Below are 57,413 nucleotides of genomic sequence, written 5' to 3' on the forward strand. Positions count from 1 at the left end.
GCCGATTCTGCAATACGCGCTCAAAACGGGGAACTTGCAAAATATTCAGGTCAGTGGTCAGCTTTTGACAGAGGAGTACTTGGGCATTCCAACTCCGAAAAACTCCCCGAACTTAGAGCGAATCAATCAAGGGTTAGGCACGATTCTCAGCAATGGAACATACCGAACGATTTATCGCAAATGGTTTAATACAGAGCCACCTGCTTTACCCGAAGCAGTTCCAAATGCGACGAATCAGACCCAGTCGAACTGGTTCACAACCATTACGAGCGCACTTCCGCTTCTTTTAGCAGGAACGTTGATTACGCTGCAACTGGCTGTGATTTCGATTGCCATTGGTTTAGTTGCTGGTTCATTGATTGGGATTGCTCGTCTTTCAAAAACAAAGCCAGTTCGGTGGTTAGCCAGAGCTTATGTTGATTTCTTTCGAGGTACACCGTTGCTGGTTCAGATTTTTATGATCTATTTCGGCATTCCGGCTTTGATTCAAGAACTGGGGATAGAGTTTAGCTTCGATCGCTTTATTGCTGCTGTCGTTGCCTTGAGTTTGAATAGTGCCGCTTACATTGCTGAAATTGTACGCGCGGGAATTGTCTCGATCGAGGTAGGACAAACCGAAGCAGCAGCGTCTTTAGGGCTGGATACTACTCAAACTCTACGGTATGTGATCTTTCCGCAAGCCTTGCGTCGGATGTTACCGCCCTTGGGAAATACGTTTATCTCGTTGCTCAAGGACACAACTTTGGTCGCGATTATTGGATTTGAGGAGCTTTTTCGCCAAGGACAGTTGATTGTTGCTGAGAACTATCGACCCTTTGAGCTTTATGCGATCGTGTCTTTGATCTATCTTGCCTTGACCTTACTGTCATCTCAACTCTTTAGCTATCTGGAGCGACGTATGAATCCAGTACATCACGTTCAGAAACGCGATCGAGCCGTTGTACCCCAATAAAATCTGAGAAGACGATCTGCTACTAGTTCATCCCCCACTCCCCATCTCCCTACTCCCCAAGCTGAATGCGCTTACCCCCGCCCCCTTCAAAACCCAGAACAAAGCCCCTATTGCCGATCAAGCCTGAGTTTGTCAAATTGCAAATCAGTTCCGGGCAATCTATAAAGAGTAAATTCCCTGGGATCTGTTATGACAGTTCGTAGACGGTTTATTCTTCAGACTGGAACCAGTTTTCTCATGACCACAGGCGTGCAGGGCTGTCTTCAGACTTCTCAAAACCCGCTACAAGGTCAGCCCACGCTCAAAATTAGTCAAGCGCTCACCCATCAGATCCAGCGTCGAGGCTATCTCCAAGTTGCGACTGAGGACAATTATGCTCCTTTCGAGTTTTTACTCAACGGTAAACCAGCGGGCTTTAACCACGCACTGTTTGCACGGCTTCAGCAACTTGTGCCTTTTAAAATTCAACAAAGTATTGTGCCCTGGCAGGGTATTCTGCCTGGTGTGAATTATGGCAAATACGATGTCGCACTCACCGCCGTTGGGATCACTGACGAACGCGCCAGATTTCTCGACTTTACAATCCCGATCGCAGAATCCACGATCGCCTATATCAAACGTAAAGGAGACTCCTCGATTCAAAGTCTTCGCTCCCTCTCTGGGAAAACCCTGGGAGTACAACAAGGAGGAATCTCGGCGGCGGCTGTACCCGACTTATCAGCCGAGTTAGAAAAACAAGGCGGCAAGATCGGACAAGTTAAAGAGTATCGAGGATTTACAGAAGCATATCAGGATTTGGTTAATCAAAAATTAGATGCAGTGCTGCATAATATTGTGTCGTTGTCTCTACTCGTCGATGAAAAACCTGCCATTTTTGAGATGGGAGAGCGAGTTGGGCGCAAATCATATGCAGCTTGGGCAGTGAAGAAAGGCGATCGAGAATTACTAGATTTTTTGAACCAATTTTTACAACAGCAACAGCAGCAGGGAGAACTGAAAAAGCTCCAGCAAGACTGGTTCAAAATGACATTTGAAAACCTTCCCAATGTTCCTTTGTTACCTGGCGATCGCCCCATCTCATAAAATCTCTTCCTGTCTGAATTCGCACTCTTCCTTGTCTTATTCCTCATGCGTTTTAATCCCCCAAATCTAGCTGCTCATCAACGCAATTTACTGGTTCGCTTATTGATTGCTAGCGTGATACTCCTTGTGAGTAGTGGAGCGTACTACAGCTATCAATTAGTGCGCAATTCGATGCTCGAAAGTTTGAAGAAAAATGTTTTTCTCGAACTATCGCAGGGGCGAGATAGCCTCGATCACTGGCTCTCCAATCAGAAAATTCACATTGAAACTCTGGCAAATACGGAGCAAGTGAAATCGATGAATTGGGAAACGACTGAACCTTACTTAAAGGCGGAAACATTACGATTAAGTGATGTCTACGCGATCGCAGTGGGTAAACCGGACGGATGGCGCAATGTTGTGGGAGGTAAGCCTGCTAATGTATCCGATCGCGCATATTTTCAGAAAGTGATGCAAGGGATTACAAATGTCAGTGATCCGATTATCAGCCGAGCAAACAATACCCCTACCTTGGCGATTGCCGCTCCCATTCGCCAGGGATTTGATACGAATAGTACGCCGATCGGAGAGATTCACACTCTAGTCCGCTTAGATCGCGTTAATCGAGTGGTAAGCAGCGTGAAATATGGCAATCACAGCTATGCTTTTGCGATCGACTCTCAAGGGCAGATTGTTACGCATACGAGCCATACTGATAATCACGCTCATGTGCACTTTCATGAGAGTGAGTTGTTGAAAGCGCTCCCTCAGATGAGCAAAAGCAAAGAGAGCGTTGAGTTGGTAAAGGTCGCCAATCAGATGTACTATCTGGCTTATCTCCCCCTTCAGGAGGTAGAGTGGGCATTGGCATTGGTCATTCCCAAAGAGGATATCGAGTCGCAGGTGCAATTTCTCGACATGATTGCTCTAATTGTGGCGGGAATGGCAGTGGCTCTGTTAGCCATTCTGGTGCAGGTGCAGGCGATGGAGCAAAGACATCTTAAGAAATCCAATGAACTTCTCGAAAAGCGAGTAGAAGCACGTACCAAAGAGTTGTCGGATGCAATGACAAAGCTTCAGCAGTCGCAACTGCGGATGATTCAGAGCGAGAAGATGTCTGCACTGGGTAATTTAGTCGCAGGGGTGGCGCATGAGATTAATAACCCTGTCAATTTTATTCACGGCAATATTACTTATGTGGATGAGTATACTCAAGCTCTCTTGCACTTGATTCAGCTTTATCAAGAGCAGTTTCCCGATGGGTCTAAGTCGATTCAAGAGTATTTAGCAGAAATTGATTTTGAGTTTCTCGCGCAGGATTTAGAGAAGACCCTAGCTTCTATGCGGATCGGAACCGATCGCATTAAAGAAATTGTGCTTTCTCTGCGTAATTTCTCACGGTTAGATGAAGCAGAAGTCAAACCCGTCAATCTGCATGACGGAATTGATAGTACTTTACTGATTTTGCAACATCGCTTAAAAGCAACACCGGATCAAGCTGCTGTAGAAGTGGTGAAGGACTATGGAGATTTGCCATTCGTTGATTGCTATGCGAGCCAACTGAATCAGGTTTTTATGAACATTTTGGCAAATGCACTAGATGCGATGGAAGACCAGCGCGGTCTGTCTCACTCTCAGCCTTGTACGATTCGGATTAAGACGAAAAAGCTGGAGCACGGGAGAGTTCAGATCGCGATCGCAGACAATGGCCCCGGAATTCCTCCAGAAGTTCAGCCCCGTATCTTTGATCCGTTTTTTACGACAAAATCGATCGGTAAAGGAACGGGAATGGGGATGTCGATTAGCTATCAGATTGTGACTGAACGACATCAAGGCAAATTGTACTGTGTGTCTGAAGTGGGCAAAGGAACAGAGTTTTTCCTTGAGATTCCGATTCGTCAGGGGGCGGTGCTCGCTGCTACAGTTTCTTGAGCATTGTGCAGTTGTCGATAGGAATTGATAGGCTTGCAATGAAATCGAATCTTTGAGTTTATCGATCAGCAAACTTGAACTTCCTTATCTCAAAGCAGAAATCTCAATCGTACAAATGAAGTAAATTTTGCAATGGTTGCCACGACTTGTAGGATCTCTGTTGAACTATCGATCTGCTGCTTCAATTGCTGCATCTGTTCCACGTCCGCATCTGTACAAATTATCCCCTCTTTCAAGATTGCTAATCTAGCTTTAGAAAACAGAGCCATTGCGCGATCGCGTTCCTTCTTTAACTGCACCTGCTCATCAAAATCTGCTTGTCGATAACGAATCTCGATTTTACTCAACAGCTCAGATGCTTGCTGAAAGAAAAGCTCATTTTTCTCGGACATCTCTATTTCTCCAAATTCCGAATCCCAACTTCTGCACCGCGATCGGGAATTCGACTTCCAGCGGCGGCATTGGCTCGATCGAGTAATTTCTGCGCTACTCCACGCCACAACGGGTCAGTTTGAATTTCCGAGACAATTCGCGTTGCTTTCGTTCTGAGGGTTGTATAGTCTCGTCCTGTAAAGGTAGATGCAGTCGTCAAAATTCTGGGAATCAAAGCATTCATCTGATTGAGATCCAAATCGTCATAGTGATTTGCAGCTTCAATCACTTCTTTGCCCATTGCTGCTGCTCGCATACATTGAGCCACGGTGAGTTCTAGAATTCGCTGTTCTTCTTGTTTAATCTGTTGCCACTCGCCTAGAACCTCACCTGCTTGATTTTCTAGCTCGGCTTTTCGTGCAATTAAGGCTGTTTCGCCTGCTTTAATTCTGGCTTGAATCGATTGATACTCTTTTTTGATCGCTTGTAGTTTGACGATCGCGGTGGTTCGATGCTGTACTAGCACAGGTGGATTGTCACTAATTGCTTTTGCTAACACTGCCATCTGTACGGTCAAAGTCTTTGCATACTCTGCTGATTTTTTCACTTCATCTCGGCTCACTGTACTTCTACTATCGAGTTTGGTGAAAATCTCTGAAAAGCCTTCATACTGGTTTCGCAAGTCTGCAATGAATGTATCCCATTCTGCAACTTTCGGCGGTTGGAATGGGTCGATCGCTAAATCAATAATCTCCCCACTCACTTCAACCTTAGAGTTCAAAATTCGATTTACAAAAGCCTGACGGATTTCAGCACTCGATCGAGTCGGCGCTTCCAATTCTCGTTTTCGCATGGTGTCAATGGCTTCGATCGCGCTCAAGGACTCATTGCGAAACTGAAGTGCTGCTCCCTGAAGTGCCCGTGCTTTCTCGACACTACAGCCTCCTAGCGCCAGACTTCCCATGATCAAAACTGAAACCGCCCATCGCCTCATGGTTTGTTCTCCACTATTCACCCATCACATGCACAACTAGTTCTCTAGTGTGCCGATGCTGCCGATGCTCCCATAGATAAATTCCTTGCCAAGTTCCGAGCACGAGCCGACCCTGAGAAATTGGAATCTGTTCTGAAGAATGGGTTAAGACTGTCCGAATATGAGCGGGCATATCGTCTGGACCTTCTGTACTATGAATATAGTTTTCCCACTCTGGAACAAGCTTGGCAAAGAAATTCTCTAGATCTTGCAACACATCTGGATCAGCGTTTTCCTGAATGATCAAACTTGCAGAAGTATGTCGTAAAAACAAGTTGCACAAGCCAGTTTTAATTCCAGAGTCAGCTACGATCGCATTCACCTGCGAAGTAATTTTTAGCAAAGACTTCCCCTGCGTTGTGATTCTTAAAATCTTCTGATGCTGCATGTTAATCCCTGTAACACTGAATACCATTATTCAAGCGAATTCGATCGCGCTTTCAGCTTAAGAAATGATTAACTGTGTGCAAGCATGAGTCACAATTAAATTGCAGGAATTAAAATCAAACGCATGTTAAAGATCAACATTGCTGAAGAGAAAGTGGCTGCATATGAACGGGTGTTTCGGCGATCGCCTCAGTTGACAAGTTTGCAGGCGGGATGGCAAGGGATTTACTTTGCATACGATTTCATGCCTCCTGGAGAAACGCCTGAAGTCATTTCTACGCAAAATGGGATTGCGATTTTTACGAATACAGGTAAATCTCAAGTTGCAGAGCGATCGCTGAATGGTCAATTCCGATGCGAACAAGTAGCAGACGGCAATATGGTAATTGTTCCAGCTCATACGAGTTGCCAAAGTCGCTGGTTTGATTATGGTGGTGTGATCTTTTTTAGCGTTGAGTCTTCAGTGATTGCTCATGCTGTGCATGAAGTAGGAAATTCTGATCGGATTGAGCTACTTCCCCAATTTGCTACGGCTGATCCGTTCGTTTATCAAGCGGCTGTTGCTTTGAAATCTGTACTAGAGCAGGAAGGAAGTGCAAGTCGGCTCTATGGTGAAGCGATCTCAAATGCTTTGATTGTGCATACGATCCAGCATTATTCAAATCGTCGCCCTTTACTGCAAACCTACGAAAACGGGCTTTCTCACTATCGATTGCGGCATGTGATTGAGTATATTCAGGCTCATTTAGAGCAGGATCTGAGCTTAAATGAACTTGCTGCGATCGCTCAAATGAGTCCGCATTACTTTTCTCAATTGTTCAAACAATCGACTGGCGTGACTCCGCATCAGTTTGTAATTCGAGCAAGGGTTGAGCGTGCGAGAGAATTGTTGATGACTCGAAAATGGTCGATCGCTGAAGTTGCCAAAATGGTTGGATTCGTGGATCAGAGCCATTTACATCGTCACTGTAAGCGCTTGCTCGGTGTGACCCCAAGCATGATCCAAAACCAGGCGTAACAATCTACAAAAAACGGAAGAATCTACAAGATCTGTGCGAATGAGTTGTGGATAGTGGAGGCAAGCGCACTTCAGGAATTCAACTCATGGGATGGATTGAAACGAAAACAGAGCCGATGGTGATCAATATGGGTCCTCACCATCCAGCGATGCATGGCTGCTTCCGAATTATTGTCACATTGGATGGCGAAGATGTTCTAGACTGTGAACCTGTGATTGGCTATCTGCATCGTGGCATGGAAAAGATTGCAGAAAACCGCACGAATACAATGTTCATTCCCTATACGAGTCGCTGGGACTACTATGGTGGAATGTTCAATGAAGCAGTGACCGTGAATGCAGTTGAGAAATTAGCTCAAATCGAAGTTCCGAGACGAGCGAGCTATATTCGGATGATCATGCTCGAACTGACGCGAATTGTGAATCATTTGCTATGGCTTGGCCCGTTTGTGGGAGATGTGGGAACGCAGGCTTTATTCTTTCCAACGATGCGCGATCGCGAAATGATTCTTGATTTATTTGAAGCGGTTTCAGGCTATCGCATGGTGAATCACAATTACTTTCGAGTGGGTGGAGTGGCTGCTGATCTGCCGTATGGTTGGGTCGATAAATGTGCTGATTTCTGCACTTACATGTTGCCGACCTTAGATGAGTATGAGCGACTGATGAGTGATAATCCTATCTTTCGACGACGGTTAGAAGGGATCGGAGTCCTCACGAGTGAAGATGCCATCAATTGGGGTGTGACAGGACCCATGCTACGGGCATCTGGCGTGAAATGGGATTTGCGAAAGGTGGATCATTATGAGTGCTATGACGAGCTAGATTGGGAGATTCAGTGGGATACGGCGGGCGATTGCTATGCTCGATATGCGGTACGGATACGGGAAATGCGAGAATCGATCAAGATAATTCAGCAGGCATTAAAAGCTTTGCCAGGTGGAGCTTATGAGAATTTAGAAGCTCAGCGAATTCAGGCAGGCCCGAAATCTGAATGGAATGGGTTTGACTATCAGTTTATTGCGAGAAAAATTGCTCCAACTTTCAAGATTCCGAAGGGTGAGCATTATGTTCGGGTTGAGTCAGGTCGAGGAGAGCTAGGAATTTTTATCATTGGCGATGACAATGTGTTTCCGTGGCGTTGGAAGATCCGCCCTGGAGATTTCAACAATCTGCAAGTGCTGCCGAAATTGATTCAAGGGCGGAAGGTGGCGGACATTTTTGTGATTTTAGCGAGTATTGATTTGGTGATGGGATCAATCGATCGATAAGTTTCCTGATGCAATCGATCGATCCTGGGGACTCTTTTTGACACTTAGCTTATACTAGCAGTCCAATGTGTTGTCCAGTTCCCAAGGCGTAATGGAAGCATTTGCTTGTTGCCATTCTTGATATTTAAGTTTGAGATATGCAGAAGTAAAAGACTTACCCAAAGATTTACCAATTACCTCACTCTTCTCCAAACACCGCAACGCATCTAACAAGTTTGCAGGTAGAGTCTTAGCCTCGCCAGCAGGTAGCGGATCAGTATAGCTATTGTTATCGCGTCGAACCCCTGGATCAAGCTTCTGATTAATTCCATCCAGTCCTGCCGCGATCAAAGCAGCAGGCAGTAAGTAAGGGTTTGCAGACCCATCTGGTAGTCGGCATTCAAACCGTCCTGCATCGGGAATCCGAATGGTATGAGTTCGATTGTTCCCGCTATAACTTACAGTATTAGGTGACCAGGTTGCGCCTGATAGCGTTGCAGGGGCATTGATTCGCTTGTAAGAATTTATAGTCGGATTCGTAATCGCACAAAGCGCTTCGGCTGAATTCAACACTCCTGCAATGAATTGATACCCCAGTTGCGAAAGTCCTAATTCTCCTTGTGGGTCATAGAAAAGATTCTCTTTGTCGCTACTATCCCAAATTGAAAGATGAGTATGGCAACCATTTCCCGTTAAATGTGCAAAGGGTTTAGGCATGAAGGTTGCGCGGAGTCCGTGTTTTTGCGCGATCGCTTTCACCATGTACTTAAAGAACGCATGTCGATCGGCGGTGACAAGAGCATCCGCATACTTCCAATTCATCTCGAACTGACCATTGCCATCTTCGTGATCATTCTGGTAAGCTCCCCAACCGAGCGTGAGCATTACGTCACAAATTTCGCGAATCACTTCATATCGACGCATTAAAGACTGCTGATCATAGCAAGGCTTACTTTGCCGATCGAGCTTATCGGAAATGTCTTCTCCATCTGCACTCAGCAAAAAATACTCACATTCCACGCCAGTCTTGACTCGATAGCCTAGATCCTCAGCTTGTTTTAGAACTCGTTTCAAGACGACTCGTGGAGCTTGTTCTAAAGGTTCTCCAGTAATCGTATGCAAATCCGCAGGCATCCAAGCGACATCAGGTTGCCAGGGAAGCTGGATCAATTGATCTGGGTCAGGAATTGCCAAGATATCAGGATCAGCCGGAGTCATGTCTAACCAAGCTGCAAATCCTGCAAATCCTGCGCCATCGGATGCCATTTGATCGATACTTTCAGCCGGAACTAACTTCGATCGCTGAACGCCAAAGAGATCAGTAAATGAAATCAGAAAGTAGCGAATTCCTTGATCACGAGCGATTTGAGAAAGCATAGGTCAGTGGCTTAATAGAGTGGAAATGTGCGATCGAATAAAGGCTTCGTCGTCTGGACTTTGATAAGGATTGCCTGCGCGATGTCCCCAGATTGATCGAATCGGATGATACTCTGCATTGGGGAGCAATTCTGCTTCTGCTGCACAATCTTCTGGCGTGAAATACAAATCTGTAGTTGCAGGCATGACCAGTGTTTTCGCTTGAATCGCGCCAAGTGCGGTTTGATAATCTCCTTGATAGATGGGATTGTCACTCACATCGCAGTCTAACCAAGTCTGAATCATGGCTAAAAGATTGTGCGGATCACGCTTGCGGTAGCTCGCTTCCCAAAATCGTACAAGATAGTCGTCAAGCGACGTGTAGCCTAGTGGATAGTAGAGTTTTTCTCGGTAAAAGGCTTGAGAAGCTGCCCAACTTGCATAGATCCGAGCAAAGGCTTGAAATCCTCGATCGGGAACGGCTTCAAATCTCGTTCCATTCCAAGCCGGATCAGCCGTTAATGCACTCCGCAAACTTTGCAGAAAGATGCGATTGTGATCGGTGGTTCGAGCCGTTCCACATAATGCAGCAATGCGTAGCACCTTCTCAGGATACAGCGCGCCCCAGTGATAAGCTTGCTGTGCGCCCATTGACCAACCGTAAATTAAAGCTAGTTGATCGATTTGAAATACTTCTTCTAGAAGTTGCTTCTGGGCACGAACATTATCGAAATGGCTAAAAATCCCCCAATCGCTGTTACTTGGCGAAGTTGAAAGACCATTGCCAAACATATTGGGAATGATCACAAAGTACTTTGTCGGATCTAAGATGCCATCTGGACGAATCAACCAATCAATGTCTGAATGCTGCGCGCCGTAAGAGGTTGGATAGAGAATTGCATTTGAGCGATCGTCATTTAACGTTCCATAAGTTTGATAGACGATCTGAGCTTCACTGAGCGTTTTCCCACAGTAAAGCTCAAAATTTTTCAGCGTAAAACACTCACTCATACAAGCTTTGTTGCAATATCGAGGTTAACTTTGATATAGCCTGAATCAACGTGAGCAAGATGCTGCTTAATTTGCTCGTGTGCTGCTGGCAGTTGGTGGAATGGGATTGAGGGATACATGTGATGTTCCGCATGAAACGGCATATTCCACATGATGAATTGCATCGGGAATAAGGTCATGACCGATCGAGTATTCGTCAATGGATTATCATCATGGCTGCATCCGGTATGTTCTGCGAAGAGATAGCCTCTCAGAATCGGCTGCGCGACAAAGAGCGGGAAAAGCCAATACATCACAAACCAGGGTTTCTGAACTGCGATCGACACTAAAATCGCGACCCCATAGACCGCAAGCTGGAGCCGAGTAGAGCGAATTACCTCTGCCCGCGCTTCTTCTGAAATATAGGGATAGTCTTCAACTTGTCCTAAAGCAACTCGAATATGAGTGGTAAGCTTACTCCACCACCAAGGCAATCCGCTAATCATCCACAAGTACTCTCCTAAGTTCTTGGGCATTGGATCGCTGAGTTCTGGGTCTTTTTCTAGATTTTGCACATAGCGATGATGCCATTTGTGATAGCGCCGATAGAATGCGCCGTTATAAAAGGACAGCACTCCAGCAAACCAGCACACGAAATCGTTCAATGTATTGTTTTCAAAAGCAGTTCGATGTGAACATTCATGCAACGGAGCAAACATTGCAGCCAAGCTATAACCATAGATCACCAAAGCTGGCACAGCAATTGCCCAATTGTGACCAAAGTTAGTTCCCCATAGGTATCCGCTCACTCCCAGAATTAGCAGGTGAGCAGTAAAACGGATTAATCCTTTCAAGGTCGATCGAGTATTCAATTCTTTCAGAGCGGCAGTTGTGAGAACTGTTCTGTCTCCTAACAGGTTAGACTCAGAAATAGTCGGGTTCATAGCTCATCTTTCAACTTGTTATAACAAGCCTAATTTTAGAGCAATTGTGGATCTGTACTTGAGGCTACCAAACTAAAAAATGACCTTCCCTCTACATTTAGCGATTTCTGAGAAGTTGCGCGATCGCATTCGAGCAGGTATCTACCGACCTGGCGATCAACTTCCGAGTGAACATCAGTTGATGGCTGAATTTGAGGTGAGCCGAATTACGGCTCGACGTGCGATCGCGAATCTCACACAGCAAGGATTAGTCAATGTACAACGGGGAAAAGGCGCGTTCGTTTCCACTCAACAGAAAGTGGTTTACTCGCTGTCTAGTCCGCTGTTACTCGAAGCAGATTTAGCACGACAGGATATTGAAATTACTGTGCAGACTTTGAGCTTTGAGCGAGTGACTGCACCTGTTCATGTTCAGAAAATCTTGAATTGCGCGATCGCTTATCTGCAAAAGAAAGTCCTTTTATTTAATAATGTTCCGAGCTGTGTTGATATTACTTATATTGTTCCAGAGCTAGCAAAAGCCCATGGAAAAGAATTACGTCAAAAATTAACCTTTACAACCTTAGAAAAGTACGGCATCTGCATTCAAAAAATTGATGCTGTCATTGAATGTACTCAAGCGGATTATGAAACGGGTGAGCAGTTAGAAGTCTCGTTGGGACATCCTTTGATTGTTTATCGGCATACGGCTTTTACCGAGGCAGGCGCGATCGTACATGGAGAATCAATTTCACGGGGCGATCGCTTCTGCTATTCGATTCAAATCGATCGAATGATTGCTCCTGATCTCTGATTCAAAAACTACTGTCCCCACTTTTGATGAAAATAACTCAGTAAGCTTTGATCGTACTTTTAAATTTTTCGATAGCAGAAGACTAAAAAACGGGTTGAGTGACCGCAACTCAAAACTGTGCCAACTGATAGAAATGCGAGTAATTTGGTAATACTCTGTTTGACTCAAGCCCCTAAGTTGATTACGGCTAAGTAATATCGATGAAAATCCTACTAACAACTGCCCTAACTGGTGCATTGCTTCTACTCGGTCATGCTAAAGCAACCGCACTCTACACGGGGGGTTCTTCCCCTGAATCCCAAGGTTGGAACAGTCCATCTTCCATTCCACCATTTCCTGCTTCACCGCCTCGGACTATCGATGCCGCAGGCATAACACTCAATACAACAAGCAACAACAATATAATGTATGGCTTTGGTCGTACGAACACACCGTTAGATTCAACAACGGGCTTCAACTTGCGATTTGATTTGCAACTGCTACAAGAGCTTCGGAATGCTTCAAACGATCCAATTAATCCAGCCGACACGAATGCAGATGGGAAAGACGATCGCGCGGGCTTGAGCATTATCGTTGTAAGTACGAATACAACGAAGGCAATTGAGTTAGGCTTTTTTGTCGATCGTATTTGGGCACAGGAAGGGGGTGCTACAAAACCACCTCGGTTTACCCAAGCAGAAGGGGCAGCATTCGACACAAAAACCAATGTGAATCAGTATGACTTGTCGATTCTGGGCAATAACTACTTTCTCTACACTAATGGCAACTACACTACGCCACTGCTGACAGGGCTTTTGCGCAATTACACGGCAGAAGTAGTGACTCCAGTTAATCCATATACCACTGCGAACACAATCTTTATTGGGGATAACACTACTTCTGCAAGCGCGCAGTTTCGGTTGAATCAGGTTGCGTATTCTTCTTCGGCGATCGTTCCTGTCCCCTTTGCTTTCAATCCTTTGTTTGGTTTCGGTTTGTTCGGAATTTCCAGAATTCGCAAAGCAATCAAAGCGCGCCAATCAGCGAACTAGCACTTTCAAGTCTTCGATGAAGTTTGTAAAAAACTGAGTTGCATCGACTTGAGTTGCAATCCAAGCATTGGCAGATGGCTTTGTTGTGAGTCGATCGTCGATCAAAGTCTGTCCGCGCGTCCATTTGCCTTGTGTTTCGACTTGAATATGCGATCGCTGCCACAGCATCGTTTCCGGATAGAACAAATACCCTAAAGTTGCCGCGTCGTGAACTAAGAATCCTGCGGTTCCCTGAGTCTCTCGATACTGTAAAGCCGTTCCAATCATAAACTCACAGAGTTTCATGAGGAACTGAGCAATCTGGCTTTCTGGGTTGGTCTGATAGATCTGGAGAGCCATTTCTTTTGTAAAAATCAGATGGCGTGTGATGTCGAGCGATGTGATGACGATATCATTCCGGCTGTTTAGAACCGTTTCAACTGATCCAGGGTTAAACCAGAAATTAAATTCTGCATGTGAAGTAATGTTGCCAGGGCAACGGAACGCACCACCCATGACAATGATTTCTTTTGCTTTCTGCAAAATTCCAGGCTGTTTGATTTCGGCAGCGGCAAGATTGGTGAGCGGTGCGATCGCAATGATTGTAATTTCTCCAGGCATGGCGTTTAAGCGATCGATCAAAATCTCGTCCGAATATCTCGCTGACTCATACGAATGGATGGGACTGGGTAAGAGTGTCGATAAATTTCCCATGCCATCATTGCCATGAATGTGCGCTGCATCTTCGGATGCGTCTGAAGTTTCAACTCCGCGTCCCACTTCAACATCCGGCAATCCGCCTAGGCTTAAAATTTGGCTGGCACTCGAAAATGTTTGGCGAGAGCTTACATTTCCTGCGGCAGTCGTCACTGCGATCAGTTCAGCAAACCCCCGTTTCACCAGACTCTGTAGCCAAAATAGAGCAAAGATATCATCGCCGCCTGGATCAGTATCGAGAATGATTTTCTGGGTAGACATGATGTGAGAGTGTGACAATCGCTCTTAATTCTTCCACGATTTTTAGCAAATTCGTTCCAGTTGCGATTACACTCAATAGTACAAGTGCGATTGTACTTTCGTGCATCAGTACTGTCCCGTCCGCTCGTTTCGCTATGATTCCGCAACGCCTGACTCTTCGGAATTTTCTGAGCTACCAGGAAGCCACGCTTGACTTCCGGGGGCTTCATACTGCGTGCGTTTGTGGGGCAAATGGGGCAGGAAAATCTTCGCTACTAGAAGCAATTTCCTGGGTGATTTGGGGTGAAAGCCGAGCAGCTTCAGAAGATGATGTGATTCATATGGGCGCAAAAGAAGCGCAAGTTGAATTTATCTTCGGAATGCATCAGCAGATCTACCGTGTGCTCAGAACTCGCCAACGTGGGCAAGGCATCTCGCTGGAATTTCAAATTATGCAGGACGGTGGGTTTCGATCGCTAACTGCCAAAGGCATTCGATCCACGCAGCAATTGATCCTGAGCCATCTCAAAATTGATTACGATACGTTTGTGAATTCGGCTTACCTACGTCAAGGTCGAGCCGATGAATTTATGCTGAAACGTCCTGCGGAACGTAAGCAAATTCTTGCCGATCTTTTGAAACTTCACCAATACGACACGCTTGCAGAACAGGCAAAAGATAGATCGCGTCAGTTTAAAGGACAAGTTGATCTACTAGAGCGAAATTTAGAAGCCGTTCGAGAACAGCTTCAGCAACGAGACGCGATCGAGCAAGAACGTGCCGAACTTGAAGCACTTCTCACCCAAATGCAAGCCCAACAAGCTGCCAGTAATGAACAACTTCAACAACTGCAAGCCGTTCAGCATCAGCGACAAACTTGGCAGCAGCAATTAAGCTGGCAGCAACAACAGCAGCGCAATTTGAATCAAGACTGTCAGCGATTGCAGAAAGAGCGATCGCAAACCGATCAGCAGCGTCAAACCTTAGAAAAATTACTGCAACAAGAAGCGACGATCATTGCCGGATATCGCCATTGGCAAGCATTGCAAGCTCAAGAAGAAGCATTCTCAGCAAAATTCCAGGCGCATCAGGTCGCACAGTCCCAACGCCAACAGCACGAACAACAACAATCTGAAAAGATTCAACAGTTTCAGAATCAACTGCAAAAAGTTCAAGCTCAGGAAATTACTTTACAAGAACAGCTTCAAGAAGTTGAAAAAGCGCTCACGAAAGAAGCTGACGTTGAAGCAGCAGTTCAAAACCTGATTGCCGCACGTCAAGAACTTCAGCAACTCGATCAGCTTCAGTTACAAGCTTCGCCGCTTTTGCAACGGCGGCAACAATTGCAAAAAGAACTCGATCGTGCTTCGACTCGTCTTTCTGCTCGTCTAGAAGAACTCCGCACCTCTGCTCGACAACTTCAAACTCAGCAGCAACGACAACCGAGCTTAAAAAAAGCAGCCGTCGAGGTTGCGGTCAAAATTGAAGAACTCGAAAAACTCCGCGCCTACCAAGACCAAGTACTTGAAAAAGGCTTAGAGCGACGTGGTTTCGTTGATCAACTGCAAGCTCATCAACGAAACTATGAAGCACAGTTGGCAGAGATTGACCAGAAGATTCGGATGTTGGAACAAGAAAAAGCAACTGCGATCGCATCCGAAGCAGAGCACTCTGAAGGCAATACACTCGTTCAACTGAAACAACAATCTTTTCCGCCTTGCCCCTTATGCGATCGACCTTTAGATGAACATCATTGGCATCTTGTTCTCGAAAAACAACAGCAACAGCGTGAAGAAATTCTCTCTGAAATTTGGGTGATCCGTGAACAACTCACGACTTCAGAGCGTGAAATTCAAGTCTTGCGCCAAGAGTACACCGACATTGAAAAGCAATTAGCGCAATATGGCGGTACGTTAGAGCGGCGAGGACAGTTACAAGAACAATTACAAAATACTGCTGCCGTTCAAGAAAAACTGGCTCAAATTACGGCTGAATCTGCCAAGTTAGAAGAACAACTCAAGACTGGACAATTTGAGTTGCCGCTTCATGAGGAATTGCAACTGCTCGATCGACATTTGCAACAGATCGATTATGACGATCGCAATCATGCGCTAGCGCGTGGAAGTGTCGATCGCTGGCGTTGGGCAGAAATCCGTCAAGCAGAAATCAAACAAGCGAAACGCCGACAAGCAACTTTATTGAAGCGGCAACCCGAATTAGAAGCGCAAATTGAGCAGATCGAGCAGCAACTCGAACAATTGAGTCAGGAACTCGATCGCGGGTTGAAATACTACGATCGACAAATTGCAGAAATTGGATACAACCTGGAACAGCACAATGCAATTCGGGCGGCGATTCGTCAAGCTCAACCTTGGCAACTTCGCTATCAAGAGCTTCAACAAGCTAAGCAAAACTATCCCCATGTTCAGCAACGTTTACAAGAACTTGCAGACACAGCGCAAGCACGATTCACCGATTTGCAAACGATCACATATCACTGTCAAGAGTTGATCCAAGCCTTAGAGCGCACGCCTGATCTCGCACCGCATATTCAAGCCTTAGAGCAGCAAATCCAACATCATCGAACTCAGCTTGATGAGCATTTATCGAAGTTGGGCAGACTTCAGCAACAGCAGAAACAGCAAGAAGCACTCAGCCAGCAATTTCAACAGATCAATGCTCAGCTTAAAACGGCTCGTCAGCAGACTCGAATCTATCAAGAACTGACCCAAGCTTTCGGCAAGAATGGAATTCAAGCCTTGATGATTGAGAACATCTTGCCGCAACTCGAAGCGACGACGAATCAAATTCTGTCCCGTCTCAGCGCGAATCAATTACACGTCCAATTCGTCACCCAACGCAATCGGAAATCCAAATCCACATCTGCCAAAGCAATGGAAACTTTAGACATTTTGATTGCAGATGCCTATGGAACGCGACCCTATGAGACATATTCAGGAGGAGAAGCGTTTCGAGTCAATTTTGCGATTCGGCTCGCTCTAGCGCGATTACTGGCTCAACGCTCAGGAACAGCCTTGCAAATGCTGATTGTCGATGAAGGCTTTGGAACTCAGGATCAAGAAGGATGCGATCGCTTAATTGCTGCGATTAATGCGATCGCGCCTGAGTTTGCCTGCATTTTGACGATTACACATATGCCTCACTTCCGGGAAGCTTTCCAAGCTCGCATTGAAGTCACTAAGACTCAAACTGGATCGGAATTAATGCTCTGTTTGTAGGTATAAATTCGATGCTTAAGGTGAGGAGCGGGGAGCTGTTCTCTTAGTAGCTTTCTACTCTCTACTCCCCACCCTTATTGGCATTCACAGCTCAACCCGAATCGCCATAGTCCTACTTCAGCACTTCGTCTAATAAATCTCTCGCTGCCTGTGCTTTCGCCAATGCTGCTTGATGATCGCTATGAGCACGGACTAATCTCAACAGTCCTGCTACACCTGTTTTCAGCTGCTCAAGCTCTTCTCCAGCCATCAATTCACCATCGAGCATTCTGACCAGGAGCGATTTAATATCACCAACATCTTGCCGAACTTTTTGCAACTTCTCGACTGTGCTCAGCAAAGTCTTCAACGAGTTCAAAATCTCGTCGATGTCCTGAACTGCTTCGACCTCTTGAGTCTCTTCGACCTCTTGAGTCTCTTCGACCTCTTGAGCCTCTGCATCCTCTTCAGGTGGCTCAGATTCTGCTTCAGTCTCTTCGATCTCTTCTAAACCTAGCTCTTTTAGCAATTCTGGGTCGGTTGCTTCAGTTTTCCGAGCATTCGTGCGTGGCATTCGTGTCGCCTCAATGATTGTAATTCAGTCGAAACTAATATGTTATACACTAACCGCGATCGATTGCGTCCCGCCTTAAGTGAGAATTGCTCCACCCATCAGCCTTTGATAGCGATATTCTAATTCTGCTTTCATCGCATTCCATTTCTCGATCGTGGGATCTTTCTCGATCGTTCGCTCTGCTGCCTCTCTTGCTAGCACAAGGACTTCTTGATCCTCGACCAAGCTTGCCAGGGCAAAGTCTGGTAGTCCCGATTGCCGTGTCCCTAACACTGCTCCTGGCCCTCTAAATCGCATATCCATCTCAGAAATAAAGAAACCATCCTGAGATTGTTCGAGCACTTTCAAGCGCTGAACTGAGGTTTCACTCTTAGAATTGCTCATCAATAGACAGAACGACTGCGATCCGCCCCGTCCGACTCGACCTCGAAGCTGGTGCAATTGTGATAATCCAAATCGTTCCGCATGTTCAATCATCATCACGGTGGCATTCGGGACATCGACACCGACTTCTACAACGGTTGTAGAGACGAGGATCTGGGTTTTGTTATCTCGAAACTGAGTAATGGCATCGTCTTTCTCAGCAGAAGTCATGCGACCATGCAGTAACCCTACTTTGAAATCTGGAAAAACATTCTCACTCAGATGTTGATGTTCGTCGATCGCGGATTTGAGATCCAATTTCTCTGACTCTTCGACTAAAGGTAAGACAATGTAAACCTGCCGTCCTTGGGCGATTTCGCGCTTCATCAGATCGTAAGCTTGTTGGCGATCGCGACCGGTCAATGCAGTTGTTTGAATCGCTTTTCTTCCAGGCGGCAATTCATCGATTTGACTCACATCTAAGTCTCCGTGCAGCGTTAAAGCAAGGGTTCGCGGAATGGGCGTTGCAGTCATCGTAAGCACATGAGGATGTTCGCCTTTCTGCTGAAGTCGGGCGCGTTGTTCAACGCCAAAGCGATGTTGTTCATCAATCACGACTAAGCCTAAGCGATCGAAGCTGACTGTATCTTGAATCAAAGCATGAGTTCCAACCAGCAAAGGAAGTTCCCCGGTTTGCAATCCACTGTGAATCTCTCGCCGCTTGGCTGCTTTGGTCGAACCTGTGAGCAATTCCACTGGCAAATGAAGTTGATTAAACCAACTCACTAATTTTCGATAGTGCTGCTCTGCTAAAACTTCAGTTGGAGCCATAAACGCTGCCTGATAGCCCGATTGAATCGCTGCTAGGATCGAAATAACAGCAACAACCGTTTTCCCTGAGCCGACATCGCCTTGCACGAGCCGATTCATCGGAGTCTGTTTCTGAAGATCATTGAGAATGTCATTGACAACGCGGCTTTGAGCATTCGTTAAGCTAAAAGGAAGTAACTGATGGAAGCGATCGATTAATTCTCCAGTCGGTGCGAGTACTGCACTGGCTTGAGTTTGCTGCTGTTCTCTGCGCCGTTTGAGTAGGCCAAGCTGTAAGTAAAAGAACTCATCAAATACTAAGCGCCGTCGCGCCGATTCTAATGTCTCCGAATCAGTCGGAAAGTGAATATTCGCGATCGCGTCTTGAATGCCAATTAATCCATATTCTGCAAGTAACCCTTTTGGCATCGGTTCATGCAAATTCTTAATTGCAGGTAACGCTGCCGTCACCGCCCGACGGACTAAATCTGCCCCAACTCCTTCAGTTAAGGGATAGACCGGAACAATCCGACCAATATTTGAAGAATCAAGGGTTTCGCCTTCTTGATCCAGCACTTCAATGTCCGGATCTTCGAGTGAAATGCCATATTTGGTCTGTTTGACTAACCCCGAAGCCGCGATCGAGGCTCCTTTCGGATACAGCCTTTTCTGTTGTTCTTGCCAGCCTCGACTCGCAAAACGGCTCCCCATATAGAAACGGCTGATTTTCATCGAACCGCTAGAGTCTTGAATGCTTAAGTCGAGAATCGTCAGCTTACTATTTCGCGGACTGGTGAAACAATTGCAGCTTTTAATCACGGCGACGATTGTGACCGTTTCGCCGACTTTGAGTTCGCGAATTTTCGCTTGGCGAGCATAGTCAATATAATCACGCGGATAGTAGTAAAGCAGATCGCGCGCAAAGTAAAGCCCAAGCTTAGCAAGCTTTTCGGCACTTTTTGGGCCAATCCCTGGGAGGTAAGTAATAGCTTGTGTCAGCGGAATGTCTTGTGCAGCGACTTCGATCGGTTTTGGAGTTACTTTTGGCGTAGCTTTTGAAGTGGGTTTAGTCGGGGCTTTCTCCGCAGGTTTTTCTTCAGATTTTTTGACTTGATAGAGAAAGCGTCGAGTTTCAGCAACTAAATGCTGGCGTTGTGAAAATTCTAAATCGGAATATTTCGCGAATTGATTCGCGATCGTTTGACAGCGTGCTTGCTCAGATGCCGGGAGTGCGGGAGTTCCTTCGGTCAATGTGAGATGCAAAAATTCGCTGAAGCGGAACTGATTGCCCTCCAGATCATTAAATCCGCGATCAGCTTCGACCGAAAGCGCCTTTTGTAGTCGCACCAAATCCATGATGTGAAATCATCTCACCCTTTTGCATTGATGAAGTCTAGCAAAATTCGCTGGTGAATTGCGCCCAACGGTCGAATTTGATTGGCTCGATCGCTAAACCGCTCTCCTTGCTGAATCTCTGCGATTGTGAACAGCCCTAAATCCCAGCCTTCCATCAGCTTGAGTTCAGAAACATCTACAGTTAGCGGAGCAGCAAAGACATGGCGAGTCGCTCGATCGTCTTCGTAAATCCCGAATTTCACCAGATCCGGCGCAACATAGCAAATTTCTTCTTGCAATTCTCGAACGACTGCCACTTCAGGCGTTTCGCCTGGGTCTAAATGTCCCCCAAACAGTCCCCAATGTCCTGGATAAGCAATATTTGGAATGTTATCTCGGAGTTGAAGCAGGAAGGTCTGATGCTGATAGAGAATTGCGATCGCGACTTCCGGCTTCATAGTGAAATTTCTCTCCGAAACTCGTTTCTAAAATATGGGCGATACTGGATTTGAACCAGTGACCTCTCCCGTGTGAAGGGAATGCGCTACCCCTGTGCCAATCGCCCGAGGAGTTTTTATTCTACATTAGGCGATCGCTCAAATCAAGCCACAAAAAAGGAGCCAAATTTGGCTCCCGCAAATTTATGCAAATTGAACAAGATTACTGGCTTTGAGAAGAGTCGTCTGACACCGTTGGCAGTGCATTGGCTTCTAGCGTTTCAGACACCAACTGTTTCGATTTCCGCGATTCCAACCAAAACGGAACCACGAGCCAAGCCGCTACGAGCAAAAGTGCCACTACCCCAAACTGTGAAGCCAGCGTAAACAGCTTCTCTAGAGGGACAACCTGACCCGCAAAATACGACAACGACACCATGACCGTTGCCCAAGTGAACGCTCCAGCAGTGTTGTACAGCGTAAATTTCCAATAGGGCATCTCTGCGATCCCGGCGAGCGGACTGGCAAAAATCCGCAACAGTGCCACAAATCGACCCAAGAAAACTGCCTTGCCAGCATTCTCCCCAAACTGGCGCTTTAGTTCTTCGATTTGAGTCTCTTGAATGCGGAACACCTTGCCCAAGTTGACCAGCAGTGCCCAGCCGCCGTAGCGCCCAATCCAGTAGCCAATATTGCCGCCGATCGTTGCGCCGAGCGCTGCATCACCAATCACCCAGAAATAATTCAGCTGATCGCTTCCTGCCAAAAAACCACCCGCAAGCGTCACCGTTTCACCGGGAATGGGCAGCCCTAAATTCTCTAACAAAATTCCGAAAAAAATCGCCCAATAACCATACTGCTGAGCAATCTGCTCGATCGCTTCCGGCGAAATGAAGTCAAGTGACATTGCAATAACCTTTACAAACCTTCATCTTCTTTCGATCTTGACGTGGTTTCGCCTCAAGTGTCAATCAATCGATCGACAGTTTCTTTAAGTTCGCGATTTAGGACAGATTCATTAGCATCTCTTCACAACTGTCATCCGTATTTTTCTGTAACGATCAGGAAAACTTTATTAAAATTGCGCTGAGATACGGAGAAAAATAAAGATTCGATAAAACTACGATAGTTGTTTAGTGCATCCGGAAACAGACTCCTTATAGTTGAAGCACTAAATAATGCGTACAACTACTTAGCAAAGGAACGATCCTTGCTCTAGTCAAGTCTTCCGGATGAAGCATGGATGTGAGAGTGAACGAAAGTATGTGGAGATATGGAAATGGCGTTAATTGAGCGGCACGAAGAGGTTGTATTACAACCCCAGGGTCGATTAGATGCAGTGGGTGGTGCAGCATTACACCAACAGTGGGCAACCCTTGCACCTCGGCAATATAAAGCCTGGATTATTGATCTGTCGCGTGTTGAATTTATTGATAGTTCGGGGCTAGTTTCATTAGTCTCAGGATTAAAAGTTGCGACCCATACTGGTACTCAGCTTGTTTTATGTGGATTGCGTCCCTCGACTCGGTTGGTCTTTGAGATTACGCAACTGGATCAGGCGTTTTCGATTTTCGAGAATTATGAAGCGATCGAGGATGCTTTTGGTCGAGTTCAAGAAGTGCTGCAAATCGCTTAATTTATCAGAATTGCTTTATTCATCGCGTTTTGACCTCGTTCAGCGCTCTTAGTCGCTCTAGATCTCCTCTCTTCGCGAGTTGATCGAAGTCGAAACCTAACTCCAGTAAACCACTGTCAGCAAAAAGCCCTCGCAAGATTTAGCTTGTGGGGGCTTTGTCGTTCAATTTATGCGTTAGAGATTCTTGATTTAAGCATTCCCAAAGGTGGGCAGTGAAATTTCACCCTCACCTCGTGGAAAACTCGGCAAATCAAGATGCCCGTTTCTGCGATTTTGTACGGCTAAGCGATAATTGACGCTTTGGAGTTCCGCGTGAAGTTGACGATTTTCGCGCTGAATCATTGCCACCTTTTCTCGCACAGGCTGCATCCGCTCGGCAAATTTCTGCCGATACACTTTAGGCAATTCTTGCACGACTTGTTCGAGCATCTTCGATCGCTCAGTTAATTCCTGAGCCGTTTGCCGTAACTGGCGCATTTCTTCATCGCGTTGCGTAATTTGCTCTTGGTAGAACGTGACTTGTTCCTCTACGGTCTGAAGCTGTTCGCGTAGCGCCCGGACTTCAGCGACTTGTCGATCGGACGGCTCATCTGAAGCGGGGATGGGCGCACTCGCATTGCCTTTAACCAGGCGGAATAATTCCTGCGAGAGCTGCTGCACGAGCTGATCGCGCATTTGCAGTTCTTCTTGGAGACGGGCATTTTCAGCAAAGATTTGCTGAGCTTGAGAAGCGTCAAGTTGCATCACGAGATAGGTACTCCCTCTTGGGTTATGACGTTAAGGTTTTCCTCCCATAATCGCGGAGGAGACGATCGACGAATGTCTCGCCAAATTGCAGTTGCCGCCAATGTACCATCTGCAACCGCAATTGATACCTGATTTAATCCCTCTTTTAAATCTCCCAGTGCGAAAATTCTCGGATGCGATGTCCTACACATGTCGTCAGTCAGAAGGTTTCCGCCTTTCCAGTCGAGTTCAATCCCTTTTAAGTAGGCATTGTAATAATGCGAACCCATTGCCACTAAGCCCGTCTGTAATTCGATCGTCCGTCCGTCCGCGAGTTCTACGCCTGTCATCTCATGATCATGTCCAACGAATCGCTTTAACGGCGTTTCGATGAGTGGATATCCGTGAGATTTTAATTTTTCTCGCATCTCGTCGCTGACTTCAAATAAGCCCTGGGTAAAAACGGTGATGTAAGGCGTAAACCAATTCAACACAAATGCGGTGTTAATCGCGCCTTCGCTGCCGACAAACAAGCCACATTTTTTGTCCGCCATTTCCCAACCGTCGCAGATCATGCAGACATGCAGGTTGTGCCCAGCGTAGTCGAATACGTTCTGCATATCGTCGAGCTTGGGCAAGTGGTCGATGATCCCACTCGCAGCAATCACATATTTAGAGCGAAAAACTGGGTGAATGCTATCTTGTTTGCCGACTTTGACTTTGACTGCGAAGGTTTCTCCTTCATCTTGCACCTCTTCGACAAAGCCCATGAGGTAATCGCCATTTAGCGAGAGAAAATGATTTTGCCCCTGCTGGAGCATGGTGCGACCAGGAGTGCCAGGGGGCAGACCAAGATAATTTTGCAGTTCTTGCATCCAGAACGATCGACCGCGACCTTTTTCGATCACCAGACACGACAGCCGATAGCGTTGTAAATAAATTGCAGCAGAGAGTCCACCCGCTCCGCCGCCTACAATAATTACATCGTAAACATGGTCAAGTCGCTGTTCGAGTGTCTTTTTAGAAAGCTTCATGGCGATTTCCGCAGTAATCGTTGCATCGTGAATCTACGATTTTAATTGCAATCACAGATTTCTCCAATGTAGCAATTCTGCAAGTTCTAAAGTGCGATCGAGCTTTCTGAACTGCCGACGGATTTGACCCATTCTTTGCCATTTTCCAGGAAGACGATCGAGGGAGTTCCTGCCGGATTGAGGTTGATTCGTTTTACCGTCACTTCTCCACCTGCGAGGCGTTCTCCAACTTGCACATAGCGCGAGGTGCCGTCGGTATCTTGAACGATCGCGCTTATGTTTGAGCCAGTTTGAATCACGCCGCTTAAGACGATCGCGTCTGCCAAATTTGGGCGAGAGATAGGGGGGGGTGGGATCACAGGCAGAGCAGGTTGGACGGTCGGCAGTGTGCCGACTGAGAGCGGAGGCATCGGGGTAGAAGTGAGCCGAATGGGTTGAGGCTGAGGTAAAGCAACGGCAGGTGAAGTGCTGATGGTTGAGGATTTTGCTGCGATCGTTTTTGTGGGGGCTGGTTTGATCGTGGCTCTCAGGTCGGTTGGCATTTGAGGCGCTGCGAAGGGATCGCGATTGCTTCCGACAGCAACGGGCATTCGTGGGAGTTTGCTATTGGTCGTTGGAATCATGCCTGCGATTTTGACCGGAGGCAGGGTGAGCGATTTGGCGGGTACGACAGGTTGCGGGAAGGCTTGGGGGGTGGGCGGTGTAGATTGAGTATTGGTACGGTTGGTCGCGCAACTTGTGAGTAAGAGTGCTGTTCCGGTTGCAGCGCTCATCATCCAGTGTCGTTTGCTCATACGGATACCCCAGTCGTTTACATTTATACAGAATAGCCATGAGTTTACGGAGCGCACGGTTTTATCTGCCGTTTGAGCTATCGGTTTTAACGGATTTTTCGTAAAAATTAGTAGTTATACGTGGGCGTTCTCGCGGTTGTCGATCGCTAACCTGAAGAAATTACCGGAATGCAAAAATTGGTTTTAGTGGGAGGAGGACATAGTCACGCGATCGCACTTCGACAATTCGGATTGCATCCGGTGCCTGATGTCGAAATTACGTTGATTAGTGAGGCAGAAAATACGCCTTATTCAGGGCTGTTGCCGGGACATGTAGCAGGCTTCTACTCGTATGAGGAGTGTCATATCGATCTGCGCTCGCTGTGTGAATTCGCTAAGGCTGAATTGAGAATCGATCGCGCAATTGGGTTGGATTTGGCTCGGCATCAAGTCTTATGTGAGGCAGGAGAGGTTGAGTTTGATCTCGTGTCGCTCGATATTGGCAGTACGCCGATGATGCCAGCAGGAGCGGCGGGAATTGGGGCAAAGCCGATTGCTCAGTTTCTCAAATGGTGGAATCAGTTTGATGGTAAGAGTGTGGCGATCGTAGGCGGTGGAACAGGCGGGGTCGAGTTGGCGTTGAATATGCAGGCGAAGATGCCTGAGTTAAAGATTCATTTGTTTCAACGCGATCGCGAGTTGTTGCCAAGTCATAACCCTTGGGTGCGGCAGCAATTTCAAAAGATTTTGACGCAGAGAGGGATTCAACTTCACGTTGGGCAAGCTGTGGAACGTGCGACGGATTGTGATGCAACGGTTTGGGTGACTCATGCCTCGGCTACGCCTTGGGTCAAGCAGTCTGGGCTGGCAGTAGACGCGCAAGGATTCGTTTTGGTGAACGAATTTTTACAGTCGGTGTCTCATCCTGAGGTGTTTGCAGCGGGTGATATTGCCACAATGATGCACTACGATCGACCGAAGGCAGGAGTATTTGCGGTGAGGCAGGGCAAGCCTTTGTTTCACAATCTCCGGGCTAAGTTGGAAAATCGGGTGTTGAAGCCTTATCGTCCTCAGAAACGCTATCTGAGTTTGATTGGAACGGGGGATAAGGTTGCAGTGGCATCCTATGGGGGATTCGGTTGGCGCGCTCCGTGGGTGTGGTGGGTGAAGGACTTTATCGATCGGTCTTTTATGAACCAGTTTAAGAGGATGATTTAGCAAGTCGTCGTTGAGACGCATTCACCCGCCCCGGAATAGAATTCCAGGGCTAACGGTGCGAAGTCCTTAAAAGGACTGGGTCGCTCAATCTTTTGGTTAGTCCCGGTTAGGAGGCTTCGTTTTACTAGCTCCGAAATTCTATGCCGGGGTGGGATGTCAATGTGAGCGAAAAGTCTTTTGATACCTTTAGAACATCCTCGCAGTAAAAGCTATGCAATTATCTATTTCAGATGATCAGTTCAAAATCGATCTTGATGGTTGGGAACGTATTTGGGCGTTTTACTTTAATGCGGATTTGTACATTCCGTTGAGCCATATTACTCAGGTATCAACTGAGGAGCCTCGACATAGCTGGACGGATGTCAGAATGCCAGGGACGTTTTTGCCAGGGGTAATTAAGGCGGGAACTTACTATACCGATCGGGGTAAAGAGTTTTGGTATGTAACGCGGTTGGGACGATATTTGACTTTGGAGCTTGAGAACGAGTTTTATCGGCGGATTGTGCTCAGTGTAGATCAGAATCAGCTTTGGGCAGATCGGATCAATGGACAAAAAGCTGTTTGAATACTCTAGCAGGCGCTTCCGAGAACAATGAATCTCGTTTTAGTCGATAAATTATTGGACACTCAGAAGCGCAGCTTGGCGAATTTGGTTCAGCGAGTCAAAACGTTACTTTAACCAGGACAGCGATCGCAAAATTTCTGCTGCCTCATTTGGAGTAATCGTATTTCGGCATTGATTTGTTTTGCCACCGTAGTAGGTTCGACGAACAAAATCAGCACCAAGAATTCGATAAAACGGAGAAGTCGAACCTGGTGCAGTCGCCCAATCATTGAGTAAATTGGGCTGAGGTGTAGAAAGCTGCTGAGCAGATGGGGTTTTAAAGTCTCCAGTTTGCTCACCAAACAGCAGAGAGACTCGCCCAAAAAGCTGCGTTTCTACTGGGAATTCATACCCTCCAGGTACACCGCCAACACCGCCACCTGTTGCCTCGATCGCAAAACATTTATCCTGTTGTGCATGGCGGTAAACGATGCCATAGTCTGGCCCAAATCGGCATCTGCCTTCACAAGGTTTCACATCCACTTTGCTCACCGTATAGCCAGCAGGAACAGAGCTTGGAACTGCGATCGCAATTTTCAAAGACTTCAGCGAAGCTTGCTGCTGAGGTGTCAGTTGAGGTGTTCCTGTCTGAGCCGTGAGCGGAATGCCAACGCCTGGGCGAATCTGATCCGAGATGAGAGCAGTTCCCGTTACGATCGTGCTAGGAGCTAATTTTGGAGCGCTTGAAGGATTGCTCGGATAAGTAGAACCGTTAAATTTTAAGCTGCGATAGCTCGGTTGTATACCTCCACCTGCAACGAACAGAATAATATCGCGCCAGCCTTTTGTTCTGGTGTTGCTGACGACGATCGGAGAATTGACGATCGTATGTCGCGAAAGCAAACTGTAACCGTTTCCTGCTGGTTTGAGAATCAGCATTGTACAGCCGCCTGTGCCACAGGTTGATTGAGAAACTAAATATACAATTTTCTCATCGCGACCATCGCCATCTAAATCGATCGAGTTATAAAGATAGCGAACGTCAGCTACATCTCCAGAAAGCTCTCGGCGAATCGCTGCTTCTATTGCTGAATTACTTTGAGTTTGCGATCGCTGATAAGTTAGCGCGCGAAAGCGAATGTTATCGACGTTTGGGAGTGTTTCTAAGGGGGACTCTGAATTTTGTGCAACTTTAGAAGATTGTGCTGCTGTGGGAGCTTGAAACCAGGAATTGAGGCTGAACCCAATTCCAAGAGCAGCCGTTAAAGATAACAATACGCGTTGCATTTGCATAACGATGAATGAAGTAGAAGGAAACTCAGAAATCGAAGTTTAGATTCAATTTACTGCGATCGTATTCCAGAACTGCATCAATGTTGATTCGCAAAATTGCCTATTTACGATCGCACGCCCATTTTATTCTCTAAACCACTTATTCTCTAAACCACTTGATAGAAGAAGCGAAACGTTGCCCATGCATTGACATTCAGAGCGAAAAGTTCAGGAGGCGTGATTGCAGGGGTTGTACTACTTGCTTGATGCACATCTTGTAGCACTGCTTGAGCAACATCAAGGAAATTGGGAAGAGAGCGGATAAACTTTTCTCGAGTTCCTACTAAAGCTTCAGTTTGCTGAAATGGAGTACGGCTACAAATCACATAAGCTTCAGATAGACCTGCGGGCAAACGTACAATCCAATCGGATTGCGCTTGAGGCAGGGTGAAGGTTTCGCCGGGAGCGATCGTGGATTTTACTTGCTCATTTTCTCTTGGGCTGAGTACTACACCCGTTCCATTATTGTCTAATCCTAGAACGAGAAAGTGAATCAATTCAGCATCATGATTCTCAAGCCGGATCTGAATCGAAGTCCCAATTGGAAGTGAGAGAACTTTTCCATTAGAAGGCACGACATCACTCGCAGGCTCGGCAACCCGGCTCGTCTGCTGGACGGCAATCTTTGCGTCAGCATTGACGAGAGCCGCGCGCACGGAGATCTGAGATGAATCTGAATTCGCTGTCAAGCTGAGTAACTTTGCACCTAAGCGCGTTTGCAACTGTGGCGTAAGCCTTTTGACTGCTAACTTTACGGCTTCTCCAGACTCGCCTGCTGTACTTGGAATCGCTTCTCGCCCTTGTGAAAATAATCCATATCCAGCGGGTGAAATCGTTCCTTTCATCGCTTCTGTTGTCAGTGAAGCAACTTGTGTCGGTTCTTCAACTTTGCTAAATAAATAGTCGCCTGCTTGCTCTCCGGCGATCGCTGCTGCAACTCTTGGCAGTCCCGAAAAAGCACTCACGGCATCGACTCGCTCGACTCGATTTAAGGTCGCATCGATCGCGATCGCTAAGCTCAGATCTTTCGGCAAAGTTCGGATCGCTTCTCGAATCGGTTGACCGACTTGCACAGGCAATTCGATCGCTTTCGCTTTCGCTACTAATCCACTGCGTTCATATACTTGAAGCACTGAGTGATCTGTCCTGAATAATCCGCCCAGACTGTAAGCTTCTAGAACCTGGGGAGGTAAACCTCCGAGCCATAAGTATGCGATTTTGCCATTGTCTTCGATCTCGGTAATGACTCCATCAGCGGACGGTTGAGTTATGGGCACTTGGTAAGGTTTGAGCGGTCGCTCGCGGCTTTTTTGCCCGATTAAAATGGGTTGTTGCTTGGCATCAGACTGCCTTGCAATCAGTTCGGAGGCTCCTCTAAGATCGACTCTCAGCGTGGTTTCGGGCATCGATCGCCAGAGTTGCTGCGTCAGTGCGTAAGTAAACAGTCCTGCACTAAATCCATTCCAAGGGGATTCTGTCGCAAATTGTTGAGCATCGGCAGCAGATAGAACCACTCCTGGCATCTGTCCTGATCGCCATTGCACTTTCGTTCGAGTGCGATCGAGTTTTGTATTAGCAAGTAGCCGTTCTTGAAATTCGATTTCTTCGTCAATCAATTGAGTCGCTGGATCGCTGGATCGCGATCGCAGTTTCAAATTTCCCCGCAAAGCATAGCCCGGATAGAGATACCCCGCATCAATGATCGTGGTGACTTGCTGAGTCGGCAGCGATCTCAAAAGCAGCAGCAAGGTATCTTGAGAAATTCCGTTCGCGATTACGTTGTCTTGCGGTTCATCGGCTGTGATCAAAATTGGCTGAATGTCATCTGCCGTTGTGCCGAGTTTTTGTAAACTTCCATAGCCGCTAAAGTGAAAAACAATCACATCATTCGGTTGGGCTTGTCGAATGAGGTGTTCTATAAAAGCCGTTTCAATTCGCGATCGCGTTGCTTGCTGATCCGTTAAAGTCAGAATGTCATTGGGCTGAAATCCGAAGCGATGAATCAGCAATTCTTTTTGTAATTCAATATCGGTCAAACAGCCATTCAGTGCCGCATTGCGATATTGATTAATTCCCACTAAAAGCGCGAGTTTTCGAGCAGTCGGCGCAGCGAGAACTTGTGCTGTCCGAGTGCATGAACTGGCTCCCCAGACTCCGAGAAAAATACCTGCTTGTAGTAGCGATCGACGTTTCATGTCCCGATCCTGCGCCTTCTCCCTTAAGCGTATCAGGTCAAGATTCAGAAATCGTAACCAATTCGCAATACCAGAGTTATGTTTTTCTTAATTTTTACGAGATAAAAGGAAGAAATCGCTACACTTTCACTGCTCTGTGTATGATGTTAGGCGCTTCACTCAGCGTCAGGGAGAACTGGATCGATGAATTTACCTTTTGTTTTAGATGTTGCTATTGGATTAATCTTTACTTACTTAATTCTGAGTCTGCTAGCTTCAGAACTACAAGAATTACTGGCAACAGTGCTGCAATGGCGGGCAAAACATTTGAAAGATTCGATCGAAGTACTCTTAGGAGGCGGGATTAATACGCCCGAAGAACAGCGAGTCAAGGATTTGGTCGGACGACTCTATGATGATCCCTTGCTCAAAAACGTCAATCAAGCAGCGAAAGGAGCGGTGCCTCAAGCATTTCGGAAACTTACCCGAATCCTGTTTCCAGGCAATCGACCTGGCGCGTTTGGTCATAATCAATCTTCGGGACCGTCTTACATTGCACCAGAGACATTTGCGACTTCGCTGATTGAGCAGTTGGGCATTACTTCTATGGTGGATAAACTGTCCGAGGTGCGGTTTGAGAAATTCGTTCACCGGATTGTAGGACATTATTGGGTCAATGAATTCGGCGAGGTGGGATTGCCGGATGATGATCAATTCCAAGATGGGTGGGAGCGGGGAGCCATTCGCACGATCGCGGAAAAATCAGAGCGCTCAAGTCTCAGTGCTGATCAAAATTTTCGGGTGCTTGTCGAAGAGTACGATCAAATTCTCAATGCGTATCGGGTGCGTACAGCGACCTTAGAAACGAGTGTCGAGCGCTTAGGAGAAAGCTTAGATGCGTATATTGCAGCCTGTGCAAACTTCGATCAATCGTCTCCAGAAACGGCGCTGTTTGTCCGGCGATTGCAGTCGTACAAGGCGAGTGTGTTTGGTCAGAATTATGAGCGAGCATTCAGTTCTGGTGGGTTGAAACCGAGCATTGCAGAAGTTGCAGACTTGGTGCATCAAGGCAGTAGTACTCATCAAGAAGTGGCGAGAGCGTACGATCGGATTGCGAATCAAGCTCGTCCGATTGATGCTCAAGTCAATTCAACGATTCAGACGCAAATCAACGACTATCGATTGGGACTGGATGCGAATGCTCTGGATCACCCGACAAAATTCGAGGATCTAGACTATGATTTGCAGCAAATTTTCCTAGCGAATGCACTCGCCAATCTCACGCCCGAAGAACGGCAACTGTATGAGGACTATCAAACCTATAAAACGATTCGCAATGGGTTGAGCCGTCTGCCGGATTCTGTAAAAGAGAGCATTGCGATTTTGGCAAAACGGTCGCAGGCTCGCGTGGATCAAGCGGAAAATCAGGTCAATCAGTTTCGCGATGAGATTTCGGTCTGGTTCGATCGCTCGATGTCGCGGGCTTCAGGCGTGTATAAACGCAATGCAAAAGGGGTGGCGATTCTCATTGGCTTAACGTTAGCGGCGGCGACGAACTCGGATACGTTTCATATTTTCAATCGGTTGTCGAGTGATGATAGTTTGCGTCGATTAGTCACTGAGCGAGCTTCGCAGTTGAATTTGGATGCTCAGCGATCACCGAGGTTTTCGGCTCAGCTTGAGGAGTTGAAGAATGAGACGGATGCAGTGTTACGAGAGATTTCGTTTCCGATTAGCTGGAATTCGAGTAATCTCGGGCGACAGTTGGGCTGTCCATCCAGTGCAATCTCGTCTGCACCCCCTCAAGATGTCGCAAATACTGAAGCGAATCAGCTCAAGGCGCAATGGGACAATTTGTATAAGGGCTGTTTGAATACGGATCAATCATCGAATGCGCCAGTTCCGTTGCAGGTCGCGCAGATTATGGTCAATCGCCCGCTCGGGGTTTTACGGATGTTGTCGGGCTGGATTGTGAGCGGAATTGCGATCGCGATGGGTGCGCCGTTTTGGTTTGATTTATTAGGGAAGGTTGTGAATGTGCGAAATTCAGGCGGAAAGCCGAAGCAACCCGCAGGAGAAGTGCAAAGGACGAATGAGTAAGCATTTGAGTGAGCTTTGATCGGTGACGAGTGCGATCGCACCTGCAATCAGTTGGATAAACCGCGATCGCAATCTCCTTGGAAATGGGTCATTCCCTGAAAAAGAGATAAAATGGGCGACTGACGATTCAACCTATAAATTCGTTATTCGTAAAGCTGATGGGACGTATCTTTATTTCCGCAGGGCATGGCAATCGCATCAATGGAGTCACAGATCCGGGTGCAGTCGTTGCCGGGACAACCGAAGCCAGAGAAATGATTCTGACGCGCGATTTGATCGTCACAGAATTGCGATCGCGCGGAGTCGAAGTTTTATCTGTCCCGGATGCGCTGAGTGCTGCACAAGCGATTGACTGGATTAATGCGCGCGCCCGGAGAGATGATGTTGCCCTAGAAATTCGAGCCGATGCCTTCAGTAATCCCAGTGTGCGCGGCTCGACGGTCTACTTCATTGCGAATAATGATCAGCGACGACGCAATGCTGAATTGCTTTTACAAGCTTTAATTCGTCGTGTGCCGCAACTTCCTAGTCGAGGCGCACGACCCGACACCGATACGGGATTAGGGAGTCTGCCCTTTTGTCGTCAAATCAATTGCGGATCGTTGCTAATGACGATCGGGTTTCTGACGAATCCAGACGATCGCTTTATTATTCAAAATCAGCGGCGAGATGTGTCGCTGGGCATTTCGGATGGATTAGTGGCTTGGGTGCGAGGAACTGCTTTACCGCCTGATCCGAATCAGTATCCAGAAATTGCGATTAATCTGAATGGTCAGACTTATGGTGAGAAAGGAATTTTGGTAAATGGAAATTCTTTTGTGCCACTGGATCTCATCGATCGCTTAGGGCTTGATTTGTCCAAAGAACCGGGGATTTCTCGGATTAACTATCGTCAAGTCGTCTTTATTCGAGCGACGGATTTGGCAAAGTTTAATGTTGTGATCGGGTGGGATGCGAAGACAAGAACGGTGACGTTGCGATCGATTTTGCGGGTCTGTGCGGGATCGCTCGATCGCATTATGGGCAATGGCAATACTTTGAGTTCGCAACTCATCACGTTCCTGAGAAGAAATAATGAAGCTGCGGTCGCACAGTTTCCGACGATCGCGGATTTGTATCGTCAAGAAGGCGCGATCGAAGGGGTGAACTATGATATTGCCTTTAGTCAGATGTTACTAGAGACCAATTATTTACGATTTGGCGGGGATGTGAAGCCATCTCAGAATAATTTCGCTGGATTAGGTGATGTGGGTGGAGGACCTGAAGGAGCAAGTTTCCCAAATGCTCAAATTGGGGTAAGAGCGCATATTCAGCTATTGAAAGCGTATGCGAGTACAGAACCTTTGGTGCAGGATGTAGTCACTCCGCGATTTCGGTTTGTGACGCGCGGAATTGCGCCCTTGATTGAACAATTGACCGGGAGATGGTCGGCTGATCCGCAGTATGGGCAGAAGATTAGTACGATTTTGCGTCAGTTGTATGATTCGGCGCAGATTTTGTAAGAGGTAGGGAGTGGGGAGCTAGCAAGGCAACAAGCATCCTACTCCTTACCAATTTAAGCAGATAGGCGCAAGATAGTCGCTGCGTTTGCGTCTCGCCCTGAACTGGAAGTTCGGGCTAGCTGTGCGAAGTAGGTTGAAACCCACTGAAGAAGACGTTGCGATTGGCTGTTAGTCCAGTTCAGTGGACTTCGCAGAGTTAGCCCCGAATTCATTCCGGGGCGGGTGAGCAACGAAGTGAGAGGACTCGCTGGACTGATACTTAATCACGTCCATCTACTTAGGACTGCTCTATCAATTACACAGCTTCGCTAAATCAGAGTGCGATCGCGCAAAAAACTGCACGCGATCGCAACTCTGCTTCATCAAGCGCTCTAAATCGAAATCCCAAGTCGTCAATCCGGCTCGATCGCTTGTGCTCAGCAGAGTATTGCCCTGAAATACCACGCTCGCAACCCTATCCTGAGTGCCATTTAAGGTTTTGATTAATTCCCCAGTTTCCGCATTCCAGAGCTTAATTGTGCTATCACTACTGCCTGATGCGAGTACTGAATTGTGAAAGCTTAAAGAGGTCACTCCGTTGTTGTGTCCAATCAGCGTATATTTTGAGCGGGCTTCTTGGATTGACCAAAGCTGAATCGTATTATCCCAACTGGCTGAAGCTAGAGTATCGCCATTTACAGCGAGATCAGAAATGGCTAATCGATGTTCTCCAAGCACCGTTGAGGTTTTTTGATCCACATTCCACAATCGAATGCTTTTATCGATACTGCCAGAAGCTAAGCGTCCATCTGCAAGAAAACTGAGGGCGGTTACTTCATCGGTGTGACCTTGCAACGTTGCGATCGCATTGCCATCTATTGACCAAATCTTGATGGTTTTATCGGCACTGCCTGAAGCAAAGGTCTTACGCGCGTGATCAACGCTCAAGGCAGTGACGCGATCTCCATGTGCGGCAATCGTTTTGATCGGTTCGCCTGTTTTGGCATTCCAAATCCGAATGGTTTTATCTGCACTCGCTGAGATTAAGGTATCGCCGCTGAACCGAAGTTGAGTAATGGGAGCCGTATGGCCTTTGAGAATGCGAAGATTGCCGTCTTGTTGGACTTGGATCGTTTGATCTGGAGTCGCGATCGCAATCATCGATCCATTCACTGCTAAGGCAGAAAATCCAGTATTCAATTTTGCGAGCGTACTGACTTGCCAAACTCGCGCAGTCTTGTCTGCACTGGCACTTAAAAGCTGAGTTCCAGCCGGACTAAAACTGAGATTCATTACGGCTGCACCGTGTCCTTGAATGGTTGCGAGCAGTGCGCCTTCTAAATTCCAGAGTCGAATGGTCTGATCGATGGAGCCAGTCGCGATCGTCCGCCCGTCAGGACTGTAAATGGCTGTATTCACCTGATCGCGATGTCCCTCAAAAGTAGCAATCTCTTTGCCGCTCAATGTCCAAAGCTTTGCTAGATTGTCGCCACTGCTGAGAATCGATTGCCGATTTGGAGCGATGCTCACGCTCGTCACTCGCTCTCGATGAGCATTAAAACTCCTAATCGCTCCAGATTTTCCAATTTCCCAAATCTTGATCGTTCCGTCCTCACTGCCAGAGAGAATTTGGCGATCGCTTTGTCCGAATGCAATCTGATTCACCCATCCTCGATGCCCTCTAAAGGTCTGAACTTCTTTCTTTTGATCCAAGTTCCAGAGCTTAATGGTTCCATCTCGGCTACTAGAAATCAGCGATCGACCATTCTCGCTAAATTGCACATCAGTCACCCAGTCTCGATGTCCATTCAAGGTGTGGATTAATTTTCCATCCCGATTCCAAATTTTGATGGTTCTATCTGCACTTGCCGTTGCAATCTGTTGATTGTCAGAACTGAATGTCACAGCTAAAACGCGATCGCGATGATCCGTTAGCGTTTGAATCGCTGCCCCTTCCCGTGACCAAAGTTTTACTAAATTATCATTGCTCACGGTTGCGATCAGTTGTCCATCTGCACTCATCTGAACATCATTGACTTGTTGAGCATGACCTTCGAGACGATTGGATTCTTGAGTTTGAGAAATCGCTTGTTGCAGCGTTGCGATCGCAGTCGTTTTCACATCGAAAGGTAGAAAATTCCAAGGTCGATCGAGTCGTTGTAATTGGTGTCCTGCTTTGATTCCATCCGCTAATGATTCGAGCTGCTGATTTGAGTTTAATAATGCTTCTGAAGAGGCTGAGAGCGCTTGAATTTCACGAATTTGAGCATTCCGCTGGTTCCAAGCAGCGAGGCTTCCGAAACCGATCGCTGCAATGGCTAGAGATGCGATCGCTAAAATTGCCTGCTGAGCGCGACGCAAACGGCGCTTGAGTGCAAGCTGTTCGCCTTGCCGTGCGTCAAGACTGGCGGCAATAAACTCCTGGGTTTCTCGCGTCAGTTCATCGGTGTATTTCACATAGAGTTCTTCTGCTTCTGCTAAGCGCATACCTCGCAGCAGGAGATCAGACGGGCGATTGTTTTTATGCCAATCGATCGCGGATTGCTCGATCGGGCGTTGGACTTGCAGCCGTTTGCGGTTCTCAGTCAGCCACCAGCGCAACGTAGACCAATGACGAATCAGAATTTCATGAGCTACCTCGATCGTCACTACAGGTGGAATTTCAGTTGTCGTTAACTCTCCTCGACTTGTCGGCAGCTCTTCGGTGTTAATGACAATCAACTTGGCATCACTGAGTGCGTGCAATGTGCGATCGATGAGATTCGGCGGATATTTGGCAACGTCGAGATCCGCTTTCAAAACTCGACGGCGCGTATCTTCTGTCCCTTCGCCTAACTGAGTTAACGATAGAAAAATCCAGCGCGCACAGTCTTGTTCATCGAGACGCAACTGATCATAAGTTGCTTGTGCTTTGTTTTCTAATGCGCCTTGCAAGCCCCCAATCTCAGACTGATAAGTTTTGAGGGTTAATTCTCCTGTTTTGCGCTTCTGCCACAGTTGTTCTAAAACGAATTCTAACAGCGGCAAATCTCCGGGGGTACGATCTAGCTCTTGTAGCAAGACTTCGACTAAACTTGCTTCGACTTTTAATCCAACTTGTTCAGCCGGACGAACAATCACTTGCCGATAGTCTTCATCGCTCAAACAAGGCGGAACCAGAATGCTCGATCGCTGTAAAATCCCTGCGAGCTGAGGAATTTCCAATGCGGCTGCGACAAAATCGGCTCTCAGCGTGAGCACCAGTTTAAAGCGATCGGAAGTATATTCCAGTGCTTCTAAAATGATGTTGAGAAAATCTCGGCGATCGTAGTCTGAAGCCAGCGTAAATATCTCCTCAAACTGATCGATCACCAGTAACACCATCGGCTCAGTGCGAGTTCGCAACCATTGCACACAGCCTTCTGTCCCCTGATACATCAAGCCTTCAATCTGGTCTTGTTCTCCGGGTTGTGCCAAACATTTCACCAATGACTCAAACGGTTGATCGCCCGGACGCATCCGCCCAATCCACCATTGTTCGCTTCCCGGAATTCGCTTTCCTTGTCGCAACTGTGCAATTAATCCGGCTTGCACAACCGAAGATTTTCCACTGCCCGAAGCCCCGACGACTGCGAGGCAAGCATCCTGCTGAACGGCTTGTAAAAGCTGCTGAGTCAGAGCTTCCCGACCATAGAAGAACTCTGCATCGTCTTCGCTAAACGCTTGCAGCCCTCGATACGGACACACTCCAATCTCTGAAGGTTTGACCGTCTGCTGTTCTGGAAAGATATCAATTACGCCCTGAGTGCCCGATAACCAGACATGCAGCGACATCTTGCCTGCAAGCGCTAATTGAAGCTGAGTAATCCAAGCTGCAACAGGAAAGCCGCTCTGATTTTCGGCGCGATTTAACGTCTCAATCAGCGATCGCGTAAATAGTTCCGGTTCATTCCGAGGCGCTGCTGCTGCGATCAAACATTGCCCTTGCTCTCGTCGTAATTCTTCAACCCACTCTGGTAAAGTATCTGCCCCAGGACAATCGAGGATCACAATCTGCTGAGCAATTTCACTCTGACGTAAAGCCGTTCGCAACCACGATCGCGTAATCCGCTCTCCTTCTCCCAAAATCACACAAGGCTCATCTTGCACGATGGCAATTCTGCCACGGATGTAGACTAAAACGCTTGTTGCTTCGGGGGTTTCGAGCTTGAATTGAATTTGCGATCGCACCGTTTCCCAATCGCTCGATTGATACACCAGTTCAAACCCACCCACACTACTGAGCAACTTACTAAATTGCAAAGTCAGGCGATGATCGCGCAACACATCAATGATGATGGCTTGTCGAGAAGGCAAAAGCGCGATCGAGGTCGATTTCACGCCTAACGTAAACTGCCCAAACCCCTCAACGATTCGCTTCGGAGTTTGCAAGGGATATTCAGGCTGTAAGTGCGTTTCACCGCGTCCTCGCTTCTGCTGATTGATCAATCGCAGTTGTTGATTGCTTTTATCGATGTACTGAAGCGTCTGATGATAAACATATTTATACAATCCATCTGCATCGATCGCGCCACTGGCATCTGCTGCCGCGCCTCGTAATCCTTGCATCAGAAAGTAAGTAAATACGCCATGCCCCAACTCTGGAAACTCCCAAGACTGCTGAGACTGATCACAAGAGAGCAACGCGTAAAATCCCTGACTTTGCACCGCGCGCTGTCCGAGCAATCCCATCATCTGAGCCGTTGGATTAGGAAGTGTTGCGCCTCTGAGCGTCATGCCTCCACTGTGACACGCATCTAACCAGACAATCTGCTGCTGAGCTTGACACTGACCTAGCTGTTCTAAAAGCTCAGCAATACTCAATCCTGTATTGAGCAAGTCATCTTTCTGAGTATCAGCTAAGCATAGGACAGGCTGTTCGTCCTCTAAAATCCCATGCCCAGAAAAGTAAATCAGCACCGTATCCCGGCTTTGAGCAGATTCCACGATCGCCGCTAAACTGTCTCGAACTTGCTGGAGCGTCGCTGGCACCCCAAAATCGTGTCGGATCTGCATCGATCGCTGAGGAAATGCCTGCGTAGCATCAATTAAGGCTTCGGCGAGACCCTGACAGTCGATCGCGGAATATTGTAAAGAGGGCAGTCTTGAATCTCGATATCGATTGATCCCAATCAGCAAGATCCAAAGTTTAGCTTGTCCAGTTTCTAAAACCGTTGAACGATTAACAGCGCGAGGCATAGGATAAGTATTTCAAAGAGTAGATCGCGACACAGCACCTGATCATTTTTGATCAATTGCGTAAGTATAATCGAACAGTTGCCCGACTTGGCGACGTAAGCCTGCAAGTGGATAAAGTTTTGGGGTTAATTGATGGGTTGCATAGTGATCGGCTGCCGCAATAACGCGACGCGCTTCTGCCTGAGACAGCTTTCCTTGCTTGAATCCAGCGATCACACTCTCAATTCCTTGATGATATTCTGAACTATTACGAAAGTTAAATTCTGGCTGTTCTGCTTGAGGGGCAGGTTGTGGAGCGATCGCGATCATTGGTAATGAAATCGGTGCTTGCAGTGATAAAACATACACGCTATCTGCGGGCAATTGCACGACTCGAATGTTCTTTGGAGAACTCATCCCACTGAGAATCCCGATCGCACCGCCAATCATGCCTCCTTGATCAAACATTTCTGCTTTGCGGCTACTGCGAGCGGTCGCACCCAAAACTGAGCCAAATAAATTGCCCATCATGCCGCTATTTTCGCGTGCCCGTTCTGCTCCGCTGACTTGTTCGATCGTGGTTCCTGGAATGATCGCGGTTGTCGCTTGAATTGGCACAATCTGACCCCGCACAACAATCGACTCTGCGACAATTCGCGCTCCACCATTTTCGGGCTTCAGCTTCACCGAAACGGGCGTATTGGCTGGCACGACTTCATTCCCTTGCAAATCCATCAACGGCTGCGCGAGCGGAACGGTAAGCGGAAAGTCCTGCTTTTGTCCAACATCCACATTGACTGCTCCTGGCAGCTTAATAATTACCCCGGCAGTTTGAGGAATCAATGCGCCTTGTTGGGATCTCGTGACTGAAGTTGTGCTAGAGAGAACGACTTCAGCCGATGCAGGCAGTGCGATTGGAGTGGCGATCGCGATAGACAAAGCCAAGTTCAAAAGGGTACGAGCGTTCATGGAAATCTTCCTGTCTGGACTACACTGTACTGTTAGGGAAGACGATCGAGCGTTATGCAGCACGACTCCACCGCTCGATTTTGGATGACTTGCCTGGATTACCAAGAATCTTGCAGCGACAAATTCATGACCTCCTGTACGACTTTGAGAAATTGACGTAAAACAATCGATGAATCCTCTTGTCGCCACACGATCGCGATCTGTCGGTTCAGCGTTGCATTCTGGATCGCTCGATATACGACACCTTCTCGCTGGAGCGTTTGTACATGATTGGGCAGGATAGACACGCCAACCCCTGATGCGATGAGGCTGAGCAGAGTGACGACACCTGTTACACTTACGGTCGGATTAATTTTCGGTTCAAATCCTGCCTCGCGGCAAAGCGTGATGATTTTTTCATAAAAAGGCAGCACATCCAGGGAAGGTAAGAGGATCGATTCATTTGCGATCGCCGTCAATGGAACGGTCGGCTGATTTGCCAGCACATGATGAATGGGTAGCGCCACGACAAAATATTCCTCCAGAATCGGCTGAATGCTCAATGCGGGATCGGTCTCTTCAAAACTCGAAAAACGCTGAAAGATGACATCCAATTGATGCTGCTTCAGCATCTGAACTTCTTGCTGGATCGTGATCTCATGCAGTTCTAGTTCTACATTGGGAAACCGTTGGGTGAAGGCTTGCACAATTTCAGGCAAAGTTGTATTAGCAATGGCATTATTCATTCCAATGCTTAATCGTCCAATCTTTCCTTGGCTCGCTTGTCGGGCAGTAGACATTGCTTGCTCTAGATGCCTCAATGCTTGCTGCACTTCAGAACGAAAGACTTGACCTGCTTCGGTTAACTCGATGGGACGCTTGCTGCGATCGAATAACTTCACTGGATTCGGTTGATTGCGGCTGAGAAATGCTTCTAGCGCCTGAATCCGCTTGCTCAGTGGTGGTTGCTTAATGCCGATGCGCTTTGCCGCTTCGGTGAAGTTGTTGTGGTTCTGTACAACTTCCATGAAGTAGCAAATCTGTCGAAGCTCAATCTCGCTGAGTTCTTGAAACTGCATTGTCAACTATATCCTAAAAGATATTTTGTCATTCAATTTTCATCCTGTAGGATATGGCAATCCTAAAATACAAGCAACACCTAAACTCAATGGGTTAGTCGAGGCAATTATGCTAAAAGTATTTGCAGACCGAGGGGGGACGTTTACCGATTTAGTTGCAGTGACCGATGATCAAGGAATCGTCGATCGCCTCTCAATGATTGCGGGTCGCTTCCAGGTCACTCCCCTTGCCGATCGCTCCTGGATCATTATTTATAAGCTACTTTCAGAGCAGCCCGAACAGTATCAAGATGCCGTGATTCAAGGCATTCGAGACATCCTGGGACTATCGAGCGATCGCGCGATTCCGCCGGGAACAGTTGAAGTCGTAAAAATGGGCACGACAGTTGCGACGAACGCCCTACTAGAGCGCAAAGGAGAGCGAACTTTACTGCTGACGACTCAAGGCTTTCGGGATGCGCTCGCGATCGGCTATCAAAATCGACCGAATATTTTTGCGCGTCAGATCGTTTTACCTGAGCGAGTCTATGAACGAGTGATTGAGGTTCAAGAACGCTACACGGCACAAGGAGAAGAACTGGTCTCCATCACCTCTGAGGAAGAACTGCGATTGACCACTCTTCTTCAACAGGCTTACCAAGATGGAATTCGGGCAGTTGCGATCGCACTACTGCATAGTTACCGCTACCCAAAACACGAACAACAGATTGCAGGTCTCGCCCGTAAAGTAGGCTTCCAGCAGATTTCTATTTCTCATGAAGTCAGTCCATTGATGAAGCTGATTCGTCGAGGCGATACAACTGTCGTCGATGCCTACCTTTCTCCGATTCTACGGCGCTATGTCGAGCAAGTGGGCACGGCATTGCCTCGCTCGACAACCAAGCTAGAGTTTATGAAATCAGATGGTGGACTGACTGAAGCAGCGCGATTTCAAGGGAAAGATAGTATTCTCTCAGGCCCTGCGGGGGGCATTGTCGGGGCTGTGAAAACCAGTACCACAGCAGGGTTTGACAAAATTATTGGTTTTGATATGGGCGGCACTTCCACCGATGTGTCTCACTACAATGGCGAGTACGAGCGAACCTTAGAAACTGAAGTCGCAGGAGTTAGACTGTGTGCGCCGATGATGTCGATTCACACGGTCGCAGCCGGAGGGGGATCAATCCTGCGGTTTGATGGGTCGCGCTATCGAGTTGGACCTGAATCGGCGGGTGCTAATCCGGGTCCTGCGTGCTATCGCAAGGGTGGACCGCTAACCGTGACCGATTGCAATGTTCGTCTAGGAAAAGTTCAGCCTGAGTTCTTTCCGCAGGTGTTTGGAGTGGAAGGAAATCTGCCGCTCGATCGCACGATCGTTGAACAAAAATTTGCAGCGCTCAGTGCAGAAATTCGGACGGCTACCGGGGACAATCGCACCGATGAACAGGTCGCGGCTGGCTTTCTGGCAATTGCGATCGACAAAATGGCAAATGCGATTAAAAAAATCTCCGTTCAACGCGGCTATGACGTGACCCAGTACACGCTCTGTTGCTTTGGGGGAGCAGGTGGACAACATGCCTGCTTGATTGCAGAAGCATTGGGCATGACCAAGATTTTTATTCATCCGTTTGCAGGCGTTTTATCCGCTTACGGGATTGGGTTAGCTGATGTGCGAACGTTGAAAGATCGAGCGATCGAAGCGAATCTGGACGAAACGAAGATGCCTGAACTAGAACAAGCTTTAGCCGCACTCGACTTAGATAGTCGAGCAGAAATTATTGCTCAGGGCGTGAGTGCCGATCAGATTCAAACGGTCTTCAAAGCAAGGCTGCGCTATCAAGGGACGGATTCTGCATTGAGCGTTGATTTCGATCAAGTCGAAGCAATGCGATCGCAATTTGAGGCAATTTACGAGCAGCGCTATGGCTTTTCAATGCCCGAAAAAAGCTTGATTGTAGAGGCAGTTTCTGTCGAAGCCATCGCCCACGCAAACCCAATCGCAGAACCGTTGCTCTCCGATCAGAGAATCACGCCACTCATCGCAATTGCAACCGTTCCGATCTACACCAAAGAGGCTCGGCATCAAACTCCGGTCTATCGTCGTCAAGATCTCAGACCGGGCGATCGCATTACAGGAGCCGCCCTGATTCTCGAACCCACGGGAACAAATGTCGTTGAACCCGGATGGTGTGCGGAACTGACGCAGCAGAACTATCTGATTTTGAGCAAGGTAGAAGAGACTCAAGGTGCTGCTCTCTCATTGCCTGCTGCGATGCCTGATCCCGTGATGCTGGAGATTTTTAACAATCTGGTTCGTGCGATCGCAGAAGAAATGGGCATCACCCTGCAAAATACAAGCTATTCCGTCAACATCAAAGAGCGGCTCGACTTCTCTTGTGCCATCTTTGATCACTCTGGGCAACTGGTCGCCAATGCACCGCATATTCCCGTGCATTTAGGATCGATGAGTGAAAGTGTGAGTAGTTTAATTCAGGCAAGAGGCACAACTCTAAAGCCTGGAGATGCTTATGCTTCCAATAATCCCTACAATGGCGGGACTCATTTACCTGATATCACAGTCATCACTCCGGTATTTGTAGCAGATTGCTCTACGCCAATGTTTTATGTCGCTTCACGCGGACATCATGCGGATATTGGCGGTATCACACCCGGTTCGATGCCCCCGCATAGTCAATCGATCGACCAAGAAGGCATCCTCCTCGATAATCTACAAATCGTAGATCAGGGACACTTTCTAGAAGCAGAACTACTAGAAGTGTTCACGAATCATCCCTATCCGGTTCGTAATTCGGTTCAGAACTTAGCCGATCTACAAGCTCAAATTGCAGCGAATGAGCGAGGAGTACAAGAACTTCGTCGCATTGTTCACGCCTATGGGCTTGAAACGGTACAGAACTATATGCAGTACATTCAAGACAATGCAGAAGAATCGGTTCGGCGAGTGATTAAGGGTCTCAAGCCAGGTCGCTTTGAGTATCGAATGGATGATGACAGTCGGATTTGTGTTGATTTAACGATCAATTCTGCGACCCGCTCTGCTCGGATTGATTTCACCGGGACATCCGAGCAGCGATCGACCAATCTGAATGCTCCATTGGCGATTTGCAAGGCGGTGGTTCTCTATGTCTTCCGTAGCTTAGTCGAGGATGATATCCCGCTGAATGCAGGCTGCCTCAAGCCACTCGAAATGATTGTTCCTGAAGGGTGTTTCCTCAATCCACGTCCGCCTGCTGCTGTGGTTGCTGGCAATGTCGAGACCTCACAAGCGATCGCGAATGCTCTCTATGGTGCGTTGGGTATTCTGGCGGCTTCTCAAGGCACGATGAACAACTTCACCTTTGGCAATCAACAGCATCAGTACTATGAAACCATCTGTGGCGGTTCTGGCGCGGGGGCAACGTTCGATGGCACTGATGCGGTACAAACCCACATGACCAACTCTCGCCTGACTGATCCAGAAGTTCTAGAGTGGCGATTTCCTGTACTGGTTGAGGAATTTTCGATTCGATCGAACAGTGGCGGCAGGGGGCAACATCACGGTGGCAATGGGGTGGTTCGGCGCATTCAGTTTCGGGAACCCATGACGGCGGCAATTCTATCCGGGCATCGAATTGTTCCCCCGTTTGGACTGATGGGGGGGCAACCTGGCAAGACGGGATGCAATTCAGTGGTACGACAAGACGGCACGATCGAACCACTCTCTAGCAAAGCAGAAGTTTTAGTCAAGCCGGGTGATGTATTTGTGATTGAAACACCAGGTGGCGGTGGATTTGGAGATCCAGAACGGTGCTCACTTTGACATTTGCTTACCTCCGATCTGAGACAGCGCATCAGTTCTCTGTGCTGCGAAAGATAAGGTTATCACTGCTAAGAAGTTAGGAGTGATGTATGAGGAAAACGATAGTTCATTACCCACTCAGATACCATGATCATCTTCGCTATCATTGGTCGCCTCGTAATGTTTTGTATGTTTGGGAGTGCTGGTATTCTCTTCATCTGGTGCTCGTTGCAGATGCTCTGGCGGGGCGCTCGAAGCAAAAAATGGCCTGAAATTCAGGCAGAAGCAACAGATTTTCTTGTGCGCTCTCTTAGCGACGGGACTTGGGACTATTATTGCTACACTATTTTCTACGGATATACTGTTGGTGGTGATATATATCTAGCTAGAGGCGATGACTCTTGTCACTTTAGCAGCTATGCCGATGCTGAAGCAGCAGCGATGAAGGAGTCTTCGCTCATAAAGTCTCTCACAGTATTCTATTATCCAAAGAAGCCAAAGATCTATGTCCTGCAACGCGGGATAGATACATCTGTGTTTTGCTCCAGTGTGTACGGTGTGCTCTGCTTAGTGCTTGCTTCATCTGTGTTGCCATGGTTAATCGGGTTATTTGTGATTGGAATGCCACCAGCGATAAGTTGCCCGACACCAGATTTCTCAGAGCGTCGATGGATTCCCAGTGAATGTCCGAATATTTAGCGCTTTTGAATGGTCTCGCCCCTAAGTATCTAGCTAAGGAGTTTTTTGATGCTCAATCCTACGATTCCAACTGAATTTCGCCACCTTTGCCGGGTGGGTCAACTGGATCGCCCGACACCTGGACTTGCGCCTGGTTATGTACAAGCGAATCTAGTCGTATTGCCTTACGATTTGGCGTTTGAATTTCTTCTATTTTGCTTGAGAAATCCCAAACCTTGTCCGATTCTAGATGTGACTGACGTGGGTGATCCAGAGCCGAAACTGATTGCGCTTGGTGCAGATATTAGAACTGATTTACCGCGTTATTGCATCTTTCGCCACGGTCAGTTAATTGAGGAAACCACAGACATTTGCGAGTTTTGGAGAGATGACCTGGTTGCGTTTTTGATTGGGTGTTCCTTCTCATTCGAGACTGCAATGCTGAATGCAGGACTATCCGTTCGGCACATTGAGGAAAGTAAGAATGTGCCGATGTACAAAACCTCGATCGATTGTTTAGCAAATCGTACGTTCTCCAGTCCTCTCGTTGTGTCCATGCGTCCGCTCACTCCACAGGATGCGATTCGAGCAGTAGAAGTCACGAGTCGCTTTGCCAAGGCTCATGGCTCACCGATTCACATTGGCAATCCAGAGCAACTTGGAATCACCGATTTATCTTGTCCTGACTATGGAGATGCAGTGACCATCCGAGAGGGTGAAGTTCCGGTATTTTGGGCTTGTGGAGTTACGACTCAGACTGCCATTGCAAGAGCTAAACCTGAATTTGCCATCACTCACGCACCGGGGCATATGTTTATCAGCGATTGGAGAGATGAAATGCTGGCAAGTTAGGCGATCGTACAGGACTGCGCTTCAACTAGATCTCGCACAATATTTTGTCATTCATTTCTCGTCCTGTAGAGTATGAGCGGTTCTCAAAACAAAGGCATAAGCTCTCTAGCTTCAGAACGATAGTTTTTTGTTCAATCTTGTAAAGACGAGAGGTTCAATCATGAAATTTGGAATCAAGGCTGCTTTAGCTCCGTTTGCGCTGCTTACATTAGCACTATTGACTTGTTTGCCTGTCATGAGTGCAAAATCAACTCAAACACCAACCTCAGAGCAGTTCACGACTCAAGTGAATGAACTCAAGTCTAGACGGAAGCGTCCTCTGAGAAAGCGCCGAGTTAGAAAGCAGCAGGTTCCAGCGAGGCAAGCTGATCGGTATGATACTGCTGCGATCGCTGGATCAGGTGCGGTTCATGGCTGCGGTTACTTCAACGACCCGACAGAGTGCGCCAAGCTGGAACAAAGTCGCTCGATTCTCTGGAGTGGATGCCAACAGGGTAATAAGAATGCCTGCTCCTACCTTGTGAAGCTTCAGGAGCTTGAAAACGCCGCGAGACTGACGCGTCAGATTAGATCCTTCTAAGTTCCCAAAGCTTTGCCCAGAGCTATGTTAGTGAAACCGCTCAAGAAATCTTTAGATAGGGTTGCAGATAATGAGACAACTGAATCAGAACCTTCGATCGCATCTCAGCGGTCAAGTTTTAGGCAGCATAAGTTTAGCGATCGCGATCAGTTTGGGTGCGTGTACTCAGGGGCAAACCCAAACATCGAATTCACCGACAATATCGCCTACTCCTCTGTCTTCCCCTACAGTGCAAGCACAGGTATCAAAGCCTTCAACGACGACAGATTCATCTTTTTCAGCAATGAGCGCCCAGGAGCTTTTTGATAGGGGACAAGAAAAAGCTAGGAGGCGAGATTATCAAGGCGCGATCGAGGATTGGACGGAAGCAATTAAGCTCAAACCGAATTTTCCTGAAGCTTACTACAATCGAGGACTTGCCCGCTCTATGGTAGGGGATAAACAGGGCGAAATCCAAGACTATGACCAAGCGATTAAACTCAAGCCAGATTATGCCAAGGCTTACTACAATCGAGGACTTGCCCGCTACGAATCGGGAGACAAACAGAGTGCCATCCAGGACTATAATCAAGCGATTCGCGTCAAGCCAGATTATGCCCTTGCCTACAACAATCGAGGATTTGTTCGCTCTGAGTTAGGAGATAAACAAGGCGCAATCCAGGACTATGACCAAGCAATTAGACTTCAGCCGAATTTTGCTCGCGCCTACAACAATCGAGGCTCTGTCCGCTATGAGTTAGGGGATAAACAAGGCGCAATCCAGGACTATGACCAAGCCTCTAAGATCTTGCTCGATGATGCTGGTATGTACTTCGATCGAGGCAGTACACGCGCTAGATTGGGCGACAAACAAGGCGCGATCGCAGATCTGCAAAAAGCCGCAGATTTATTTCAAAGGCAAGGGAATACGGGAGATTACCAAAAAGTAATCAAATTACTTGAGAAACTGAAGTGATCCACGAGACGATATTGATGAAAACTCCTTATCAGACAGTTTGGACTCCGCCAGCACAGATGAGGGATCATAACGGCGTGCTGCTCCATCCTGATACGTTTTTCTTTGCATCGCCACCTCCAGAGATTGGAGCAGTGATTAGCGCATCAGGGGTAGGCATTACAGAGGAACTCAATCGATCGAGGAGAACACCAATTTTGCAAACTTTACTGGAGTTTGTACTGACTATGTTCTCTTCTTGGATATTATTGCTGAGCAGTATTTTCTATCTCTTCCTCTTTGCTATCCTCAGCCTAGTTGTTATCGCGTTTGGATTCTTAGTTGGGATACTACTCAACTCTTTTGGTATAGGGTCAATTTGGGCTTGGCTCGGAGGAGGGTTGGCAACAGTACTGTTTGCGTGGATGTATATCACCATGTTTCGCCCTCCTAGATCTGAATGCTCTTTTGTCGGTGCACTAGGAATTGCTCATTACTGGCAAACTCGTAAAGGGATCAAGGGCGAGGTCTTGCGCTTTTCAGAAACAACGGGACTGCGTAAGCGTATGACGCGCATCTATAGAAATGGACTCTATCACAGGACTTCATTTGAATATTCCTGGAACAATCAACCCTTCTTGTCGGATCAGCCCACAATGAAACAGCGTTTCTCTATTAGCGGAGCGGCTCCAGATATATTAGTCAATGATGCCTACCTTTTTGCTCAAGCTGCGGAACGAGTTTGGACAGCAATTCGGCTACAACGGGCACAAAGTGAGTTTGCTCAGGTGGGTGTTGCTCGGTTTTCAACCGCGAAGGACATTGATTTAGAAGTGGGTTCGGGATTTATCAATGTTGTTTTTCGGAATCGGGAGCCAGGACGGATTGAAGCACAGGAGCTTGAATTAACCACTGGAAACGGGGATCTTGCAATTCGGCGCAAGACAGATGGACAGTCGTCTGGACGATTTAACCCGCTTGCTTTTGTGAACGTTGTTTTTCGAGCAGATGAAATCGAGGATTTGGACGTATTTCTTCGGTTAGTCAATACGATCGTTCTCCAAAAATCTTAATTACGGGGGATTGAATGGCACGAGGCATCGTTCAAGAAGGACTCACAATCCAGAGTCAAATTTTAGGCAAACCGATTCACTATACGATCTATCTTCCTAACGACTACGAAACTTCCGTTCGGTCTTATCCAGTCGTTTACTTACTGCACGGTAGTCGATCTGATGATACGTCTTGGATTAGCTATGGGGAAACCCATTTAACCGCAGATGAACTGATTGCCAATAGAACCATTCCTCCAATGATTCTAGTGATGCCCGACGGAGGAAACAGCCGTTACATCAATAACTACGATCGCTCTTTGTGCTATGAAGATTTTTTCTTTCAAGAGTTTATGCCTGCGATCGAATCGAAATACCGGATCAAGTCTGAGAAATGGTTCCGAGGCATTCTAGGACTGTCGATGGGCGGATACGGTGCGCTCGTCTATGCGTTGAAATATCCAGAGATATTTTCAACCTGCGTTTCATTCAGCCCCTCGATTTACACGGATGAAATGATCGTCAGTATGACTGATGTAGAGTGGGCATCGAATCGAGCTTCAGCGCATGGACAGGGATTAACGGGTATCGATCGCTTGACGGATCACTACAGATCCTACGATCCGTTCCGGATTGCCGAAGCCGCTGACCCTGAGCGCTTTAAAGTGCTTAAGCTCTATTTAGACTGTGGGGATCAAGATTTTCGCAATCAAGGGGTTGCCCTGTTCCACATTCGGTTGCGACAATTAAACATTGCCCATCAATATCGCGTGCGATCGGGCAGCCATACCTGGTCATACTGGCGTGCTGGATTCGCGCCTGCATTACAATTCATCGCGATTACGTTTCGGCGATCGTGAATGGAATTTCAATTTATGCCTTTTCTCCCTCGTCTTCAGCATCAGGTTTGGTTACTTGCCTTTGGTCGCTTACTCTCTCAAGTTGGAACTGGATTCACCCTCTTCTACGCTCCGATTTTCTTTGTCAATCAGGTGGGACTCTCTGCTACAGCCGTTGGAGTCGGAATCGGCAGCGCCTCTATCTCAGGCGTTGTTGGACGGGTATTGGGGGGCACGTTTGCAGATTCTAAGTTTTGGGGACGCAGACGGACGTTGTTGATGTCGGCGATGATTTCAGCGATCGCGTCTTTCACCTTTGCGACGGCTTATGATTTCCCAGTCTTTGTGCTTGGCAATCTGTTGATGGGGTTGGGAACTGGACTTTACTGGCCTGCGACAGAAGCGACGGTTGCAGACCTGACCACACCCGAACAACGCAATGAAGCCTATTCGATTACTCGGCTCGCCGATACGTTAGGACTGGGAATTGGAGTAGTGTTAGGCGGATTGTTAATCAGTACGACAGGAGCCTATCGGGCACTATTTGTAGTAGATGGAATTTCGTTTCTCATTTTCTTAATTGTGATTTATTTCATGATTCAAGAAACGCAGCGATTGATTTATTCTCATTCTCAATGGAGCGGGTGGAAAGTTGCCTTGAGCGATCGCCGATTATTGACTTTCGCGATCGTCAATACGATGTTTACAACTTACATCGTGCAAATTGATAGTACGTTACCGTTGTATCTCACGAATTTCGTCAAAATCAATGGTGATAAAGGATTTGAACCCTCCACGATTAGCATTTTGTACACTGCATATCTCGCGTTATCAGTGCTGATTCAGTTGCCGATGACTCGATTTTTGAATTCGTTCCGGCGTACCAGAGTGCTGATAATGTCTGCGGGATGTTGGGCGATCGCATTTACTCTCGTGTGGGTCACAGGTGCTTTCCATTTTGCGTGGGCAGTTGCCGTATTTGGCGTATTGGCGGTTGCGTTGGTCACGTATTTGCCGTCAGCGTCAGCGTTTGTTGTGGATTTAGCACCCGAATCGTTGCGTGGGGTTTATTTAGGCATTAATTCGCAGTGCTGGGCATTGGGATATTTTATTGGACCGCCCTTAGGCGGTTGGGCATTGGATCAATCTAGGGCGATCGCGTCTGGATATTGGCTGTTTTTAGTTGCAACCGTTGCGATCGCGGTTCTGATTTTACGAGTCTTGGATAAAATGGTCAGTCAGACCCCTTCTCATCGCCTGTAATGTTCAAAAGCCGCTTGTTACTCAGTTTTGTTGCGCTCAGTGTGAGTTTCTGTCTTAGTTTATTGATCACGCGAGACTTTTCAAGATCCTTGATCACTGGGGCACTCACCCTGTTTGCTAGCTTAGTTGGTGCAGCCGTGGCAGAAGGACAACATCGGCAGGCGCTCAACCAGCGATCGCAAGAATTAACTGGGCACATTCGGGCACTACAACGCAAACGCTCTGAAGCTTACGAAGCGTTGGTGATGATGACCCAAGAGCGCGATCAGATTTCTAACAGTCTGAATGCGCTGCAAACTCAACTCCGTAATCTACAGATTCAAAGCTCGAATCTCTGGCAGCAGAAAGAAGAATTAAGCTGGAATATTACTTCTCCCCAAGCTTCTCCTGCGAATCAAATCTATGTGCTGCAAACGAAACTGCAAGAATTAGAGCAAAAAGAAGCCGAATTAAATAAATCATTGTCCGCAACGTTATCTGCAAAACAACGGGCTGAATTGGGATTGAAAACAACGCAAGCTCAGGTCAATCAATTCCAAGCTCAATTGGCTGAACAACAGAGCCAAAAAGCGGAATTAACCAAAGAAGTCAATGCTTTATTTGCACAACGACAACAGTTAGAGATACAAGTGGCAACGCTTCAGCCCAAAGTCAAAGAACTGGAAAAATATCGTTCAGACCTCACTCAATTTCTCGAATCGGCTGAACCCAAGCGCCAGCAAGTTGAGGGCAGTTCTAAGTCTCTACAAGGTGCGATCGAGAATCTGCAATCTCAAATTTCGTCACTGCAATCTGAACTCGGTCAGCTCGAGCATCAAATCCTCGATCGTCGTCAGCAAAAAGAACTGCTCGATCTCGAACTTTCCACTATGCGGCGCGAACTCGAACCGGATGCTGATTCTCAACCGACTTCTGAATGGGTTGATTTCATCAATCAGCTACCCCAATCTGAGCTTGAAGCCTTAAGCGCGATCGTCACTCAACCCAATCCCAACGCAATCTTGAAGCAGATTGCCGAAATGAATTTGACTATGCCAGAATTGCTGATTGATTCTCTAAATGAACGTGCGATCGAAACTGTTGGCGATCTGATTATCGAAACAACTGCGAATGCTCCAACCGTTGCCCCTGAATACTTAGACATCATCAAGAATTTACTTCAACAGGTTTAGGATGCAACACTGACGATCGCGCTAATCCGGTTCAAAGATTGACTTCAGATCCCGATAACCACTAATGACCCGCAAAATCTCAATGCCGTCGCCGAAACGAACATAAAACACAATGTAGTTGTCCACGACAAATCCCTTTAAACCAGGAATTAGGTCGTCATAAGATCTGCCTGATTCTGGAAAACGTGCGGTTAACTTTGCTCGTTGGCGAATTCGATCAAACAACTTCGCAGCAGCTTCAACGCTATAGTTTCCTAGATACTCGAAGATCTCTTCTAGATCAGCGATCGCATCTTCAGAAAATCGATAACTCATTCCTGCGACTCGCTCATCTGACGAAGCCTTGCCTGGAATCGTTCAAACACGACTTCTCCGTCTACAACTCGTCCCTGTTGTACTTGTTCCAATCCAGACAAGAGTTTCTGACGCAAAGCTTCACGCTTACTCTCTGCGTCAAATGTATCAAAACTTGGATCAGCTCCTAATGAGACTTCCAAAGGTTGATCCATCTCACGATCGCACAATGCTCGAATCAATTCTTGCTGCTCTGCGTGAGACAGTGCCTCGATCGACTTCAAAATTTCTATTACTGCTGAAGTCATATCTCACCCCACAGTTCTTCTCTGCCCAGTTTATCACGTGCATTTCAAGACGCAACTTCAACAGCCTTGAGCATTGCTACCATTTCTGCTCGTGATGAAACTTCTAACTTGCGAAACATTCGCTTAAGTGCTTGCTTTACTGAATTTTCAGTAATCCAAAGCTTTGCGCCAATCTCTGCATTGGTCAATCCTTGAGCGACGAGTGTTGCAATTTCGAGTTCTCGATCGGTTAAGCGATCGCTCTGTAAGCTCGTCGATCGCACCGTGGCAACCCAAGTCGAAAGATGCAAACAAATCGCACTCAAATCAATCAAATTCTGTGTATCAAAAGCTTCCATGTCTTGCGTGCGCGTAAATCCCACCCCTCCAATTAGCTTGCCTCGATTCACAAGCGGGCCTGCTAAGACATGCCAATGATCCGGGCGCGGGCAAATTAATTTCCAAGTTTTTGGTGAAATGGCTTCATCATGTACCGGAGAATGTCGATCGACTAAATACCGCACAACCGGATTGTAATCAGCCGAAAGCGCCGTTTCAAATACCTTTTGCAGCTTGGGATCAACCATCGGCAACTGATCAAAGAAAAAGAGACCCGATCGAGTTGCCGTGAAATATTTCCCTAAATTCGGAATCACCTGCGATCGCAGTTCTCGCTCGTTTTTAGCAGTGGAAATCGCTTCAAATAAAGGTTGCAAATTTGCCATAAGAGTACTCGATCGAGGTCTAGGCGTGAATGAGTTCTCCGTTTAATTTAGCAATAACACTGCTGAGCAACACTGAAATGATGACTCACATTCACGCCGAAACATCCAGTAATCGGCTCCAGATCGGATTTTATGCGCTTTCGATTCTCTTTAATCTCTGTCTGATTGCCCAAGTTCTCACAGTTGGTCTTGCCTACTTCTACAAAACCGACTGGTGGAACATTCACGTTTTACTAGTTCGAGGATACAGTGCTCTTTCTCTGATCCTCTTGGGCTATGTGTTTCTCTTCGCCTTTCCTCAACGAGTCCGAATTCTGACGATTAGCTTGCCGATCTTGCTCGGACTGCAATTTCTCACCATTCATCTCAAAACATCTTTGCCGATCGCAGTGTTTCATCCTTTAATCGGCTTCTCGCTGCTTTCTGTGTCTTCAACGCTTGTCCATCGGGTCGGGCGCGTTCTTTTCCCAAATCTTGATCAGGAGTCATAACAATGTACGCTCATCCTGAAGTTCTAGTCGATACGCAATGGCTTCAAGAACACTTAACTGATCCGAATCTCCGAATCTTAGAAGTCGATATGAGTCCTGATCTCTACAAAGATGCTCATATTCCGGGTGCAGTGTTTTGGAGTATTTTCGATGATTTACTGCTGCCGAATCTAGGACAAAATTTAGATGCTATCGCATTCCAATCTCTCCTTTCTCGCTCTGGTATTACTCCAGAAACAATGGTCATTGCTTATGGGAGCTATCCCGGTACTGGAGCCTGGATCTTCTGGCTTTTCAAACTCTTCGGACATGACAATATCCGCGTTCTCAATGGGGGATATCAGACATGGAAAGCAGAAAATCGCCCGCTTGCCGCAGAACTCTCGACCGTTTCTCCAGTTCCAGAAAAAGCAGTTGCACTGAATCCCGATTTGAGAGTCTTAAAAGAAGAAGTTCAAACTGCGATCGACAATCCCAATACAGCGTTACTTGATGTTCGGACGCTCGAAGAATTCCAAGGCAAAATCTTTCTGAATCGACCGCCAACTGGGAACGAACGAGGTGGACATATTCCCGGTGCAATTCACATTGAACACCTTGCAGCGTTGAATCCAGACGGTACATTCAAATCGTTTGAGGAACTTCAGAAGCTCTATGGTGAAAAGGGTATTACCCGCGATCGAGAAATCTTCCCTTACTGTGCGATCGGCGGTCGTTCTGCCTTCGTCTGGTTTGTCTTAAAGTACCTTCTCGGCTTTCCCAGAGTCCGAAACTACGACGGCTCTTGGAACGAGTGGAGTCGAATTCCAAGCCTTCCTATTGAGTCATAATGATTCAACGAAGAATCTCTGTTATGGTTCTTCGTTAAATCATTATGACCAACAAAGCGTTCTGGAACTTTAGACATTCAACTCTCCTAAAGTATTCGTAATACTTGTGGCTTCAAACCATTCATACTGCCTTTCAAAATGGAAACGTCATGATTTGATTAGTTCATTCTTCAGCTGTAGATGCTTCCCAAATTAAGATAATGGCATCGATCGCTTCACCAATTGGAAGATTCTGAGCAAGAATCAAAACCCTGGAGCTTGTCTGCACTGTAATAAATTGACCAAATTCAATTGGTATTGTCTTACGATCGTGCGTTACTAACACTCTGTTATCTCTTGACGCAAGTGCCAGAACTTCTAAGTCTTTTATTCCTTCTAACCCCGCTTCATTCGCTGAACGAAAATCCAGTCTTGGCTCTCTGCGAACTGTTCCAGTTACAATGGCTTGTCTCAAATCAGCATCAGCCTGAAATCGAATTTCTGTCATACTGCATTGTGCTTTTGAGCTTGAGCCGCTTTCAATTTCTCATACAGTAACGGATTCTTCTCTTTACAATCCTGTTGTAATTGCTGAAACTCTGCTTCACCTGCTTCCAGATAAGCATCAATTAACTTTCGGTTGGCGAGATAGAATGCGATCGCACCATAGACCTGTTCCAACGAAAGCAACGGAAAATTCTGAGCAATACTTTCAGGTGACTCTCCATCTAAAAATGCATAAACAATCGAATCGAGAGAAATACGAGTGCCTACGACCCAATACCCTGTCTCTCGCTGTTCAATATAGGACTTTGCCAAAATAGGAGCCAATGCCATAAGAGAACCTATCCTTTTGTTGCCTAAATTTTAGACGCAATGCTTTACTTCATCCTAGAAAATTGCCGCATCTTCCAACCAAAAAAAGGGGGCATCAAACTGATGTCCCCTCTGTGAGTTATAAAACCCTAAACTTAGCTAGCAATGTACTCGCGCACATTCGCCTTGCGACGACGTAAATGATCCAAAGCTTGCCGCTCTAGCTGACGAACCCGTTCCCGGCTCAAGTTTAAGCGATCGCCGACTTTTGCCAGCGATAACTCGTGCCCATCTTGCAAGCCATAGCGCAAGTTCAGCACTTCCTTCTGCTGCGGAGTCAAATCCGTCATTAACGTTTCAAGATCCTGACGGAGCAAGTCTTGAGTCAAATAAGCATCCGGTGAAGGACCATTATCCTCAAGTAACTCTTGCAGTTCAGTATCTTGATTATCTCCAACTCGTAAGTCTAGCGAGACAGGCTGACGAGACATCAATAAGAACTCCCGAATCTGTTCCGGCTCAAGCTCTAATTCAGCCGCGATCTCAGCCGCCGTGGCACTGCGCCCTAATTTCTGAGCTAACTCGCGCTGAACTCGCTTAATCTTATTCAGCTTCTCCGTAATATGAATCGGTAATCGAATCGTCCGGGCTTGCTGAGCGATCGCTCTTGTAATCGCCTGACGAATCCACCAGTACGCATACGTCGAGAACTTATACCCACGAGTCGGATCAAACTTCTCTACGCCACGCTCTAAGCCAAGTGAGCCTTCCTGAATCAAATCCAAGAACTCTAAATTACGCTTCTGGTACTTCTTCGCGATCGACACAACCAGGCGCAGATTCGCTTCGATCATCTTCTGCTTAGCGCGACGACCCCGTTGAAAAATACCATTCAACTCAGAATCACTGAGATGAACATGCTCAGAAAACTCCTGCTGCGTCGGCGCGTGACCCAGCTTCTTCTCAAGCTTTTCTTTCTTCTCTTGCAAGGTCATCATCTGCTGAACCTGCTTCCCGTAGAGAATCTCTTGCTCGTGTGTCAACATCGGCACACGACCAATCTCATGCAGATACGTCCGCACCATATCAGCCGTATAGGTGGGGCTAGGAGTGGATTTAGATTTGGTATTGGCAGTAGCCATGTGCAGTCAACTCCGTGAAATGAAAACTTTAGACAACAAACTCGAATCGATTCCAAGCCGATACAGGAATGAAATGCTGTTTAACTCCACCCTGGGAAGGGGGATAAATCTTTAGCACGCTTACAAAATAAGGGGTACAAGCACGAACAGCCGAAAGTGTAGCGGTGAGGTTCAGGACTCTAAATCGAAGTCGTTTCGACTTTACTTAATGATAAGACGAATTCTAAATAAAGTAAAGAGCCTTACAGGGAAATTACTCAGGAATTTCAGCAAATATTTAGCTTTCCAAAGTAAATTGCAAGACATGGGCATTACCCTAAAACTTCATTTAAAACTTGGTGAATTGATTCTTCTATAATGACGGTTTGATTTACAGTTGGATAGAGTCTCTAGAGAGGGATAACCGTACTTTTTTAAGTGCTGCTGTTATGATTTCTGACTTGCGCATTTAGAGAATGTTCCAGTGAGCCAAACCCCGTATCCATCAACTGGTCTATGGATTTCATTCTGACAGTTCAATCCACAATTTATTGTGAAAAAATGGGGACATTTTAGGCTACTTTTCAGATATGAAATTGAAGTGTCATTAAGGTGACGATTTCATTAAAAACTGGATCAAGTCTGCAACATTGGTCAGCTTAAAACAAAGAGCAATTATACTTATCGA

The 57,413-nt window shown here is 47.0% G+C and carries 49 protein-coding genes and 1 tRNA gene (1 of these 50 only partly in view); 24 read left to right on the forward strand and 26 right to left on the reverse strand.

Annotated features, from left to right (window positions below; genetic code table 11):
* The 3 genes from LEPBO_RS0125795 to LEPBO_RS44065 form a co-directional block, all read left to right on the forward strand.
* On the forward strand, window positions 1-952 hold the 3' portion of the coding sequence (locus LEPBO_RS0125795) for an ABC transporter permease subunit (protein WP_017290485.1). Its footprint begins 542 nt before the window's first position; 952 of the gene's 1,494 nt are visible here — the last part of the coding sequence; its start codon lies off the left edge, out of view; it ends in the stop codon at window positions 950-952.
* Between the two features lie 189 nt (window positions 953-1,141).
* Window positions 1,142-2,035 carry a transporter substrate-binding domain-containing protein gene (locus tag LEPBO_RS0125800; RefSeq protein ID WP_017290486.1) on the forward strand — a complete coding sequence of 298 codons (894 nt, stop codon included), beginning with the start codon at window positions 1,142-1,144 and terminating at the stop codon, window positions 2,033-2,035.
* A 45-nt stretch (window positions 2,036-2,080) separates the two neighbouring features.
* Window positions 2,081-3,946 carry a sensor histidine kinase gene (locus tag LEPBO_RS44065; protein WP_017290487.1) on the forward strand — a complete coding sequence of 622 codons (1,866 nt, stop codon included), beginning with the start codon at window positions 2,081-2,083 and terminating at the stop codon, window positions 3,944-3,946.
* An 89-nt stretch (window positions 3,947-4,035) separates the two neighbouring features.
* Here LEPBO_RS44065 and LEPBO_RS0125810 read toward each other — a convergent pair whose 3' ends face one another.
* The 3 genes from LEPBO_RS0125810 to LEPBO_RS0125820 are packed head-to-tail and all read right to left on the reverse strand — an operon-like array spanning window position 4,036 to window position 5,766.
* Complete coding sequence (locus LEPBO_RS0125810; RefSeq protein ID WP_017290488.1) at window positions 4,036-4,338, reverse strand: hypothetical protein; 303 nt, start codon at window positions 4,336-4,338, stop codon at window positions 4,036-4,038.
* 2 nt (window positions 4,339-4,340) lie between these two features.
* The gene (locus LEPBO_RS0125815; protein ID WP_036044910.1) at window positions 4,341-5,312 is read right to left on the reverse strand and encodes a hypothetical protein; all 972 of its coding nucleotides are present in this window, start codon (window positions 5,310-5,312) and stop codon (window positions 4,341-4,343) included.
* A 13-nt stretch (window positions 5,313-5,325) separates the two neighbouring features.
* Window positions 5,326-5,766, reverse strand: a complete 441-nt coding sequence (locus tag LEPBO_RS0125820; protein ID WP_242049462.1) for a secondary thiamine-phosphate synthase enzyme YjbQ — start codon at window positions 5,764-5,766, stop codon at window positions 5,326-5,328.
* Window positions 5,767-5,862: 96 nt separating this feature from the next.
* Here LEPBO_RS0125820 and LEPBO_RS0125825 point away from each other — a divergent pair, with 96 nt between their 5' ends.
* Window positions 5,863-6,756: a helix-turn-helix domain-containing protein gene (locus LEPBO_RS0125825; RefSeq protein ID WP_017290491.1), complete on the forward strand. Its 894-nt coding sequence runs from the start codon at window positions 5,863-5,865 to the stop codon at window positions 6,754-6,756.
* A gap of 86 nt (window positions 6,757-6,842) precedes the next feature.
* Window positions 6,843-8,027 (forward strand): NAD(P)H-quinone oxidoreductase subunit H, encoded by a 1,185-nt coding sequence (locus LEPBO_RS0125830; protein WP_026148929.1) that lies wholly within the window; start codon window positions 6,843-6,845, stop codon window positions 8,025-8,027.
* 54 nt (window positions 8,028-8,081) lie between these two features.
* Here the strand turns inward: LEPBO_RS0125830 and glnT are convergent, their stop codons facing one another.
* The 3 genes from glnT to LEPBO_RS0125845 are packed head-to-tail and all read right to left on the reverse strand — an operon-like array spanning window position 8,082 to window position 11,296.
* Window positions 8,082-9,383 carry a type III glutamate--ammonia ligase gene (gene glnT / locus LEPBO_RS0125835; RefSeq protein ID WP_017290493.1) on the reverse strand — a complete coding sequence of 434 codons (1,302 nt, stop codon included), beginning with the start codon at window positions 9,381-9,383 and terminating at the stop codon, window positions 8,082-8,084.
* A gap of 3 nt (window positions 9,384-9,386) precedes the next feature.
* Window positions 9,387-10,373: an alpha/beta fold hydrolase gene (locus tag LEPBO_RS0125840; RefSeq protein ID WP_017290494.1), complete on the reverse strand. Its 987-nt coding sequence runs from the start codon at window positions 10,371-10,373 to the stop codon at window positions 9,387-9,389.
* On the reverse strand, window positions 10,370-11,296 hold the full coding sequence (locus LEPBO_RS0125845) for a fatty acid desaturase family protein (RefSeq protein WP_017290495.1): 927 nt from the start codon (window positions 11,294-11,296) through the stop codon (window positions 10,370-10,372). The genes LEPBO_RS0125840 and LEPBO_RS0125845 overlap by 4 nt, the downstream gene beginning before the upstream one ends.
* A 79-nt stretch (window positions 11,297-11,375) precedes the next feature.
* Here LEPBO_RS0125845 and LEPBO_RS0125850 point away from each other — a divergent pair, with 79 nt between their 5' ends.
* Window positions 11,376-12,089: a GntR family transcriptional regulator gene (locus LEPBO_RS0125850; protein WP_017290496.1), complete on the forward strand. Its 714-nt coding sequence runs from the start codon at window positions 11,376-11,378 to the stop codon at window positions 12,087-12,089.
* Between the two features lie 200 nt (window positions 12,090-12,289).
* Window positions 12,290-13,120: a choice-of-anchor Y domain-containing protein gene (locus LEPBO_RS0125860; protein WP_144056274.1), complete on the forward strand. Its 831-nt coding sequence runs from the start codon at window positions 12,290-12,292 to the stop codon at window positions 13,118-13,120.
* On the opposite strand, the gene LEPBO_RS0125865 is transcribed toward LEPBO_RS0125860, so the two are convergent.
* On the reverse strand, window positions 13,109-14,077 hold the full coding sequence (locus LEPBO_RS0125865; RefSeq protein WP_017290498.1) for a nucleoside hydrolase: 969 nt from the start codon (window positions 14,075-14,077) through the stop codon (window positions 13,109-13,111). The two genes, LEPBO_RS0125860 and LEPBO_RS0125865, sit on opposite strands and share 12 nt — an antisense overlap.
* A 134-nt stretch (window positions 14,078-14,211) precedes the next feature.
* Between LEPBO_RS0125865 and sbcC the strand changes: the two genes are divergently transcribed.
* The gene (gene sbcC, locus LEPBO_RS0125870) at window positions 14,212-17,295 is read left to right on the forward strand and encodes an exonuclease subunit SbcC (RefSeq protein WP_026148930.1); all 3,084 of its coding nucleotides are present in this window, start codon (window positions 14,212-14,214) and stop codon (window positions 17,293-17,295) included.
* Between the two features lie 112 nt (window positions 17,296-17,407).
* Here sbcC and LEPBO_RS0125875 read toward each other — a convergent pair whose 3' ends face one another.
* The 5 genes from LEPBO_RS0125875 to LEPBO_RS0125895 all read right to left on the reverse strand — a co-directional run bounded on the left by LEPBO_RS0125875 (window position 17,408) and on the right by LEPBO_RS0125895 (window position 21,700).
* Window positions 17,408-17,848 carry a hypothetical protein gene (locus LEPBO_RS0125875; RefSeq protein WP_017290500.1) on the reverse strand — a complete coding sequence of 147 codons (441 nt, stop codon included), beginning with the start codon at window positions 17,846-17,848 and terminating at the stop codon, window positions 17,408-17,410.
* 75 nt (window positions 17,849-17,923) lie between these two features.
* The gene (gene recG, locus LEPBO_RS0125880) at window positions 17,924-20,377 is read right to left on the reverse strand and encodes an ATP-dependent DNA helicase RecG (RefSeq protein ID WP_017290501.1); all 2,454 of its coding nucleotides are present in this window, start codon (window positions 20,375-20,377) and stop codon (window positions 17,924-17,926) included.
* Between the two features lie 14 nt (window positions 20,378-20,391).
* Window positions 20,392-20,814, reverse strand: coding sequence for an NUDIX hydrolase (locus tag LEPBO_RS0125885; protein ID WP_017290502.1), 423 nt, complete (start codon window positions 20,812-20,814; stop codon window positions 20,392-20,394).
* Window positions 20,815-20,849: 35 nt separating this feature from the next.
* A tRNA-Val gene (locus LEPBO_RS0125890) sits at window positions 20,850-20,921 on the reverse strand.
* A 95-nt stretch (window positions 20,922-21,016) separates the two neighbouring features.
* Window positions 21,017-21,700, reverse strand: a complete 684-nt coding sequence (locus LEPBO_RS0125895) for a DedA family protein (protein WP_017290503.1) — start codon at window positions 21,698-21,700, stop codon at window positions 21,017-21,019.
* A 366-nt stretch (window positions 21,701-22,066) separates the two neighbouring features.
* Here LEPBO_RS0125895 and LEPBO_RS0125900 point away from each other — a divergent pair, with 366 nt between their 5' ends.
* Entirely contained in the window at window positions 22,067-22,429 is a 363-nt protein-coding gene (locus LEPBO_RS0125900) for an STAS domain-containing protein (protein WP_017290504.1), read from the forward strand.
* Between the two features lie 189 nt (window positions 22,430-22,618).
* Here the strand turns inward: LEPBO_RS0125900 and LEPBO_RS0125905 are convergent, their stop codons facing one another.
* From LEPBO_RS0125905 to LEPBO_RS0125915, 3 genes are all read right to left on the reverse strand, one after another.
* The gene (locus tag LEPBO_RS0125905; RefSeq protein ID WP_017290505.1) at window positions 22,619-23,173 is read right to left on the reverse strand and encodes an Npun_F5560 family protein; all 555 of its coding nucleotides are present in this window, start codon (window positions 23,171-23,173) and stop codon (window positions 22,619-22,621) included.
* A complete protein-coding gene (locus LEPBO_RS0125910; RefSeq protein WP_017290506.1) occupies window positions 23,173-24,189 on the reverse strand; it encodes an NAD(P)/FAD-dependent oxidoreductase in 1,017 nt (338 codons plus the stop codon). The genes LEPBO_RS0125905 and LEPBO_RS0125910 overlap by 1 nt, the downstream gene beginning before the upstream one ends.
* Window positions 24,190-24,275: 86 nt before the next feature.
* Window positions 24,276-24,983, reverse strand: a complete 708-nt coding sequence (locus LEPBO_RS0125915) for a hypothetical protein (protein WP_144056275.1) — start codon at window positions 24,981-24,983, stop codon at window positions 24,276-24,278.
* 168 nt (window positions 24,984-25,151) lie between these two features.
* On the opposite strand from LEPBO_RS0125915, the gene LEPBO_RS0125920 reads away from it, so the two are divergent.
* A complete protein-coding gene (locus LEPBO_RS0125920; RefSeq protein WP_017290508.1) occupies window positions 25,152-26,180 on the forward strand; it encodes an FAD-dependent oxidoreductase in 1,029 nt (342 codons plus the stop codon).
* A 211-nt stretch (window positions 26,181-26,391) separates the two neighbouring features.
* Complete coding sequence (locus tag LEPBO_RS0125925) at window positions 26,392-26,745, forward strand: hypothetical protein (protein WP_017290509.1); 354 nt, start codon at window positions 26,392-26,394, stop codon at window positions 26,743-26,745.
* 105 nt (window positions 26,746-26,850) lie between these two features.
* Here the strand turns inward: LEPBO_RS0125925 and LEPBO_RS40365 are convergent, their stop codons facing one another.
* Window positions 26,851-28,011, reverse strand: a complete 1,161-nt coding sequence (locus LEPBO_RS40365; RefSeq protein ID WP_225903970.1) for a hypothetical protein — start codon at window positions 28,009-28,011, stop codon at window positions 26,851-26,853.
* A gap of 152 nt (window positions 28,012-28,163) precedes the next feature.
* Window positions 28,164-30,251: a caspase family protein gene (locus LEPBO_RS0125940; protein WP_017290511.1), complete on the reverse strand. Its 2,088-nt coding sequence runs from the start codon at window positions 30,249-30,251 to the stop codon at window positions 28,164-28,166.
* A gap of 183 nt (window positions 30,252-30,434) precedes the next feature.
* On the opposite strand from LEPBO_RS0125940, the gene LEPBO_RS40370 reads away from it, so the two are divergent.
* Both LEPBO_RS40370 and tftA read left to right on the forward strand, forming a co-directional pair.
* Window positions 30,435-32,330 carry a hypothetical protein gene (locus tag LEPBO_RS40370; RefSeq protein WP_017290512.1) on the forward strand — a complete coding sequence of 632 codons (1,896 nt, stop codon included), beginning with the start codon at window positions 30,435-30,437 and terminating at the stop codon, window positions 32,328-32,330.
* A gap of 158 nt (window positions 32,331-32,488) precedes the next feature.
* Window positions 32,489-33,832 (forward strand): hormogonium tapered terminus morphoprotein TftA, encoded by a 1,344-nt coding sequence (gene tftA / locus LEPBO_RS0125950; RefSeq protein ID WP_017290513.1) that lies wholly within the window; start codon window positions 32,489-32,491, stop codon window positions 33,830-33,832.
* A 291-nt stretch (window positions 33,833-34,123) separates the two neighbouring features.
* Here tftA and LEPBO_RS0125955 read toward each other — a convergent pair whose 3' ends face one another.
* The 3 genes from LEPBO_RS0125955 to LEPBO_RS0125965 all read right to left on the reverse strand — a co-directional run bounded on the left by LEPBO_RS0125955 (window position 34,124) and on the right by LEPBO_RS0125965 (window position 41,034).
* Window positions 34,124-39,028 carry an nSTAND1 domain-containing NTPase gene (locus LEPBO_RS0125955; protein WP_017290514.1) on the reverse strand — a complete coding sequence of 1,635 codons (4,905 nt, stop codon included), beginning with the start codon at window positions 39,026-39,028 and terminating at the stop codon, window positions 34,124-34,126.
* 42 nt (window positions 39,029-39,070) lie between these two features.
* Complete coding sequence (locus LEPBO_RS38350; RefSeq protein ID WP_017290515.1) at window positions 39,071-39,976, reverse strand: hypothetical protein; 906 nt, start codon at window positions 39,974-39,976, stop codon at window positions 39,071-39,073.
* A 98-nt stretch (window positions 39,977-40,074) separates the two neighbouring features.
* Window positions 40,075-41,034, reverse strand: a complete 960-nt coding sequence (locus tag LEPBO_RS0125965) for a LysR family transcriptional regulator (RefSeq protein WP_017290516.1) — start codon at window positions 41,032-41,034, stop codon at window positions 40,075-40,077.
* Window positions 41,035-41,059: 25 nt separating this feature from the next.
* On the opposite strand from LEPBO_RS0125965, the gene LEPBO_RS0125970 reads away from it, so the two are divergent.
* From LEPBO_RS0125970 to LEPBO_RS0126010, 9 genes are all read left to right on the forward strand, one after another.
* Window positions 41,060-44,833 carry a hydantoinase B/oxoprolinase family protein gene (locus LEPBO_RS0125970; protein WP_317135194.1) on the forward strand — a complete coding sequence of 1,258 codons (3,774 nt, stop codon included), beginning with the start codon at window positions 41,060-41,062 and terminating at the stop codon, window positions 44,831-44,833.
* 126 nt (window positions 44,834-44,959) lie between these two features.
* Complete coding sequence (locus tag LEPBO_RS0125975) at window positions 44,960-45,511, forward strand: DUF3592 domain-containing protein (RefSeq protein WP_017290518.1); 552 nt, start codon at window positions 44,960-44,962, stop codon at window positions 45,509-45,511.
* Window positions 45,512-45,559: 48 nt separating this feature from the next.
* Window positions 45,560-46,342, forward strand: coding sequence for a putative hydro-lyase (locus tag LEPBO_RS0125980; RefSeq protein WP_017290519.1), 783 nt, complete (start codon window positions 45,560-45,562; stop codon window positions 46,340-46,342).
* 160 nt (window positions 46,343-46,502) lie between these two features.
* Window positions 46,503-46,922 carry a hypothetical protein gene (locus LEPBO_RS0125985; RefSeq protein WP_017290520.1) on the forward strand — a complete coding sequence of 140 codons (420 nt, stop codon included), beginning with the start codon at window positions 46,503-46,505 and terminating at the stop codon, window positions 46,920-46,922.
* Window positions 46,923-46,992: 70 nt separating this feature from the next.
* On the forward strand, window positions 46,993-47,877 hold the full coding sequence (locus LEPBO_RS38355; RefSeq protein WP_017290521.1) for a tetratricopeptide repeat protein: 885 nt from the start codon (window positions 46,993-46,995) through the stop codon (window positions 47,875-47,877).
* Window positions 47,878-47,894: 17 nt separating this feature from the next.
* Window positions 47,895-48,929: a hypothetical protein gene (locus LEPBO_RS0125995; RefSeq protein ID WP_017290522.1), complete on the forward strand. Its 1,035-nt coding sequence runs from the start codon at window positions 47,895-47,897 to the stop codon at window positions 48,927-48,929.
* Between the two features lie 14 nt (window positions 48,930-48,943).
* Complete coding sequence (locus tag LEPBO_RS38360; protein ID WP_017290523.1) at window positions 48,944-49,768, forward strand: alpha/beta hydrolase; 825 nt, start codon at window positions 48,944-48,946, stop codon at window positions 49,766-49,768.
* A gap of 15 nt (window positions 49,769-49,783) precedes the next feature.
* Complete coding sequence (locus LEPBO_RS0126005) at window positions 49,784-51,010, forward strand: MFS transporter (protein ID WP_225885673.1); 1,227 nt, start codon at window positions 49,784-49,786, stop codon at window positions 51,008-51,010.
* On the forward strand, window positions 51,010-52,182 hold the full coding sequence (locus LEPBO_RS0126010; RefSeq protein WP_017290525.1) for a tellurite resistance TerB C-terminal domain-containing protein: 1,173 nt from the start codon (window positions 51,010-51,012) through the stop codon (window positions 52,180-52,182). Before LEPBO_RS0126005 ends, LEPBO_RS0126010 begins: the two co-directional genes overlap by 1 nt.
* A 21-nt stretch (window positions 52,183-52,203) precedes the next feature.
* On the opposite strand, the gene LEPBO_RS0126015 is transcribed toward LEPBO_RS0126010, so the two are convergent.
* From LEPBO_RS0126015 to LEPBO_RS0126025, 3 genes are read right to left on the reverse strand one after another with little or no spacing between them, the layout of a single operon-like run.
* Window positions 52,204-52,497 (reverse strand): type II toxin-antitoxin system RelE/ParE family toxin, encoded by a 294-nt coding sequence (locus LEPBO_RS0126015; RefSeq protein ID WP_017290526.1) that lies wholly within the window; start codon window positions 52,495-52,497, stop codon window positions 52,204-52,206.
* Window positions 52,494-52,784 carry a hypothetical protein gene (locus tag LEPBO_RS38365; RefSeq protein WP_017290527.1) on the reverse strand — a complete coding sequence of 97 codons (291 nt, stop codon included), beginning with the start codon at window positions 52,782-52,784 and terminating at the stop codon, window positions 52,494-52,496. Before LEPBO_RS38365 ends, LEPBO_RS0126015 begins: the two co-directional genes overlap by 4 nt.
* A gap of 44 nt (window positions 52,785-52,828) precedes the next feature.
* Complete coding sequence (locus LEPBO_RS0126025; protein ID WP_017290528.1) at window positions 52,829-53,488, reverse strand: helix-turn-helix transcriptional regulator; 660 nt, start codon at window positions 53,486-53,488, stop codon at window positions 52,829-52,831.
* 29 nt (window positions 53,489-53,517) lie between these two features.
* Here LEPBO_RS0126025 and LEPBO_RS0126030 point away from each other — a divergent pair, with 29 nt between their 5' ends.
* Window positions 53,518-53,979, forward strand: a complete 462-nt coding sequence (locus tag LEPBO_RS0126030; protein WP_017290529.1) for a DUF6220 domain-containing protein — start codon at window positions 53,518-53,520, stop codon at window positions 53,977-53,979.
* Window positions 53,980-53,981: 2 nt separating this feature from the next.
* Window positions 53,982-54,809: a sulfurtransferase gene (locus LEPBO_RS0126035; protein ID WP_017290530.1), complete on the forward strand. Its 828-nt coding sequence runs from the start codon at window positions 53,982-53,984 to the stop codon at window positions 54,807-54,809.
* Window positions 54,810-54,972: 163 nt separating this feature from the next.
* Here LEPBO_RS0126035 and LEPBO_RS0126040 read toward each other — a convergent pair whose 3' ends face one another.
* The 3 genes from LEPBO_RS0126040 to LEPBO_RS0126050 all read right to left on the reverse strand — a co-directional run bounded on the left by LEPBO_RS0126040 (window position 54,973) and on the right by LEPBO_RS0126050 (window position 56,746).
* Window positions 54,973-55,296 carry a DUF5615 family PIN-like protein gene (locus LEPBO_RS0126040; protein ID WP_017290531.1) on the reverse strand — a complete coding sequence of 108 codons (324 nt, stop codon included), beginning with the start codon at window positions 55,294-55,296 and terminating at the stop codon, window positions 54,973-54,975.
* Window positions 55,293-55,625 (reverse strand): DUF433 domain-containing protein, encoded by a 333-nt coding sequence (locus LEPBO_RS0126045; RefSeq protein ID WP_017290532.1) that lies wholly within the window; start codon window positions 55,623-55,625, stop codon window positions 55,293-55,295. Before LEPBO_RS0126045 ends, LEPBO_RS0126040 begins: the two co-directional genes overlap by 4 nt.
* Before the next feature lie 134 nt (window positions 55,626-55,759).
* The gene (locus LEPBO_RS0126050) at window positions 55,760-56,746 is read right to left on the reverse strand and encodes an RNA polymerase sigma factor, RpoD/SigA family (protein ID WP_026148934.1); all 987 of its coding nucleotides are present in this window, start codon (window positions 56,744-56,746) and stop codon (window positions 55,760-55,762) included.
* Window positions 56,747-57,413 lie beyond the last annotated feature (667 nt).

Source organism: Leptolyngbya boryana PCC 6306 (genome assembly GCF_000353285.1).
Classification (GTDB): Bacteria; Cyanobacteriota; Cyanobacteriia; order Leptolyngbyales; family Leptolyngbyaceae; genus Leptolyngbya; species Leptolyngbya boryana.

Excerpts from the sequence above, each read along its gene's own strand:
- LEPBO_RS0125800 (WP_017290486.1), top strand. The coding sequence starts at position 1,142 with ATGACAGTTCGTAGACGGTTTATTCTTCAGACTGGAACCAGTTTTCTC.
- LEPBO_RS44065 (WP_017290487.1), top strand. The coding sequence starts at position 2,081 with ATGCGTTTTAATCCCCCAAATCTAGCTGCTCATCAACGCAATTTACTG.
- LEPBO_RS0125810 (WP_017290488.1), bottom strand. The coding sequence starts at position 4,338 with ATGTCCGAGAAAAATGAGCTTTTCTTTCAGCAAGCATCTGAGCTGTTG.
- LEPBO_RS0125815 (WP_036044910.1), bottom strand. The coding sequence starts at position 5,312 with ATGAGGCGATGGGCGGTTTCAGTTTTGATCATGGGAAGTCTGGCGCTA.
- LEPBO_RS0125820 (WP_242049462.1), bottom strand. The coding sequence starts at position 5,766 with ATGGTATTCAGTGTTACAGGGATTAACATGCAGCATCAGAAGATTTTA.
- LEPBO_RS0125825 (WP_017290491.1), top strand. The coding sequence starts at position 5,863 with ATGTTAAAGATCAACATTGCTGAAGAGAAAGTGGCTGCATATGAACGG.
- LEPBO_RS0125830 (WP_026148929.1), top strand. The coding sequence starts at position 6,843 with ATGGGATGGATTGAAACGAAAACAGAGCCGATGGTGATCAATATGGGT.
- glnT (WP_017290493.1), bottom strand. The coding sequence starts at position 9,383 with ATGCTTTCTCAAATCGCTCGTGATCAAGGAATTCGCTACTTTCTGATT.
- LEPBO_RS0125840 (WP_017290494.1), bottom strand. The coding sequence starts at position 10,373 with ATGAGTGAGTGTTTTACGCTGAAAAATTTTGAGCTTTACTGTGGGAAA.
- LEPBO_RS0125845 (WP_017290495.1), bottom strand. The coding sequence starts at position 11,296 with ATGAACCCGACTATTTCTGAGTCTAACCTGTTAGGAGACAGAACAGTT.
- LEPBO_RS0125850 (WP_017290496.1), top strand. The coding sequence starts at position 11,376 with ATGACCTTCCCTCTACATTTAGCGATTTCTGAGAAGTTGCGCGATCGC.
- LEPBO_RS0125860 (WP_144056274.1), top strand. The coding sequence starts at position 12,290 with ATGAAAATCCTACTAACAACTGCCCTAACTGGTGCATTGCTTCTACTC.
- LEPBO_RS0125865 (WP_017290498.1), bottom strand. The coding sequence starts at position 14,077 with ATGTCTACCCAGAAAATCATTCTCGATACTGATCCAGGCGGCGATGAT.
- sbcC (WP_026148930.1), top strand. The coding sequence starts at position 14,212 with ATGATTCCGCAACGCCTGACTCTTCGGAATTTTCTGAGCTACCAGGAA.
- LEPBO_RS0125875 (WP_017290500.1), bottom strand. The coding sequence starts at position 17,848 with ATGCCACGCACGAATGCTCGGAAAACTGAAGCAACCGACCCAGAATTG.
- recG (WP_017290501.1), bottom strand. The coding sequence starts at position 20,377 with ATGGATTTGGTGCGACTACAAAAGGCGCTTTCGGTCGAAGCTGATCGC.
- LEPBO_RS0125885 (WP_017290502.1), bottom strand. The coding sequence starts at position 20,814 with ATGAAGCCGGAAGTCGCGATCGCAATTCTCTATCAGCATCAGACCTTC.
- LEPBO_RS0125895 (WP_017290503.1), bottom strand. The coding sequence starts at position 21,700 with ATGTCACTTGACTTCATTTCGCCGGAAGCGATCGAGCAGATTGCTCAG.
- LEPBO_RS0125900 (WP_017290504.1), top strand. The coding sequence starts at position 22,067 with ATGGAAATGGCGTTAATTGAGCGGCACGAAGAGGTTGTATTACAACCC.
- LEPBO_RS0125905 (WP_017290505.1), bottom strand. The coding sequence starts at position 23,173 with ATGCAACTTGACGCTTCTCAAGCTCAGCAAATCTTTGCTGAAAATGCC.
- LEPBO_RS0125910 (WP_017290506.1), bottom strand. The coding sequence starts at position 24,189 with ATGAAGCTTTCTAAAAAGACACTCGAACAGCGACTTGACCATGTTTAC.
- LEPBO_RS0125915 (WP_144056275.1), bottom strand. The coding sequence starts at position 24,983 with ATGAGCAAACGACACTGGATGATGAGCGCTGCAACCGGAACAGCACTC.
- LEPBO_RS0125920 (WP_017290508.1), top strand. The coding sequence starts at position 25,152 with ATGCAAAAATTGGTTTTAGTGGGAGGAGGACATAGTCACGCGATCGCA.
- LEPBO_RS0125925 (WP_017290509.1), top strand. The coding sequence starts at position 26,392 with ATGCAATTATCTATTTCAGATGATCAGTTCAAAATCGATCTTGATGGT.
- LEPBO_RS40365 (WP_225903970.1), bottom strand. The coding sequence starts at position 28,011 with ATGCAACGCGTATTGTTATCTTTAACGGCTGCTCTTGGAATTGGGTTC.
- LEPBO_RS0125940 (WP_017290511.1), bottom strand. The coding sequence starts at position 30,251 with ATGAAACGTCGATCGCTACTACAAGCAGGTATTTTTCTCGGAGTCTGG.
- LEPBO_RS40370 (WP_017290512.1), top strand. The coding sequence starts at position 30,435 with ATGAATTTACCTTTTGTTTTAGATGTTGCTATTGGATTAATCTTTACT.
- tftA (WP_017290513.1), top strand. The coding sequence starts at position 32,489 with ATGGGACGTATCTTTATTTCCGCAGGGCATGGCAATCGCATCAATGGA.
- LEPBO_RS0125955 (WP_017290514.1), bottom strand. The coding sequence starts at position 39,028 with ATGCCTCGCGCTGTTAATCGTTCAACGGTTTTAGAAACTGGACAAGCT.
- LEPBO_RS38350 (WP_017290515.1), bottom strand. The coding sequence starts at position 39,976 with ATGAACGCTCGTACCCTTTTGAACTTGGCTTTGTCTATCGCGATCGCC.
- LEPBO_RS0125965 (WP_017290516.1), bottom strand. The coding sequence starts at position 41,034 with ATGCAGTTTCAAGAACTCAGCGAGATTGAGCTTCGACAGATTTGCTAC.
- LEPBO_RS0125975 (WP_017290518.1), top strand. The coding sequence starts at position 44,960 with ATGATCATCTTCGCTATCATTGGTCGCCTCGTAATGTTTTGTATGTTT.
- LEPBO_RS0125980 (WP_017290519.1), top strand. The coding sequence starts at position 45,560 with ATGCTCAATCCTACGATTCCAACTGAATTTCGCCACCTTTGCCGGGTG.
- LEPBO_RS0125985 (WP_017290520.1), top strand. The coding sequence starts at position 46,503 with ATGAAATTTGGAATCAAGGCTGCTTTAGCTCCGTTTGCGCTGCTTACA.
- LEPBO_RS38355 (WP_017290521.1), top strand. The coding sequence starts at position 46,993 with ATGAGACAACTGAATCAGAACCTTCGATCGCATCTCAGCGGTCAAGTT.
- LEPBO_RS0125995 (WP_017290522.1), top strand. The coding sequence starts at position 47,895 with ATGAAAACTCCTTATCAGACAGTTTGGACTCCGCCAGCACAGATGAGG.
- LEPBO_RS38360 (WP_017290523.1), top strand. The coding sequence starts at position 48,944 with ATGGCACGAGGCATCGTTCAAGAAGGACTCACAATCCAGAGTCAAATT.
- LEPBO_RS0126005 (WP_225885673.1), top strand. The coding sequence starts at position 49,784 with ATGCCTTTTCTCCCTCGTCTTCAGCATCAGGTTTGGTTACTTGCCTTT.
- LEPBO_RS0126010 (WP_017290525.1), top strand. The coding sequence starts at position 51,010 with ATGTTCAAAAGCCGCTTGTTACTCAGTTTTGTTGCGCTCAGTGTGAGT.
- LEPBO_RS0126015 (WP_017290526.1), bottom strand. The coding sequence starts at position 52,497 with ATGAGTTATCGATTTTCTGAAGATGCGATCGCTGATCTAGAAGAGATC.
- LEPBO_RS38365 (WP_017290527.1), bottom strand. The coding sequence starts at position 52,784 with ATGACTTCAGCAGTAATAGAAATTTTGAAGTCGATCGAGGCACTGTCT.
- LEPBO_RS0126025 (WP_017290528.1), bottom strand. The coding sequence starts at position 53,488 with ATGGCAAATTTGCAACCTTTATTTGAAGCGATTTCCACTGCTAAAAAC.
- LEPBO_RS0126030 (WP_017290529.1), top strand. The coding sequence starts at position 53,518 with ATGAGTTCTCCGTTTAATTTAGCAATAACACTGCTGAGCAACACTGAA.
- LEPBO_RS0126035 (WP_017290530.1), top strand. The coding sequence starts at position 53,982 with ATGTACGCTCATCCTGAAGTTCTAGTCGATACGCAATGGCTTCAAGAA.
- LEPBO_RS0126040 (WP_017290531.1), bottom strand. The coding sequence starts at position 55,296 with ATGACAGAAATTCGATTTCAGGCTGATGCTGATTTGAGACAAGCCATT.
- LEPBO_RS0126045 (WP_017290532.1), bottom strand. The coding sequence starts at position 55,625 with ATGGCATTGGCTCCTATTTTGGCAAAGTCCTATATTGAACAGCGAGAG.
- LEPBO_RS0126050 (WP_026148934.1), bottom strand. The coding sequence starts at position 56,746 with ATGGCTACTGCCAATACCAAATCTAAATCCACTCCTAGCCCCACCTAT.